The organism is Kineosphaera limosa NBRC 100340 (assembly GCF_000298215.1).
GTDB lineage: Bacteria > Actinomycetota > Actinomycetes > Actinomycetales > Dermatophilaceae > Kineosphaera > Kineosphaera limosa.
Window position 1 is genome coordinate 55,033 of sequence record NZ_BAHD01000017.1, and the last position, 46,370, is coordinate 101,402.

Below are 46,370 nucleotides of genomic sequence, written 5' to 3' on the forward strand. Positions count from 1 at the left end.
GCAGTGGGTGGCCCAGGCGCTGCCGCTGTGGCATGGCGTCGAGCTGACCCGCATGGCCATGCTCGCCCAGCCCGACTGGAGCGCCGCCGCCGGGCACGTCGCCTACCTACTGGTCCTCGGCTCCCTCGGCGCCTGGCTGGGCGTGCGGCGCCTCACCCGGCGGGTGATCGTGTGAACGCCTGGCGGTTGGTCTCCCGCAACGCCCTGGTCTATCGCCGCGAATGGGCCGTCTTTCTCACCGGATTCGCCGAGCCCGTGTTCTACCTGTTCTCCATCGGCGTCGGGGTGGGCGCGCTGTTGGGCGGCTTCGAGGTCGACGGGCGGCAGATCCCGTACGCGCACTTCGTGGCTCCCGCGATGCTCGCCACGTCGGCGATGAACGGCGCGATCATGGACGCGACTTTCAACATCTTCTTCCGCCTCAAACACGCCCGCCTCTACGACGCCGTGCTGGCGACGCCCATGACGACGCGGGACATCGCGATGGCCGAGACCACCTGGGCGCTGCTGCGCGGCGGCATCTACTCGGCCGGATTTCTGCTCATCATGCTGCTCATGGGGTACCTCACCTCGTGGTGGGCCGTGCTCGCGCTGCCCGCGTGCCTGCTCATCGGCTACACCTTCGCCGGCCTGGGGATGTGGGCCACGACGTACCTGAAGTCGTGGCAGGACTTCGAGTACGTCACCCTGCTGCTCATGCCGCTCGTGCTGTTCAGCGGCACGTTCTTTCCCATCGAGGCGCTCGGCGGCACGCTGCGGTGGATCATCGAGGCCACCCCGCTGTACCGCGGCGTCGTGCTTTGCCGCGAACTGACGACCGGCACCGTCGGCCTCGCCTCGCTGGTCTCGGTCGTCTACCTCGCCGCGCTGGGCACGCTAGGCATGTGGGGCGCCCGCCGCCGCCTCGACGCCCTGCTGCTCACCTGAGCCCTGCCCCCCGCACCCCCGCGCAGTCGTGGTGCGTCGCGGCGCGAACAGGCCTACGGCCGAAGATAGTGTTCGCTTTTGCACCGTCCGGTGAGCAAAGACGAACACTATCTTCGGGCGGAAGCCGCTCAGGGGTCGCTGCCGTGGTCATCGGCCCGATGGCGGCGGTGCCTGATCGCGGGCCTAACGGAGGTTCAGCGTGCGGGTTTGGCGGGCTACCAGCGCTGTATAGAGGGGGTCGGCCGGATCGGCGGTGCCGACGAAGTGGCCGGAAAGCTCCAGGCTGAGGAAGCCGACGAGGGCCGCGAGTTCGGCCAGGACCGCAGCAACGCCCGCGGGTTGTAGCCCGGCGCCGTCGGCGTAGGCCGTCAGTCCCTCGGCTTGGCCCGCCTCGTCGAAGCCCGCGATATCGGCGTGCGCGCCGACCTGCAGGAAGTGCCGGGCGACCGCCTCGGCAGCCGGCACCGTCTGCGGCGGCGCGACGTAGCCCGGGATCGGCGTGCCGTAGATCAGTTGGAACTCATGCGCATTCGCCGTGGCCCAGGTGCGCAGGCCGTTGGCGAGCGCGAGCCATTGCTCGGCCCCCGCGTCGGCGTCTGCTGCGACCCCCGAGGCCACCCCCGAGGCGACCCCCGAACGGGCGGAGGCGGTGAGTGCCAGGGCGAGGTGGCCGTAACTCTCGATGATCATCGCGGTCAGCAGCGCCTCGCGGGTTGGGAAATAGCGGTACACGGCCGACGACACCAGCCCGACCTCCCGGGCGATGGCGCGCATCGACAGGCCGCCCCCGCCGTGCTGCTCGATCTCGTCCCGCGCCGCCCGCAGGATCGCCGCCGTCGTGCGCTCCCGTGCCTGTTCCCGCTTGCCCGCCATCAGCGTCTCCCTCGTCCTCAGCGCCAGTCTCGCACAGAAGCGAGAGCAGTGCTCTTGATAAATTCAAGAGCACTGCTCTACGTTCGTCACAACAGAGAGCGCCGCTCTCGAACTTTCAGGAGAGTCGACATGAGCATCACGAACAGCTGCCCGCGCACCACCTCGCAGCACCCGTTGCCGGCGGGTCAGACCCGCACCCGGCTGCTGGCGCCGACGGTCGGTACCGGCGTCTTCATGGCCGCCTACCTGCTGCTGCGCCCCTATGGCGACGCCGACGGTGGGCCCGCGGCCGTGGCTGCCGCCTTCGCCTCCTGGTTGTGGGTGGCCGCGCACGTCTTGGGGATGCTGGCCATTGCCTCGTTCGCACGGCTCGCCGTGCGCTTCGCCGACGAACAGACGGCGCAGGCCGGTCGCCCGAGGTCCTGGGTGCCCGCGCGGATCGCTCGCTGGAGTGCTCTGGCCGGCACGGTGCTCGTGCTGCCGTACTACGGGGCGGAGACGTTCGCGCTGCACGTCATCGGCAAGGCCGCGCTCGCCGGCGGGGCGACGGGTGTGGACGTCACGACGCTGGCCCTGGCCGAGCAGGTGCGTAACGAGCCGGTGGCGATGGCGATGTTCGGCCTCGGGCTGGTGCTGCTGGCGGTAGCGGGTCTGGCGCTGGCCGCAGCCTGGGCTCACCGGTATCCGGCGGCCACAGCGTCGATCCGGTTCGCTGCCTGGCCGCTCGGGATGCTCGTCGCGCTCCTGCTCCCGCAGTTCTACCTGCCTACCGCGGGGCGCATGGCCTTCGGTGTGCTCTACGCCCTGGCCGCGGGCTACCTGTTGTTGGCCGCCCACCGGCAGGCGACCGCTCACGATCAGTGATGGAGGCCGGACGACTGGGCTATCGCCGAGGCGACTGAACAACAACTCGAGCGGTTGGTCAGTGGGGATTCCAGCTGTCCAGTGCGGGGTCCAGGTGTGCAGTCGGGCGGATCAGGCCGTGGGTGCCGTGCGTTTGAGCCAGCGGAGCACGAGGATCGGCAGGATCGCAGGCAAGAACAGGTAGCCCATGCCGAAGTTGGACCACACGGTGGCGTCGGGGAACAGGTCGGTACGCGCGACCGACAGGGTGCCGACCACGAGCACCCCGGTCAGCTCGACGAGGCACAGCACGCGCATCGCCCGCCGCGAACCGGGGTGCCCCCAGCGCAGCAGCAGCACGAAGCCGACGACGTACACGAGCGCCGCGAGCGCTGACAACCCGTAGGCCACCGGGGCGTGCGAGGCCCGTTCGATGAGCTGCACCGCCGAGCGTGACGTCGCGCCGACCGCGAAGATTCCGTAGAGCAGCGTGAACAGCCGACCCGGGCCCGACGGCACGGTGGTCGAGGGTTCGGGGTGGGCCACGGAGGCGGTGCCCTCAGACATTGAGGTACCCGAACGGGATGCCGAGGGTCTGCACCTGGCGCACGATCATGATCGCGCCGATGAGGGTGGCGACGCCGAGGATGACCAGCCCCCAGCGGTCGATCTTCTTGTAGGTCAGCGCGTACCCGGCCGGGATGATGAACGGCAGCGAGATCAGGTAACCCAGGTGCGTCGCCAGGTCCGGCAGGCGCCAGCCCTGCACGAGCAGAACGATGTTCGCACCGAGACCGACGAGGGTCGCCGCGTAGGCGATGCCCGCGACACCCAAGGCCACGCGCCGCGGCGCGCGACCGATGGCCGCCAGCGCCAGCAGCACGATCCCGCACCCGGTGACGACCCACATTCCGGCGATGATCACCTCGAGCATGGGTCGTTCAGTCCTTCACGGGCGGCGGCGTGGTTCTTCGAGCGGTACTCACTGTACGAGCAGCGCCGGTCGACCGGTCGCGTGGTCCGAACTCGGGGCGAACGACCTCGGGGCGAACGAACTCGGGGCGCCCCAACTGCAGGAGCGCCCCGAATCTCGGGTCTGGCGAAGAGTCGCCGGCTAAGTCTTGTTCGCGGGCTGGACCCCCTCCTCATGCCCGGCAGTCATCTCCGGGTCGCCGCCGATCGCGCCGCCGGCGACTCGGCCGCGATGGCTGAGCCGCCGCTCGAGCCACTCGGCGAAGCGGGTCAGGAGGAAGTTGACGAGGATGAAGATCACCGCGATGACGATGATCGCCGGAACGATGTTGCCGTACTGGGACCCGATACGCACACCCTGGCGCAGCAGCTCGGGGTAGGTGATCTGGTACGCGAGCGCCGTGTCTTTGAGGACGACGACGAGTTGTGCCACCAGGGAGGGCAGCATCGCCGTGAGCGCCTGGGGCAGCTGGATCGACATCAGGGTCTGGCCCCGCGTCAGGCCGATCGACAGCCCCGCCTCGGCCTGGCCCTTGGGCAGTGAGTGGACACCTGAGCGCAGCAGTTCGGCGATGACGCAACTGTTGTAGAGCGTCAAGCCGACGATGGCGCCGATCAGAGGCAGGAACCGCCCGGGCACGTTGAGGTAGTACAGCGCTCCCCAGAAGGCCAGCATCATCATGACCAGCACGGGCACGGCGCGGAAGAGTTCGACGAAGACCGTGCAGAACCAGCGCACCGGGGCGATCAGGGAGAGGCGCCCGATGCCGAGTAGGAGCCCCAGCGTGCAGGCGAGCACGATGGAGATGGCGGCCGCGTACAGCGTGTTGATGAGGCCCGGGATGATGTTGACCGTCCACACGGTCTCGGTGAGGAACGGTGACCAGCGGGCGGCAGAGAGGTTACCCCGTTCGGCCAACCGCCAGATGACGAGGGCGCCGAAGCCGACCGCAGCGACGATCATGACGGCGGCGACGATCCGCTGAATCATCCGCGCCCGGGGACCGGGAATGTCGAACAATTGGGCGGGTGCGTTGCTCATGACGCTCCCTTCCGTGCGTGGGGGACGGTGTCGCGCACATGGCTCATCGCTGCACCGCCAACTTGCGTCCTAGGTAGGTGCCGAGCAGTCCGATCGGAAGAGTGAGGATCACGAACCCGAGGGCGACGATGAGGAACATCGACAGGATGAGGCCAGGCTGGTTCTCGATGACGATCGAGGTCAGGTAGGCGATCTCGGCGACTCCGATCACTGCGGCGACGGTGGTGTTCTTCGTCAAGGCGATGAAGACGTTGGTCAGCGGCACGATGGCGCCTCGCAAGGCCTGCGGAAAGATGACGTGCCGCAGGCTCTGCGTGAAGGTCAGCCCCATCGATCGCGCGGCCTCGGCCTGGCCGACCGGCACGGTGTTGACGCCACTGCGCAGTGCCTCGCACACGAACGCCGAGTGGTAGATCGCCAGCGCGACCACCGCCCAGTTGAAGTTGCGGGTCGCGACGGTGTCCGCCCCGATCATGGGGATCAACAGGTTGGAGTGGAACACCAGCAGCGTCGACACCATGATCAGGGTCAGGGGCGTGTTGCGGATGACCTCGACATAGAAGCGACCGAGCCCGCGCAAGAACCCCACGGGAGCCAGGCGGAAGATCGCGATGATGGTGCCCAGGACGAACGCGCCGATCGCCGAGAAGACGGCCAGACGGATCGTCAGGAAAAAGTACGCGAACACGTCATAGTTCGCGAGGATTTGACCCATCCACGTTGCCTTTCATGAGGGCGGATTGCCAGGTCCGCTCCGACGGGATCGGCGGACGGCCGTGCAGCCGTCCGCCGATCGAGGGGAGTGGGGTCAGGCCCGCTGGCAGGTGGGGGTGGGCGGGTTGCCCGGGCCGGGCTTGTAGCCCGCGGCCCCGAAGACCTCGTCGACCTTCTGCTGCCAGGCACCGGAGTCGATCATCTGCTTGAGGGCGTCGGTGACCTGGTTGCACAGCTGCTCGTTGTCTTTCTGCACGCCGACCCCGAGGTTCTCCTGCGAGAACGGGTTGCCGACGAGCTTGACCTTGCCCGAGAACTGCGGCTGGGCGGCGAAGCCGGCGAGGATCACGTCGTCGGTGGTGACGGCGTCGACGGTGCCGTTGACCAGCTCCTCGACGCAGTTGGAGTAGGTGTCGTACTCCTGCAGCTGAACACCGGGGTGCTCCTTCTGCACGCGCTGGGCGGGCGTGGACCCGCGTACCGAACACAGGGTCTTGCCCTCGAGCGTCTCCGGACCGGTGATCGCGGTCTCGTTCTCCCGGACCAGGAGGTCTTGGCCGGCGATGAGGTACGGCCCGGCGAAGGAGACCTGCTGCTTGCGCTCGTCGGTGATCGAGTAGGTGGCCACGATCATGTCGACCTGGTCGGTGCGCAGCAGCGTCTCGCGCTGGGGGGTCGGGGCCTCGGAGAACTGGACTCCGCGACCGAGCTGCTGACCGATGTAGTTGGCGACCTCGACGTCAAAGCCGGTGTAGTTGGCGCCCTCCTGCAGGCCGAGACCAGGCTGGTCGAACTTGATGCCGACGCGCAGCGGGCCCGTAGCGCCACCGCCCGCAGTGCTGTCGCCGGTGCCACCTCCGGCGTCTTCGGTCCCGGCTCCGCAGGCGGACAGGGCGAGCGCGGCCGCACTCACGATGGCCATGAGGCCGATACGGGTCTTCTTCATGATCGTCTCCGTTTGCTGGTGGATGGCGGTCGTGTTGCTCGTGGGTGGGTCAGTGGGTGAGGATCTTGCCGAGGAAGTCCTTGGCGCGGTTGGACTGCGGGTTGGTGAAGAACTCTTCGGGTTCGGCCTGCTCGACGATCTCGCCGTCGGCCATGAAGACCACCCGGTCGGCGGCACGGCGCGCGAACCCCATCTCGTGGGTGACCACGACCATCGTCATGCCGCCGTCGGCGAGGTCGATCATGACGTCGAGGACCTCGTTGATCATCTCGGGGTCGAGCGCGGAGGTCGGCTCGTCGAAGAGCATGACCTTCGGCTCCATCGCCAACGAGCGGGCGATGGCCACGCGCTGCTGCTGACCACCGGAGAGTTGCGCCGGGTACTTCGCGGCCTGGTGGGCCACCCCGACGCGCTCGAGCAACTCCTTGGCCCGAGACTCCGCTTGCGACTTCTTGGTGTTGCGCACCTTGATCGGCCCGAGCGTGACGTTCTCGAGGATGGTCTTGTGCGCGAAGAGGTTGAACGACTGGAACACCATGCCGACCTCGGCGCGCAGCTTGGCCAGCCCCTTGCCTTCTTCGGGCAGTGGCTGACCGTCGATGGTGATGGTGCCGCTCTCGACGGTCTCGAGGCGGTTGATCGTGCGACACAACGTCGACTTACCGGAGCCGGAGGGGCCGATGACGACGACCACCTCACCCTCGTGGATGGTCAGGTTGATCTCGCGCAACACGTGCAGATCGCCGAAGTGCTTGTTGACGTCTTTCATCACGACGAGCGGGCGCCCGGGACGCCCACGCCGCTTGGACAGGCCACCGGTCGGAGCGTCGTCGACGGGCTCGGGGGAGTCGGTCATGCACGGACACTAGGTCAGAGCACCGACAAGTTGACCCCCGCGAGGCAGTTTGCGACCTAATCGTGACGCTTGCGCACACCTGTTCGCCCACAGAATGGGACGAAGTTGGATGCCGCCGCCCGGGCCTACGCCGGTCTACCGGGCGCGCCCTTTCAGTCGGGGCGGGCGGTGAGCACGATGGGGTCGCCCTGGGTGATGGCGATCGTGTGCTCGCTGTGAGCGCCGCGGGAGCCGTCCTGACTGCGCAACGTCCAGCCGTCCGGGTCGGTGAAAATCGCGTCGGTGCCGCGCATCAGCCACGGCTCGATGGCGATGACCAGCCCCGGCTTGAGACGCATGCCACGGCCCGCGCGACCGTCGTTGGGCACGTGCGGCTCGCCGTGCATCGTGCGGCCGACACCGTGGCCGCCGAACTGCGTGTTGACCGTGTAACCGTCGCGGTGGGCGATCGCCCCGATGGCCGCGGAGATGTCGCCGAGCTTGTTGCCGGCCCGAGCCACCGCGATCGCGGCGTCCAGCGCCGCCACGGTGGTGTCGATGACCGCCTGGTCGGCCGGGTCGCGGCGCTCACCGACGATGAAGCTGCGGGCCGAGTCGGCGACCCAGCCGTCGACGGAGACGGCGAAGTCGATGCTCAGCAGATCTCCGTTGCGCAGTTTGTAGTCGTGCGGCAACCCGTGCAGCACCGCGTCGTTGACCGAGGTGCAGATGACGTGCCCGAACGGCGATGCGCCGAAGCTTGGGTGGTAGTCGATGTAGCAACTGGTCGCGCCGCGCTCCCGGATCAACTCGTGCGCCCGCCGGTCGATGTCGAGCAGGTTGGTGCCCACCCGGACCTCGGACTCCAGAGTCGCCAGCACGCCGGCGACGAACTCGCCGGCCGGTCGCATCGCCTCGATCTCGCGGGGGGTGAAGTGTTCGATCACTGTGCTCGGTGTTCCTTCGTTCGTCTCGGACGTCGACCGGTCGCCTTAAGGCTAAGTGGGCCACACGCCCACCGACGACGTGACCCCGCACACGCAAATCTCACCCGATGTCAGGATTCGCGCGAATCCGGACAAGCGACCTATGCTCTTGCAGCACCCGCAGTTTCGTCGCCGTCGCCCTCGCGGCGGGGCATCGCGATGGGGGTGCAGCGCGTCGGGGGCGGGGGTTTGCGCTCGACACACCGCTACCGATCACGATTGCTCACGCACGCGTACGAACGCCTACGAACGAGGAGACCTGTGGCTTCACTCGCAGGACTCGCCAAGCGAGCCGGCTGGAACGTCGTCGACCAGGCGTTGTCGGCCCTGGGCAACATGCTCCTCATGATCGTCGTCGCGCGGGAGGTCAACAACGCCGACGTCTTCGGCGCCTTCGCCGTCGGCTTCCTGGTCTACGGAGTAGCGGTCGCCGTCGGCAAGGCGGTCGTCGGCCAGCCGCTGACGATCCTGCACAGCGCCGACAGCCCCAGCGAGTTCCGGTCCGCCGTGGCCAAGGGCCAGGGCGTCACGATCTGGATCGGCCTGGCCTTCGGCATCGTCTGCGCCCTGGTCGGCGTGCTGCTCTCCGGGGCCGTGGCCCACGTGCTCTACGCCGTTGCGGTCTGCCTGCCGTTGCTCATGGTGCAGGACAACCAGCGCATGGCGTTCTTCGCCAAGGGGCGTTCGGACCACGCGACGCTCATCGACTTCGTCAAGGTCGTCGCCCAGTTCGGGTTGCTGTACGTGCTGCTGTGGGCCGGCGTCAACGAGGTGGGCCTGCTGACCCTCTCGTGGGGCGTCGCCGCGATCCTCTCCTCGCTCGTCGGGATGTGGCTGCTGGGCTCCGGCCCCCAGCTGTTCGGGGCGTGGGCCTGGGTGGCCCGCCAGCGGCAACTGACGAAGTACCTGCTCGCCGAGTACTCCCTCGGCCTGGGGGCCGCCCAGCTTGGGTCGATGCTGGTGCCGGTGCTGGGCACGGCCCGCGACGCGGGTGCCATCCGCGGCGGGCAGACCCTCCTCGGGCCGCTGAACGTGCTGTGGACCGCGGCATTGGCCTTCGCCGTTCCGGAGATCTCGCGACGCCGCCGCATGGCGCCGCACACCAGGCTCAAGGCCATGGGCCTGGTCTCGGGCGCGATGACCGTCACCGCCATCTGCTACGTCACGGTGCTGCTACTGATCCCCGATTGGCTCGGCGTGGAGTTGTTCGCCGACTCCTGGGATGGTGCGCAGGCGGTGCTCGTGCCGCTGGGGATCAACTCGATCGCCTCCGCGCTGGGCTCGGGCCCCGGCGCGATGATGCTGGGGATGGGGCTGGCCAAGAAGACCTACCGGCTCAACCTCGTCAAGGCCCCGATCCTGCTCGGTCTGCTGGTGCCCGGCACGCTGCTGTACGGCGCGACCGGCGCCGCGTGGGCGATGGCGATCAGCGAGGCCGTGCTCCTGCCGTTCTGGACGTACACCGCCGTGCGCGGCGCCCGCGGGTTCTACAACCACGAGATCGAGCACCTGAATCCGGATCTGCCGCACGGCGAATCGGAGGCGGTGGCCGAGCCCAATCCCGCCGACGGCCCGGCCGCGGACTCCGCTGACCCCTCCGCCGGGCCCCTCCCGGACGACGACTCCCCGGGCGACGACCCCCCGCCGGAGCCCGAGAGCCCGCGCCGCTGAGGCCCCGGCCTTTCCTCGGACCCGGTTCGCCCCACATCGCAGCGAGCTGTCCCGCATCCTGTACTGGTGAGTAACCTAGGCGACGAGCAGCGCTTCGAGGGCTACGAGCGGGCCACGGCGGGGCTGCCCGCGCCCCTGGCTGTCGTCGATCTCGACGCCTTCGACGCCAACGCCGAGGCGCTGGTGCAGCGATCGCTCGGAGTGCCGATCCGCGTCGCGACCAAATCCGTGCGCTGCCGCGCCCTCATCGACCGGGCGCTGCGGCGGCCGGGGTTCGCGGGGCTGCTCGCCTTCAGCCTGCCCGAGGCGCTGTGGCTGGCCGGCGGGTCGACCGGCCCGGCCGCCGCGAGCCTGCCCGACTCCGTCGCCGAGATCCTCGTCGCCTATCCCTGCCTCGATCGCGCGGCGTTGCGCGCGTTGGCGGGCGACGCGGACGCTCGCTCCCGCATCGCGCTCGTCATCGACGCGCCCGAGCACCTGGCGCTGATCGAGGCCGTCGCCCGCGAGTCCGACGCCGAGGGCCCTGTGCAGGTGTGGCTCGACGTCGACGCCTCCCTGCGGGTCGGCCCGGCACACCTGGGGGCCCGGCGCTCGCCGCTGCACGCGGTCGATGATGTCGTCGCCGCCGCTCGCGCGGTCGCCGGCTCGCCGCACACCAGGCTCGGCGCGCTCATGTGTTACGACGCGCAGATCGCCGGGTTGGCAGACACCGGCCTGGCCGTGCACCTCATGCAACGCGTCTCGACGGCCGAACTCGCTCGGCGCCGCGCCCGCATCGTCGAAGCCGTGCGGGCCGTCACTCCGGTGCCCGCGGTCAACGCCGGCGGCACCGGCAGCCTGCACCTCATGGGCCGAGCCCCCGAGGTCAGCGAGCTCGCCGCCGGCTCCGGGTTGTTCGGGCCGACCCTCTTCGACGGCTACCGGGCCTTCCAACCCCGACCGGCCGCCTGTTTCGCCCTCGATGTCGTGCGCCACCCGGCGCCGGGCTTCGTCACCGCGTTCTCCGGCGGCTACTGCGCCTCTGGGCAAGCCGGCCCGTCGCGGCTGCCGACACCGTGCTGGCCCCCGGGCCTCGACCTCCTGTCGACCGAAGGTGCGGGTGAGGTGCAGACGCCGCTGCGTGTCACCTCCGGTCGGGCCCCTGCGATCGGCTCGCGGGTGTGGCTGCGGCACGCCAAGGCCGGGGAGCTGCTCGAACGATTCGCGCAGGTGTCCCTGGTCCGGGGCGATGAGGTGGTCGAGGCTGTGCCCAGCTATCGCGGTGAGGGGATGTGCTTCGGATGAGCCTGCAACGACGGGTCAGCGCGGGGGGCGCCGCGGCCGTGGGTCAACTGGGCCGGGACGGCCGTCGGTCTCCCCGCGGCGGTCGAGCATCCGACGACAGCGTCGGAGGTCGCGGCGATCGTCACCCGAGCGGCGGCCGACGGTCAGCGGGTCAAGCCGGTCGGCTCCGGCCACTCGTTCACCCCCATCGCCGTGACCGACGGCGTGCTGCTCGATCTGAGCGGCATGTGCGGCCTTGCGGGGGTCGATCGCGCGACGGGACGGGTGCGGGTGCGCGCCGGCACCCAGCTGGTCGACCTCAACCGGCTCCTGGCCCTGCAGGGCCTCGCGATGCCCAACCTCGGCGACATCGACCGCCAGACGATCACCGGTGCCCTGGCCACCGGAACCCACGGTGCCGGAGCGGGTTTCGGCTGCCTGCCGAGCTTCGTCGCGGGCCTGCAGGTGGTACTTGCCGACGGCTCGATCGTCGACTGCTCGGCTGACGAGCAGCCCGAGCTGTTCGAGGCCGCGCGCTTGGGTCTGGGGGCGATCGGGGTCGTCACCGAGGTCGAACTCGCCTGCGTCCCGGCGTTTCTCGTGCGCGCACAGGAGCGGCCCGAGGCGCTGGCCACGGTGCTGACGCACCTGGAGGAGTGGCGCACCGGCACCGACCACCTCGACTTCTATTGGTTTCCGCACACCGACCGGGCGCTCGTCAAACGCAACACCCGCCTGGCTCCGGGGCAGGACGGCCCGCGGTTGGCGGCGTGGCGCCGCCGGCTCGACGACGACATCCTGTCGAACAACGTGCTGGAGGCCGTGTGCCGGACCGGCGCTCGGTATCCGGCGCGCATCCCGGCCCTCAACGCCGTCGCCGGGCGGGCGCTGTCGGCCCGCACCTACGTCGCCCCCTCGCACGAGGTCTTCATCACCCGCCGCGACGTGCGCTTCCGGGAGACCGAGTGGGCGGTGCCCGCGGCCTCCGTCGCCCCGCTCATCGGCGAACTGCAACGCTACTTCGCCCGCCGCGAGACCCTCGTCGGGCTTCCCATCGAGGTGCGCTTCGGCGCCCCGGATGCCGTGTGGTTGGCCACGGGCTACGGCCGCGACACCGGCTACATCGCCGTGCACGAGTACCACCGCGCGCGACCCAGCTCGCTCCTCGCCGACGTCACCGCGATGATGCGCGAGCACGCCGGGCGCCCGCACTGGGGCAAGCTGCACGAGCTGCGCGTCGAGGACTTGGCGCCGCTGTATCCGCGGTTCGCAGACTTCCGCGCGGTGCGTGATCGGGTCGACCCGGCGCGCGTGTTCGCCAATGACTACCTGCGTCGGGTGTTGGGGGAGTAGCGGGCTGGTTCTCCCCGCGGTGAGGCGAGGCGTCGCGCGCCCTGCCCGCGGTTGTGGTCGCGACCGCCACTGTTCGCAGCGGGAGCGTCCGGTGGGCGCCGGGCGGCCCGGGGTTCGCGCGCGCAAGAATGCAGCCATGAACGTCGACGCGCTTTTCGACAAGCTGCTCACCGATCTCGCGGACGCCGGAGTGCAGGAGGCCAGCGGGTCCGGCGAGCCGAGCGAGCCGCGCGCGCCCGGATCGAAGACGCGCACCCGCATCCTCACCTCCCAGGGGCGCCCGTTCGCGCGCTTGCGCGGCGAGCAGATGTCGTTCTTCATGCCGCCCGGGACGCCCGGTCTGCCCGAGGCCCTCTCGCTGCAGAACAGCATGCCCGTCGGCGACGGCAGCTGGGTCGACGTGCCCGCCGACGACGTATCGGAGTGGGAGTCGCTGGCCCGCTGCGCCCTGCAGGGCCTGCGGGACAACTGACCCGCCCGGGCGCGCAGCCTGCCGAGTCCCCGCCGACGGGCGCGCTTGCTGCCGACGGCTGCTGTTGCGACCGCGACGGTCGGCAGGAGGCGCAACCGTCAGCAGGCGGGGGCGGAGGTGGGGCCGGAGACCGGGGTGGGGGGTGCGGCCGTGGTGGTGCCGATCCGTAGGTGGGTCGGCAAGGTGACATCGGCGGGGCGGTCGCCGGCCAGCAGGGCGCGGATCGCCTGACCGGCGGCGGCACCCTTGCCGCGGTCGGGCTGCACGGCGGTCGTCAGCGTCCCCTCCCACCAATCGAGGGAGACGCCGTCGAAACCTGTCACCGACACCTGATCCGGCACAGCAAGCCCGAGGTCGGTCGCGGCCCGGATGACCCCGACCGCCATGAGGTCGCTCTGGGCGAGCACCGCGGTCGGGCGCTGCGCGACGGGCACGTCGAGCAGCTGGATCCCGGCGGCGTGCCCACCGTCGACGTCGGCGGTCGCCGCGACCACCGCCGGCACCTGGCCGCCGAAGACATCGGCGACGGCGGCCGACCGCAGCGAGACCTCCGGATACGCCAGATCGAGCAGGTCCGCCACCGTCGTCGGCGCGGGCGGTGGCGCCGTCCCGATGGGCAGGGTGACGTGGGCGACCCGGCGATGTCCCAGGTCGGCCAGATGCTGCGCGACCTCCCGCTGCGCCGCCCGGTTGTCGACGGTGACCTGCACCAGCTCCGGACCGCACGGGGCTCCGAGCGCGACCATGGGGATCCCGCGGGACACCAGGTGCGGCACCAGCGGGTTCTCGCGCGGGCCGCAACCGAGAAAGACCGTCGCATCCAACGCGGTACCGCCCAAACGTTCGACGGCGTGAGCAGGCTCGCTGGGCGACTGCGACATCAACAGCATGCCGGTGGGGATGTCGTCGAGCTCGGCCGCGAGCCCGTCGAGCGTGGCCACCGCGTATGGATCGTGAAAGGCGTTGAGCATGCCGCCCTCGACGATGACGGCCACAATCCCGGCGCGGCCGCGGCGCAGCGAGGAGGCCAGCGGGTCCGGGCCCTGATAGCCGAGGTCGGCGGCGGCGCTGATGACGCGCTCGCGGGTGGCCTGCGCGACGGGCCCTTTGCCGCTGAACACCAGCGAAGCCGTCGACACCGACACCCCGGCGTGGTGCGCAACTGACTTCAGCGTCGGCCTCCGGGTGCCGGCGCGAACGCGGCTGCGGGGCATGGCGGGCCTCTCGTCGGTGGTTGTCGTGCGCAGTCCCAGCCTATCGAATCGATTCGCCCCGCCCGGACCCGCGCCCTCATTCGCCCCGATTCGCCCCCAGTTCGCCGATGTCGGTCACGATGGTCGGATGCGTGCGTTCGTCGCCCTCTTTCCCCCTGCGGACGTCGTCGAGCACCTCGGCGAATTTCTTGCGCCGCGGCGCGCGGCTCGCGGGCCGCAGGCCGGTGCCATCGTGCCCCGCTGGACCCGCGACGAGCACCTGCACCTGACCTTGGCGTTCCTGCCCGACCTGGCCGACCGCGACCTCGAGGAGCTCGCCGACCGGCTGGCGCAGGCGGCGGCCAAGCGCCCGCTGGACCTGCTGCGGCTGGCCGGCGGCGGCGCCTTTCCCGACCCCATCGACGCCCGCGTGCTGTGGGTCGGCGTGCAGCCGGAGTCGGGCCACGAGCAACTCGCCCGGCTGGCCGGATCCGTGAGGTCCGCCGCGAACAGCGCTGGCGCGCTCGTCTCCGGTGGCGCCTTCACCGCGCATGTCACCGTGGCGCGGCTGGCCCGAGCCACGCGGGCGACTCGGTGGTTGCGGGTGCTGCAGGCCTACGACGGGCCCGACTGGCAGCCCGAGCACCTGACCCTGGTTCGGTCGCACCTGGGCCAAGGCCCGCACCGCACCCCCAGGTACGAGGAGCTGGGGACGTTCGCGCTCGGCGAGTAGCGCGCCCGGGTGCGTCGGGATGTTCGACGTCGCTGGTCAGACCGCATTTCGAACATCCGGCTGAGGGCTCGCTGGGTCCGGCGCGCCGGTGATTCGCCGGTCGCTCTCGTTGCGAGGTGCGCACAGATATTGTGGCGGCGAACCAGCCCTTCGGGTGGTCCGGCCCAAGAGATCGACGCCCTTCGCCGGGGTAACGCGGGCGTCTCAAGACAGGGGAAAGACAGGCATGTGCGCACCGCAGGAGCGTGCCCACGAGGGCGTGCCCGACGTCGGGACCAACACCGTCAGAGGCGCTTTCGAGCGCTCGGACTCCCCGCATCGCTCCCCTCGCCTGGCTCGCCGCGGCTTCCTGGCCGGCGGCCTCGCAGGATTGTCGGGTCTGGCGCTCGCGGCGTGCGGCGTCGCAGCCGACCCCGCGAGTTCCGGAACCCAGAACGGCACCGGCACCACGGGCTCCGACGGGGAGGGCGCGGGTGGCGGCGAGCAGGCGAACTCGCCGACTGCCCAACCGACTCGCGGCACTGCCGCGGAGATGGTGGCCCGCGCGACCGTGCCGGTGCTCTGCTACCACCAGGTGCGCCCCTGGGAGGCCGGCGACACCAGCTACAACCGGTCGATGCTCATCATTCCGCCGCAGAACTTCGGGGCCCAGCTCGACGGTATGAAGGCGGCCGGCTACACGGCAATCAGCCCGGCGCAGTACCGCGAGCACCTGTTCTTCGGGGCCCAACTGCCGGAGAAGCCCGTCATCCTGTCGTTCGACGACGGCAAGGACAACCAGATCTCCCAGGCCATGCCGGCGCTCGTCCAACGCGAGATGACCGGCACGTTCTTCATCATGACGGTGATCTTGGGCAGCTCGGGCTGGATGAAACGCGACGACGTCAAACGCCTCGCGGACGCGGGCATGACCGTGGCGTCGCACACGTGGGACCACCACATGGTCACCAAGTACACGCAGAAGGACTACGCGACTCAACTCGGGGAGCCGCGCGACCTGCTGCGCAAGCTGTCGGGGCAAGAGGTCGACGACTTCGCCTATCCCTACGGCGCGTGGAACCAGGCGATCCTGCCGCACATCGCCGACGCCGGCTACAAGTGCGCCTACCAACTGCAGGAGCAGCCGATCAATGCCAAGCACCCGGAGATGACGCTGCGGCGCATCCTCGCGGTCTCCACCTAGACCGGCGACGAGGTCGTCGCCAAGCTCGCCGCCTTCAGCTGAGTCGGTCGCGGCCGTCCGCGGGCTGCCCGGCCCCGGGCGCGGCGCGCCTAAGGTGAGAGGCATGTCGTTCTACGCCGTGCACTACGCCTACTCCTCCGACTCCGCCGCGCTGGACGAGCTGCGGCCCAAGCACCGCGAATTCCTGCGCTCGCTCGCGGACTCTGGGTCGCTGCGCGCCTCCGGGCCGTATGTCGGCCGGGAGCCCGCGGCGCTGCTGCTCTTTCGGGCGGACAGTGCCCAGGCCGTGCGTGACCTGCTGGCCGGTGACCCGTTTCAGGGGGCGGGGCTCGTCGAGCGCACCGAGGTGAGTGAGTGGAACCCGGTCATCGGGGTGTTCGCCGACGAGGTCTGAGCCGGCGGCTACTTGCCGAGCTCGCGGGCGTGGGTGTCCCAGGTCGCCCACGTCTCGTCCCGCTCGGCCTCCATCTCGCGCATCGCGCGCCGGCGCTCGCGGGCGCTGAGGTGGTCGAGGTAGAGGCGACCGTCGAGATGGTCGGTCTCGTGCAGCAGGCAGCGGGCGAACATCCCGACGCCCTCGATCCGCAGCGGATTGCCGCGCAGGTCGACGCCCTCGCAGACCGCCACGCGGGGCCGCGTCACCAGGGCCGCGGCGCCGGGCACCGACAGGCACCCCTCGTGCTCCTCGATGACCTGCTCGCCCGAGGTCGAGGTGATGACCGGGTTGATGACGTGGCCGACATTGCGCACCCCGAACGCGTCTTCGCAGTCGTAGACGAAGATCCGCAGGTCGAGGCCCACCTGGTTGGCGGCCAGACCGACGCCGTTGGCGATCTCGTTGGTGGCGTGCATGTCGTCGATGAGAGTCTTGAGCTCCTTGGTGCCCAGCTCGGTGACCTCCTTGCAGGGGGTCGCGAGCACCTCCTCCCCGACGACGGTGATCCGCATCCGACGGCCGCGTTTGGCCTGCGGGAGCCGCGCGGGCAGGTGATCGACGGGTTGCCCGAGCAGCCGCGGGCGGCGGTCGGTCGGAGCGGGAGGGGCGGCCTTGTCGGCGCCGCGCCGGCCGCGCACGCCGATCCCGAAGATCGAGGACATCACCCCATTCTGGCCGATCCGGCCGCCCACCCCGAACCCCGCCTGCCCCTGTCGGCGAGAGGTGCGGCGGGCCGCTCGGTCGCTCAGGGGGTGCGGTGGGCGTAGAGGTCGCGCAGCAGGGCGATCTCGGCGCCGTGGTGGATGAGCTCGCGATTGATGTGCAGCACGAGGACCGCCATCGGCTCCTTCTCCCACGCGCCCTCGGCGGGCCCGACGGGGGCCGCCAGGCCCGCGGCGTCGAGGCCGCGGACACCGCCCATCCGCTGCCCATAGGCGGTGTCGAGCTGGGCCAGGGCCTGCTCGGCGGTCGCCGGATACTCGTGCGTCATGTAGTCGTACTCGGTCGCGCCGAAATGCGAGTGAGCGCGGGCGCCGAGGCACCCCACGATGACGTGCCCGAGGCGCCACGCGATGGTCGTCACCGGGGCCGGGTCTGGCTCGGGAAAGGCGAAGTCGATGCGCATCTCGCCGCTGCCGCCCTGGATGGGTGCGCTCCCGGTGCCGGCGGGCCGCACGTTCCAGGCGCCGGGCACGGGCTCCCACAGATACTCCTCGTCGGTGAGGCCGTCGAGGCGCGGGCGCAGCTGGTTCTGCCAATGCCAGTCGAGTTGGTCGGCGAGGGTGGTGGTCCAGTCGATGCTCATGATGTCCTCCGGGTGGCGGTTGGATCGGACTGCACGCAGTCGATCATCGATTAAGGACAACTTCTGTCCGCTGGTGTTGGGACGCTAAGGCTATGACGGAGACGACCGACTCGACGGTGCGGCTGCTGCGGCTCTTGGAGCTGCTGCAGCAGCATGCGGTGTGGACCGGCCCCGAACTGGCGGATCGACTCGAGGTGTCGGTGCGCGGGGTGCGGCGCGACGTGGCCCGGCTGCGCACGCTCGGCTACCCGGTGCACTCCGAGCGCGGTCTGGGCGGCGGTTACCGGCTGGCCGCCGGAAAGGCGATGCCCCCGCTGGTGCTCGACGACGAAGAGGCGGTCGCCGTCGCCGTGAGCCTGAGCCTGGCGGCGGGCGGCACGGTCTCCGGAGTGGAGGAGAGCGCGGCCCGCGCGCTGGCCAAGCTCGATCAGGTGGTGCCCAAGCGCCTGCGCGAACGCATCGATGCGGTGCGAGCGTCCACCGTGCGCGTCGGCTCCGGCACGGCCCCCGTCGACGCGGCGCTGTTGACGACCCTCGCCCGCGCCTGCCGCGACCGGGTGCAGGCGCGCTTCTCCTACCGTGCCGCGTCCCGGAGCCAGAACGGCACCGGATCGAGCGATGTCACCGCGACCGCGGGGGGCCCGGTCGCGGAGACCTCGGCCGCGGCGGGTTCGGCGGCAGCGGGTTCGGTGGCGGACTCCGGGGTGGGCAAGGGTGCCGCCTCCCCGGAGGCGGAGCGGCGGGTCGAGCCGGTGCGGCTGGTGGCGACGGGGCGTCGCTGGTACCTGTTCGCCTACGACCTCGACCGAGAGGACTGGCGCGTGTTCCGCCTCGACCGGATGAGTCAGGTGCACGCCACAACGTGGCGCTACCAGCCCCGCGCCGACACCCCCGACGCGATCGAGCATGTGAGCGCCGGAATCAGCCGCCGCGCCTATCGCCACGAGGCGGTCGTGCGCGTGCACGCGGACTGCCAGCAGGTGCGTGACCAGTTCGGCCCCACCGTCGCCAGCGTGGAGGCCGACGGTCCCGACGCGTGCCTCCTGCGCACCGGCGCCGACGACCTGCGCACCGTCGCTGCCTACCTGGCCTTCCTGCCGTGGGACTTCGAGGCGCTCGCCCCGCCGGAACTGAGCACCGCCCTACGCGACGTCGCCGACCGTCTCCAGGCGGCCGGCCGCTGACCCGCGGCAGGTCCGGGGACCAGCTCCTTGGCCCGATGCCCGACTCTTGTGCCGAACGACGCCCACAAAGGGTGGGCGTGGTGGCGGGGGCTTCAGTCCTTGAGGGCCTTGGTCAGGGCGCTTTCGATCTGATCGTCGGGGGTGCCCAGGTGGCGGGCGCCGTCAACGTAGGCCCGGGCGAGCTCGGCAAGTTGGGTGCGGCGTTGGGCAGCGGTCAAGGTGTTGCGTTGGGCGGCGACGCGGGTGCCTGCGCCGCGGGCGGTGGTCACCAAGCCGTCGGCCCCGAGCATGCGGTAGGCGCGGGCGACAGTGCCGGTGGCCAGGGCCAGGTCGTCGGCGAGGCGACGGACCGGGGCCAGGCGGGTGCCCTCGGCGAGCGTGCCGGCCGTGATGAGCCGCGCCAGTTGACGGCGCAGCTGCTCGTACGGGGGAGTCGGGTCGGCGAGGTCGATCCGTACCGAGGCGTTCATGTCGGCTCCTGACGTCATTGTCTGCGCGGCCGCTGCATGTCCTGCGCCCCAAGTACCTGGCACAACGATGTGTCAGGTACCAAGGACAAGGTCGATCGTTGCGCACTTGTAGCGTCCGGACAAGACAGGCGCGCCGGGAGTCACACACCGCGCGGCCATCGCGGCGGCCGCTACGGGTCCGCGCCGGCGCTGACCCGCTTCGCGCGGTGGAGAGCTGCGGTCGTTCTAGAGTGAAAGCATGGTGGTCTACGAGGGCGACGAGCGGCGGGTGGCGTCCCTGCTGCCCGGCCGGGGGTACACGCCGAATGCGCCGCTGCTGCACTTCACCAGGCGGATCCTGCGCGACCACGGCTGGACAGTCCGGGAGCATTGGTGGTCCCGCGGGCAGGCCATGTCGACCTCGGCCGCCGTCGGCGAGGCCGCGCGCTTCGTCGAAGGAGCCGGCGACCCGCTGCTGCACCTGATCGTCGGCAAGTCGCTGGGCACGGTGGCCGCCCCCGTCGCCGTCGCCACATCGGCCCCGGCGATCTGGTTCACACCGCTGTTCGAGGAGCCCGTCGTGCGGGCTGCCCTCGACGAAACCCTCGAGCCGACGCTGCTGGTCGGCGGCAGCGACGACCCGACGTGGAACCGGCAGGCCGCCGACGCCACCCGTTGCCAGGTGCACGAGGTCGGCGGCGGCGATCAGGCCCTCGAGATCCCCGGCTCCGTGCGGGACTCCCTCAAGGCCCTCGAATCGGTCATGCGCAGAGTCGAGGACTTCATCGCTGGCCTCGAGTACTGAACCGGCCGACCCGCCAGGTGGCGCCGCCCCTGCAGCAGCATCACCAGGTGGCGCCCCCGCACTCGGACTCGGGCGTCGACTCCACCTGCAACGTGGCGTGTTCGATGTCGAAGCGCTCGCGTAGCAGGGCGCTCGCCTGCCCGAGGGCGTCCTCCTTGCAGTCCGGGGCGACGACCAGATGCGCGGTCGCCACGTTCATCCCGCTCGTCAGCTGCCACACGTGCAGGTCGTGCACCTCGATGACCCCGGCTACCCTCTCCAACTCGACGCCCAACTGCCGCGGATCCAGCCCCGCCGGAGCGTGCTGACCGAGCACCGCGAGCACCTCGCGACCCAAGAAGAGCGCGCGCACCGCCACGAAGATAGCGATGGCCAGCGCGATCGCCGTGTCCCACCACGCACTGCCGGTGGCTCGCACGAGCAGCGCGGCGACGATGACGCCCACCGATCCGAGCGTGTCGGCGAGCACCTCCAGGTAGGCGCCCTTGACGTTCAGGCTCTCCTTCGACCCGGCCCGCAGCAGCGCCAGGCACATGAGGTTTACGACGAGGCCCAGCGTGCCGACGACGAGCATGATCTCGTAGGCCGGATCGACGGCGGCGCCGATGCGCCCGATCGCCTCCACGGTGATGAACACCGCGACGCCGAGCATGACGAGCACTGCGAAGCCGGAGGCGAAGACCTCGGCGCGGTAGGAGCCGAAGGTGCGTCGACCCGTCGTGTCGGGGCGGGTGGCGATGCGGGTTGCGACGAGGGCGGCGCCGAGGGTCACGACGTCGGCCGCCATGTGTCCCGCGTCGCTGATGAGCGCCAGGGAGTTGGCCACGATGCCAGCGACCAGTTCGACGACGAAGAACGTCGCGACGAGCCCGAACGCGACGGCGAGCCGCCAGCGATGCCGACCCGCGGCCGTCACCGTGTGGCCGTGCGTGTGGCCGTGCTTGTGGCCGTGCGCGTGCGTGTGCCCGCTCACCGCGGCTCCAGCCCCGTGGGGTGGCTGACGTGGGTGCGGCTCACCTCGAGCAGCATCCGAACGTGGCTGTCGGCCAGCCGGTAGAAGACGTTGCGGCCCTCTCGTCGCCCGTCGACGACGTCGGCGCCACGCAGCAGCCGCAACGCCTGCGAGACGGTGGTTTCGCTCGTCCCCGTGGCGGCCGCCAGGTCGCAGACGCACAGCTCACCGGCCTCCAGCAGGGCATAGAGCAGTCGGGCGCGGGTGGGGTCGCCGAGCAGTTTGAAGAGCGCGGCGACCGTCGCCACCTCGGCCGGTGCGGGCGCATTGCGGACCACTCGCTCTACGGCCTCCGGGTGCACGCACTCCGGGGCGGCGCTGGGGTCGGTTGTGGCTGTCATGGCAGCTCCTCATCACAAGAACTGAATATATGAACAGATGATAAGGTGTTGGCTCGTTGTTCGTCGACCAGGTGGGAGAACCGTGATGGACGTGACACTGCGGGCGGGTCTGGCGCTCGCCGCCTACGTCCTGGTGCTGGGGCTGACCTTCGGAGTGCGCGCCGCGCGGCAGCGAGCGCAGACCGGCGACAGCGGGCTGCGCGGGATCACCGGCAGGCCCTGGTCGCCGGAGTGGTTGGGCGGCGTGTTCTTCGTCGTCGCGCTCGTGTTGTTCGCGGTCTCACCGGTGGTGGCGATGCTGGGTTGGATGCCCGTGTTGGCGGGGGCATTCTGGTCGTCGGTCTGGCCGGTGCTGCTCGGGTGGCTGCTGGTCGTCGCAGGTACGGGCTACGTGCTGTGGTCGCAGGCGGCGATGGGCCACTCGTGGCGGGTCGGCGTCGATCACGGGGAGCGCACCGAGTTGGTCACCTCGGGCCCCTTCGCGCAGGTGCGCAACCCGGTGTTCTCCGGAATTGTTGCAGCGGCGACGGGATTCGCCCTGCTGGTGCCGGGCTGGTTCGCGCTCGCGGCCCTGCTCATGCTCGTCGCCGCGATCCGTCTACAGGTGCGCCATGCTGAGGAGCCCTACCTGCTGGCCACCCACGGCGAGGCCTACCGCCGGTATGCCGCCTCCACCGGCCGCTTCCTGCCGGGTGTGGGCTGCCTGCGCTGAGATCGGCAGAGGATTAATGGTCTAAAGCAGGCAAATCAGGCGTCCGCCGGAGACTCCAGGCTCCACACCCGAAAGATAGTGTTCGCTTTTACAGGCCTGACCGTGTAAAAGCGAACACTATCTTTGGGCGCCGGCGGCCGGTTCCGCTCGCTCAGCCCTCGACGATCCGCTTGATCGCGCTCATGGTGTCTTGCAACCCGGCGCGCACAGCGTCGGCGTCGCCCCGCTCGCTGGTGATTCGCACGATGAGCCGAGAGCCGCCGTCCTGGGGGTCAACGTCGAAGGTGCCCTTGTAGCCGTTCCGGCCGCCGACGGATCCCCACGAGAACATGCGACCGGGCTTGTCGACGCGCGTCCAGGCGCGACCCTTGACCTCGACCTGCTTGCCCGGCTCGATCATCGGGCAGGCGGTCACCTCGACCGCACCATCGCCGATCTCCTCGACCGCGGTCAATCGCGGCATGTAACGCGGGAGGTTCGACACATCAGCCAGGTAGTCGAACAGCAGGCCAGGCGCAACGGCGATATCGATGGAGTCGGTGTACTCGGGCATGCCCCCAAGCCTGTACCCAGCCGACGGCGAGTCGGACGGGACCACGGTCCCCTTGACTGGTCACAGTCGCGACCGGCGGACGGGCGTGCGCCGGCTGCGGCACCCAGCCCCGGTAGCCTGAACGGGTGCTCACCATGCAAGACGCGCTGCGCCGACTCTCCGACTACTGGACCGACCTGGGCTGCCTGACCTGGCAGCCGTTCAACACCGAGGTCGGTGCCGGGACGATGAACCTGGCAACGGTGCTGCGGGTGCTGGGTCCCGAGCCGTGGGATGTCGCCTACGTCGAGCCCAGCGTGCGGCCCGACGACTCGCGTTACGGGCAGAACCCGAATCGCCTGCAGACGCACACGCAGTTCCAGGTCATTCTCAAGCCCGAGCGCGGCGACCCCCAGGAGCTCTACCTGGGCAGCCTCGAGGCGCTGGGCGTCGACCTGAGCGCCCACGACGTGCGCTTCGTCGAGGACAACTGGGCGCAGCCGGCGATCGGTGCGTGGGGCCTGGGCTGGGAGGTCTGGCTCGACGGCATGGAGATCACCCAGTTCACGTACTTCCAGCAGGTCGGCGGGCAAGACCTCGATCCCGTGCCGGTGGAGCTCACCTATGGCATGGAGCGCATTCTCATGGCCATCCAGGGCGTGACGCACTTCAAGGACATCGTCTACGCGACGAAGATCGACGGCACCGAGGTCACCTACGGCGAGGCCCTGGGTCAGCAGGAATACGAGATGAGCCGGTACTACCTCGACGACGCCGACGTCGAGACCAACCGCAGCCTCTACGAGTCGTACGTCGCCGAGGCCGGCCGAATGGTGGAGGCGCGGCTGCCGGTGCCGGCGCACTACTTCATCCTCAAGTCCAGTCACGCGTTCAACGTGCTCGACGCCCGCGGGGCGATCAGCACGACCGAACGGGCGCAGGCGTTCGGCACGATGCGCCGGCTGATGCGCGACACGGCCGCGCTCTGGGTGGAGCGGCGCACCGAGCTGGGGCTGCCGCTGCTCAAGGAGTCGGCGGCCACGGTTCTCGAACTCCCTTCTGTTCCGGCCGAATTGCCGCAGGATCCACAGACGTTCGCACTCGAGATCGGCGTGGAGGAGCTGCCGCCGCACGTGCTGCCCGCGACGATCGAGCAGGTCCGCGAGTCGGTGACGAGCCTGTTGGGCGCCGCGCGCCTGGAGCACGGGGCGATCAGTGTCGAAGGCACGCCGCGCCGGATCGTGCTGACCGTCGAGGCCGTCGCCGCGCGCGAACCGGATGCGGTGGAGCACCGTAAGGGCCCGAAGTGGGCAGCCGCATTCGACGCCGACGGCAATCCGAGCAAAGCGCTGCAGGGCTTCATGCGTGGCCAGGGTGTGGCCCTCGAGGCGGTCGAGAAGATCGAGATCGGCGGCAACGAGCACGCGGCGGTCGCGACCACTCGGGTCGGCCGGGGCGCGCTGGAGGTGCTCGGCGAGATCGTCGCGCAGACCGTGGCCGGGCTGCGGGCGGAGAAGAACATGCGCTGGTCCGACCCGGAGTTGAGCTTCAGCCGGGCGATCCGCTGGCTCGTGGCGCTGTGGGGCCCGGTCGTCGTGCCGGTCGCGGTGTCGCAGTTGGTGGCCGGGCGCACGACCTACTTGCAGCGCACGACCGGCGGGGCGGTGTCGGCGACCCGTTCGGACGGGGCGGCGCTGGGGCGCGTCGAGATCGCGACGGCCGAGGATCTATCGCCGACGATCGCCTCCGGGAGCATCGAGTTGTCGACGAAGCTGCGCCGTGCGGCCGTCGTCGAGCAGGCCGTGGCGCTCGCCTCCGGGGTCGGCGGCGTGGTCGACGTCGAGGGCGAGGCCGACCTCGTCGACGAGATCACCAACCTCGTCGAGGACCCGCACGGCGTGCTGGGCCACTTCGATGAGCGCTACCTCGAGCTGCCCGATCGGGTGCTCGTCACCGTCATGCGTAAGCACCAGCGGTACCTGCCGGTGCGCGACGCCTCCGGGGCGCTCCTGCCGCACTTCGTGACGATGGCCAACGGTTTGTGCGACGACGACGTGGTGCGCGCCGGCAACGAGTCGGTGCTGCGGGCCCGCTACGAGGACGCCCTGTTCTTCTGGAATGCCGACCTGAAGACCGAGTCGGTGGATTCGTTCGTGCCGGGCCTCGAGGCGCTGACCTTCGAGAACCGGCTGGGTTCGGTGGGGCAGCGGGCGCGGCGCATCGCCGACGTTGCGACCTGGCTCGCCGACCGGGTTGGGCTCGCCGAGTCCGAGCGCGAGACCCTCACGCGCGCGGGTCAACTCGCCAAGTTCGACCTGGCCACGCAGATGGTCGTGGAGATGAGTTCGCTGGCGGGTTTCGTCGCCCGCGAGTACGCGCTCCGCAAGGGCGAGACGCCGTTCGTCGCCGACGCGCTCGCGGAGATGGAGATGCCGCACACGAGCGCCGACGCCGTGCCGGCCTCGACTCCGGGGACCCTGCTCGCGCTCGCCGACCGGTTCGACCTGCTGGCCGCGATGTTCGGGCTGGGAGCCAAGCCGACCGGCTCCTCGGATCCGTTTGGGCTGCGGCGTGCGGCGCTGGGTGTCGTGCGGATCCTGCGGGAGAAGCCGGAGCTTGCGATCAGCGTGCGCGACGGCCTGGACGACGCGGCCGTGCGGCTGCGCGAACAGGGCGTGACGTGCGACGCGGCCGCCATGGATGCGGCGGAGGAGTTCACGATCGGCCGGTACGCGCAGCTGCTGCGCGACGAGGGGGTGTCGGCGGATGTCGTGACGGCGGTGCTGCCGTCGGCCGACCGGCCCGGTGTGGCGGACGCTCACGTGGCTGCGCTGACCGCGCTGGCGACCGATGCGGACTTCCGCGCGCTCGTCGAGGCGATCGTGCGGATCACCCGAATCGTCCCGGCGGAGACAACGCCGAGCTACGACGCGTCGCTGCTCACCGAGCCCGCCGAGGCCGCCCTCGCGCAGGCCGTCGAGGCGACCCTCCAGTCGGACGACTTGCACTCCTTCGCCCGCGGCCACGCCGGGCTCGTCGCCCCGATCGCGACGTTCTTCGAAGACATCCTGGTCATGGCCGACGACCCGGCCCTCAAGGCCGCCCGCCTCGGGCTCCTCGCCACGATCGTCGCCAAGGCGCCGATGAACCTGGACTGGAAGGCCGTCGACGCGGCGACGTCGTAGGCGCCGCGCCGGGCCAAGCCTGATCCACAGACCGTGGAGCTGGTGGAGTCGCCCATCGTCCACCTGCGCGTGCCCAACACGGGCATCGAAGCCTCCGTGAGCCGTCGATACCAAACGTCATTCCAGCCTCATGCCAATAGTGGCTAGAACGACGATCGCATGACGACGAGGGACGTGGTGGAGGCGTGACGGACACCCAGGAGATGGTTGACGCGTTGAGGGCGCGCGGTGCCGAGAGCGGCCTCAGGCCGCTACAGCGGGTCTTACATTCGTGGGGCGACGGCGACGGCGTCGGTGTCCTGGACTTGCACGCCGCCACCGTCTGATCAGGGTAGGCGCTGCCCTTCGGGCGACCTCCAGCGCGACGGGGGTGTGCCGTATTGCCCGGCGAACCAGCGGGAGAAGCTGCTCACCTCGGTGAAGCCGAGTCGCTCCGCGGTCTCGGTGATCGACAGTCCGCTGCCCAGGTAGCGCTCGGCCCGGTGCTGGCGGACCTGACTCACGAGGTCGGTAAAGGTCTGTCCCTCGACGCGCAGCCACCGATGCACGGTGCGCCGATCGACCCCCAGTGAGGTGGCGACCCGGTCGGCGGAGCAGCGCCCGACCGGCAGCAGGTCTTCGACGATTCCGCGGATCTTCTCGACCCGGTCCTCGGGGCCGGGGGCGGCCAGCGCGGCGAGGTACTGGCGGGCGTAGATCCGGCGCTGGGGGTCGTCGACCGGGCGCGGGGTGTCCAGGGCCGCCGCGTCGAACTCGACGCTGTCGGTCGGAGCGCCGAACTCCACGCGCGTGCCCAGGATCCGCTCGTGCTCACCCGCGTCGGGCGGGCCGCCGTGCCGGAAGGTGACCCGGTGCGGTGCTCCTCCCGTACCCAGCGGCGGCGCCGCCAGGCTGCACACGACAGCTCCGACAAGCTCGACGGCCTGGGTGTGCCGGATGGCGGCCGGGAAGCCGAACCGGGTGATCGCGCTGGTCGTGGCGCCGCGGTCGACCAGGCGCAGCCGCAGGGCCTCGTTGTAGGCGGGCCAGAAGCGGGTCAGCGTGAGCAGGGCCTCGCGCAGCGTCGGTTCCTCCGTCAGCACGAGGCTGATCGGACCGAGCGTCGTCATGGTGCGCCGCAACGACATCCGCAGGCCGAGGGTCGGGCACCCCGACGTCAAGGCGGCCGCCTCCATCACCGACGCCACGTCCGCGGCGGGCGCCCACGCGTCCGGCTGATCGAGCAGGTCGGGGTCCAGGCCCTGGCGGCGCATCAGCGCGCGATGGTCCACCCCGACCTCCCGGCAGACGGACGCGAAACCGGAGAGAGCGGCGTACCGGACGATCGGCGCGGACCTCATGGTGTCCCGAATTGTCAATCAAGGTGTCCCAAATCGTCAAGCACGAGCCCTTGCCTACTCCCTACCTTCAATTCATCGCCGCAACGCAGTGGCACAGATCGAGCACGAATCACCATGGATCTAGCAAGGGAGCTGGAAATGGCAGGCGCCATCGTCTTCGAACGCACCGGGGGACCCGACGTCCTGCAATGGACCGACGTCCGCGTCGGCGAACCCGGCGCCGGCCAGGTGCGCGTCCGCCACGACGCGGTCGGCCTGAACTTCGCCGACACCTACTTCCGCACCGGCCTCTACCCCGCGCCGTTGCCCTCGGGCATGGGCATCGAGGCCGCCGGGGTCGTCGAGGAGGTCGGCGAGGGCGTCACCGGTTTCGCCAAGGGCGACCGGGTCACCTACACCGGATCGCCGCTGGGCGCGTACAGCACCGAGCGGGTCATGCCCGTCGACAGCCTCATCCACCTGCCCGACGCCATCTCCGGCCAGACCGCCGCGGCGATGACGATGCGCGGCCTCACCTCCGCCTACCTCCTGCGGCGCATCGCGCCGGGCCTGCGCGCCGGCGACACCGTGATGCTGCAGGCCGCGGCCGGCGGGGTCGGCCTCATCGTCTGCCAGTGGGCGCGGCTGCTGGGCATCCGGGTCATCGGGGTCGTCTCGACGCAGGAGAAGGCGGAGATCGCCCGGGCGCACGGGGCCGCCGAGGTCATCGTCGGTCGCGAGGACGTGGCTCGTCAGGTCCGCGACCTCACCGACGGGCAGGGCGCCAAGGTCGTGTACGACAGCGTCGGCGCCGCCACCTACGCGCAGTCGCTGGATTCGGTCGCGCGCCGCGGCCTGCTCGTCTGCTTCGGCACAGCGTCGGGTCCGGTCCCGCCGATCGACGCGATGCAGCTGGCCGTCAAGGGGTCGATCCACGTGACCCGCCCGGCCCTGGCCGACTACATCTGCGACCCCGCCGAGCGCGCCGAGCTCGCCGGAGAGCTCTTCGGCCACGTCGCCGCCGGCGACATCCGCATCGAGATCAACCAGCGCTTCCCCCTGGCCGAGGCGGCCCGCGCCCACGTCGCACTCGAGAGCGGCAAGTCCGTCGGCTCCTCGGTCCTCACCCTCTGACCAGCTCACTTACCGCACCGTCATCACGAAACGGAGGACAACGATGTCCCTCACCGCCACCCGCCCCCACCCGAGCACGACCCCGGTCCCGCCGCAGTGGGAGGTCAACCGCCTCACCGCCACGCTTGGTGCCGAGATCATCGGCATCGACCTGGGCGAGGTTTCCCGCGACGACGAGCAGTTCGCCGCCCTGCAGACCCTGTTGCTCACCCACAAGGTGCTCTTCTTCCGCGATCAGGAGATGAGCCGCGGCGAGCACGTCGCCCTCGCCGAGCGCTTCGGCCCGCTCGAGGCGCACCCCGTCGCGCCGAGCGACCCGGAGCACCCGGGCCTCGTGCGGATCTACAAGGACGTCGACAGCCCGGCCGACCGCTACGAGAACGCCTACCACTCCGACGGCTCGTGGCGCGAGGAGCCCGCGATGGGCTCGATCCTGCGCTGCGTCGAGTGCCCGCCCGTCGGCGGCGACACGATCTGGGTCGACATGGTGCGCGCCTACGCCGACCTGCCGCAGCAGGTCAAGGAGCAGATCGGCGACCTGCGAGCCCGGCACAGCATCGAGGCGACCTTCGGGGCGATCCTGCCCAGCGATCGTCGCCACGGGCTCAAGGCGAAGTACCCCGACGCCGAGCACCCTGTCGTGCGCACCCACCCCGAGACCGGCGAGCAGATCCTCTACGTCAACTCGTTCACCACGCACTTCGTCAACTTCCACACGCCGGAGCGGGTCACCCACGGCATCGACTTCGTGCAGAACGCGCCGGCGCTGCTCTCCTACTTGCAGAACCGGGCGACGATCCCCGACTACCAGGTGCGCTGGCGCTGGACACCGAACAGCGTCGCGATCTGGGACAACCGCTCCACCCAGCACTACGCGGTCATGGACTACTGGCCCGGCCGCCGTCGCATGGAGCGCGCCGGCATCTGCGGCGACCGGCCCTTCTAAGCCGCACCTCTACCTCCCACCCTTCGCACGCCACACACCGCTTTCGCACGCCACTAACCGCCTTCGCAGGCCACAGACCAAGGAGAAACACCATGTACTTCCTCGACGACGCCCTTTTCCCCGAGCTGCAGGACGACCTCATCATCACCGCCGCCCCCTTCGGCCCCGAGTGGGAGCCGGGCGACGCCCCCGGTGACATCCCCGTCACGATGGACGAGCAGGTGCAGAAGGCGGTCGACTGCTACAACGCCGGCGCCACGGTCCTGCACATCCACGTCCGCGAGCTCGACGGCAAGGGCTCCAAGCGGATGTCGATGTTCAACGAGATGCTCGGCCGCCTGCGTGACGCGGTGCCCGACATGATCCTGCAGGTCGGCGGCTCGATCTCCTTCGCCCCGGAGGGTGACGGCGCCGAGGCCAAGTGGATGAGCGACGAGGCCCGCCACCTGCTCACCGAGCTCGACCCGAAGCCGGACCAGGTGACGATCGCGATCAACACCAACCAGATGAACATCATGGAGCTGATGACCGCGGACGACATCCGCGGCACCTCCTTCGAGCGCCCCGAGCTGGCCCACACCTACCGCGAGATGACCGTGCCGGCCGGCCCGGAGTGGGTCGCCGAGCACCTGCGCCGCCTGCGCGCCAACGACATCCAGCCGCACTTCCAGCTCGCCAACGTCGCCCAGCTCGAGACCGTCGAGCGGCTCGTGCGCCGCGGCGTCTACCTCGGCCCGCTCAACGTCACGTGGGTCGCGATCGGCGGCGGCTTCGACGGCCCCAGCCCCTACAACATGATGGAGTTCATCCGCCGCGTGCCGGACGGCGCCAACCTCACGCTGGAGTCGATTCAGCGCAACGTGCTGCCGATCAACACCATGGCGATGGCCATGGGCCTGCACACCCGTTGTGGCAACGAGGACTCCCTGTGGGGCAAGCGCGGCGAGCGCGCCACCTCGGTGCAGCAGATCGAGCAGCTGGTGCGCCTGTCCACCGAGATCGGCCGCGACATCGCCGACGCCAAGTCGGCCCGCGACCAGTACAAGCTCAACACCTGGTACGACGACGTCGACGACGCCCTGGCCCGCCTGGGCTTCGCGCCCAACCGCAAGCCGGGTCAGGTCGGCTTCTTGATGCACGCCTGAGCGCGCGCCGCAAACTCACCGAAAGCGACGAGCGATGACATCCATGATCGAGGCGGCCGAGCCCACTCCCGGCCAAACGTTGCCCGCGCCGGCGCCACTGCGCCGCTCGCGGTTCTTCCCCGGGCTGGTTTTTGGCCTCACCTTCGCGCTGCTGCTGTCGGACTACATGTCCCGGCAGGTGCTGGCGGCCGTCTTCCCCCTGCTCAAGCTCGAATGGGGGCTGACGGACACCCAGCTCGCCACGCTCAACAGCGTCGTGTCGCTGGCCGTCGGGCTGCTCGCCGTTCCGTTGTCGATCCTCGGGGATCGCTTCGGGCGGGCCCGGGCCATCGTGGCGATGGCGGCGTTGTGGAGCGTTGCCACGCTCGCCTCGGCGTGGGCGTCCGGCTACGGCGAGCTGCTCGTAGCCCGGATCCTCGTCGGTGTCGGTGAGGCGGCCTACGGCAGCATCGGCCTGGCCGTCGTCTACCTCGTCTTCAAGCCCCACCTGCGCTCCACCCTCTCCGGGGCCTTCCTCGGCGGGGGAGCGTTCGGCTCCGTCATCGGAGTCGCCCTCGGCGGCATGGTGGCGATGCGGTACGGCTGGCGGGCCGCGTTCATCGTCATGGGCATCATCGGCCTCGTGCTCGCGCTGGTCTACGCCTTCACGGTCACCGAGAAGCGGCTGCGCGAGCACGCCGTGCCCGATGTCGCGGCCAAGCTCGAGCCGGAGGGTGCCGCGCTCATGACGAAGGCGCGCTTCCGGACGCTGTTCTCGACGCCGGCCGTCGTCATGGCCTACCTCGGCAGCGGGCTGCAACTGTTCATGACGGGCACGCTGCTCGCGTGGCTGCCGAGCTTCTTCAACCGCAGCTACGGCATGAGCCCGGACCAGGGCGCGAAGGTCGCCGCGATCTTCCTCCTCCTGCTCGGCATCGGCATGATCGGCACGGGCATCATCACCGACCGGGTGAGCCGGCAGGTGACGCAGCGTCGGTGGACGACGTCGATCATCTACGCCGTGCTCAGCCTCGTCTTCCTCGTGACGGCCTTCTCGATGGCCCCGGGACCGCTGCAGCTCGCGCTGCTGGCCGTCGGCGCGTTCTTCGTCTCGGGTCCGGCCGGGCCGGCCGGAGCGATGGTCGCCGCGCTGACGACCCCGTCGATCCGGGCGACCGCGTTCGCGACGCTCGCCCTGGCCAACAACGTGCTCGGGCTGGCGCTCGGGCCGGTCGTCACCGGCCGGATCGCCGACTCGATCGGGCTGGCCAACGCGCTGCAGATCGTCCCGTGGGTCGGGCTGCTCGCGATCGGTGCCCTCGTCATCGGGTGGCGCACGCACCACTCCAGCCTGGCCAAGCTCGGCCTCACGGACACCTTCGGTGCGGTCGACACCGCCAACGGAGAGAACCTCACGAACGGAGCAGACCGATGAACCCCGTCATCCTCGTGCCGGGCCTGCGGGGCCCGTCGCCGGAACACTGGCAAGAGCACCTGGCGCGGCGGCCCGGAGCCGTCCACCTGCGCACCGACCGCGACCCCCTCGACCTCGACGCGCGGTGCCGCGACCTGGAGGAGTCGGTGGCGGCGGCCTCCGGGCCGGTCATCCTCGTCGCGCACAGCGCCGGCGTGCTGACCCTGGTGCACTGGGCCCAGCGGTTCGGCCCCCGCACCACCGACCGCGTGACCGAGGCGCTGCTGGTCACCCCGCCCACGCTGCGCAGCGAACTGCCCGCCGTGTACCCGCGGTTGGCGCAGCTGGAGGCCGCCGGATGGCTCCCGATCCCGACGCGGCCGCTGCCGTTCGCGGCCACGGTGTGCCTCAGTGACGACGATCCGCTCGGGCCGCCCGAGCAGGTTCGCGACCTGGCTGCCGCGTGGGGCGCCGTGGTGCTGGGGCTCGGGCGTGTCGGGCACGCCAACCCCGCCTCCGGGCTCGGGCCCTGGCCGCTGATGGACTCCCTGGTCACGGCGACCCTCGACGAGTACTACCTCGCGGAGGCCTCCTGACCCCTTGCCTCCGGCGAGTCGTCACTTTCGAAGGGCGAGTTGTCACTTTGCGCCTCCAGTCGTCGGTTCGCACTGACGACTGGGACGCAAAAGTGACAACTCGCCCTTCGCTGTCTCTTGCCTCAGGCCGATACCGGCCGCACCCTGAGGTGGGGAGGGGATGCGGATGCAGGTCGGCTCACACTCTGGTAGTCGCGCGGGTCGTTGGCGCGCTCCGGTGCTGTTCGCCGGGGTCGTGGCGGTGCTCGTCGGACTGGCCGTCGTCGTGCCAGGCGTGGTGCGGGCAGGCTCCAGAGAACCGAACCCGCCTGTCGCGGCGTCCGCCTCGCCGCAGCCGACGGGCCCGCAGTGGTGGACGGTGTCGGCCGTCGTCCTCGACAGCGGGGGAGGTCCGCAACTGTGTGTCGGTGCCGTTGCGGAGAGTTACCCGCCGCAGTGTGGCGGGCCGCGGATCATCGGCTGGGATTGGGACGCCGTGACCGGCGACGAGGCCGCCTCGGGAGTGCGCTGGGGCGAGTACGAGGTGGTCGGCACCTACGTCGGGGGCAGCTCACAGGATGAGCAGGGTGTTTTCACGTTGACGCTGCCCGCTGGGCCTGCGCGACCGCCCACCGACGTGCCGCCACCGGACCCCTTCGGCACGCCCTGTCCCGAGCCGGACGGCGGCTGGATCGTCGACCGCAGCAAGACCGACGACATCGCGCTGCACCGCGCCGCCGAGGAGGCCGAAAGGCTGCCCGGCCTCGGCGAACTGTGGGTCGACACCACGGGCAGCTCGACCGGCACGATCCTCAACATTTCGGTCGTCGGCGACCAGGCCGAGGCGCAGGCTCGCCTGCGACCGCTGTGGGGCGGTGGGCTATGTGTCAGCGCTGCCGAGCGCACCCGAGCCGAACTCAACGAGATCACCACGCAGATCATGGCCGACACGCCCAACGTTCTCGGGGGTGGACCCGGCAGGGGCCACGTCGAGGTGAGCGTCGTGCTCGACGAGGGCGACCGCCTCCAGCGCGCCTTCGACGAGCGGTACGGCGCCGGTGTCGTTCGCGTGAGTTCAGCCCTGCAGCCTTATCGGGGGGACTCGGCCACCCCGGGGTGTTGCGCCACACGAGCTGAAGGCAAATTCGAGTGGATGAGCCCGCTGGCCGTGTAGCGTTGTAACGCAATGATATTCGCGGGGCGGGGGACGTGAATGTACGCGCCGGGAGAACCCTGGAGTGCGAACACTGCAGCGATTTGGGGCAAGACGGGTGACGGCGACACGTGGCTTCCACTCTGGCGGCACCTTGAGGACTCCGCAGCCGTCGCAGGTCTGCTGTGGGATCGATGGCTCCCCGGCTCCGTAAAGGCCCTCATCGCCGACTCTCTCTCGGGAGGGTGCTCAGACGGGCGGGTCCTCGTTTCGTGGCTTGCGGGAATTCACGACATCGGCAAGGCGACGCCCGCGTTTCAGATCAAGGCACCTCAGATGCTCGACCCGCTGCACCGGCTCGGGTTCGATCTCGATGTCCCGCGGTCGGAGTCGTCGAAGGCTCCGCACGGCGCACTCGGCTACGTCATCCTGCGCGAATGGCTTGCCACGCAACGATCGGGACCCGCCTCGATCCGTGCTCGTATTGCGCTGTCCGTCGTCGTCGGTGCCCACCACGGTGTCCTGCCCGATACGCACACGATGAAGGCCCTGCAAGATCGGCCCGACTACTTGGGTGGCCCCCTGTGGCGCGAGGCGCAGAACGAGATCCTGCAGCGGATGGCTGTTCGGACCGGCGCGGCGGAGCGGTTGGCGGACTGGCTGGCCACGCCCCTGTCCGCGACCGCACAAGCGGCCCTCGCGGCCACCGTCGTCGTCGCCGACTGGTTGGCCAGTGATGAGACGCGGTTCCCCTACCTCGACAGGATCACCGAGGGTGCCCGATGGGGTGATCTGCGGCTGCCGACTCCCTGGCGTCCGGGGCCGCCACCGCGTGATGCCGCGGAACTCCTGGCGCAGCGCTTCCCAGCGCTCGCGGGCTTCTCGCCGACACCGATCCAGCACGCCGCCGTCGAAGCGGCGTGGACGGCTGTCCGCCCGCCTCTGATCGTCCTTGAGGCGGAGATGGGCTCCGGCAAGACCGAGGCGGGCCTGGCGGCGGCCGAGGTGCTTGCGCACCGCTTCGGGCAGGGCGGAGTCTTCGTCGCACTTCCCACGATGGCGACCTCGGACGCGATGTTCGGGCGCGTGCGCGACTGGATCGATCAGCTGCCCGGGCCCGGCAGCCTCAGCATGTTCCTCGCACACGGCAAAGCGGGCCTCAACGACGCCTACCGGGGTCTCGTCGATGATCAGCGATGTGTCGGTATCTACGATGAAGAGCCGGGTCCTCGGGAGGAGGGTGAGCGCGCTGTCGCGACGGTCAACTCCTGGACGCGCGGCCGGCGCAAGGGTGTTCTGGCGCCCTTCGTGGTGGGCACGATCGACCAGGTGCTCTTCGGAGCGCTCCGCAGTAAGCACTTGGCGTTGCGACATGTGGCATTGGCGGGCAAGGTCGTCGTCATTGACGAGGTCCACGCGGCAGACACGTACATGCGGGAGTACCTCACCTCGATCCTGACGTGGATGGGCGCTTACGGGACCCCGGTCATCCTGATGTCGGCGACGCTGCCGTCCGGGCAGCGCGAGCAGCTCGTGGCCGCCTACGCTGCAGGTGCGGCGCGCACTCACGGCCAACTCCCGCGGCCGTCGGAGGCGCCGGAGACGCTTGAGCCGCACGGGTATCCGCGAACCATGATGTTGGACTCGGCAGTGCGCGAGGTGCCGACGGAGCAGGTCGCCGGCCGTCCACGCGCGGTGCATCTCGAGGAGCATCCCGACGAGCTCGATCATCTGGTCACCTTGCTCAGAGCCGAGCTCATCGACGGAGGCTGTGTCGCGATCGTCCGAAGTACGGTCACCCGGGCTCAGGAGGCATGGGTCGCCCTGCGTGGCGCCTTCTCCGATACCGAGGTCGTCCTGGTGCACAGTCGCTTCCTGGCCGTAGACCGGGCCCGGCGGGAGTCAGAGCTGCGGGACCGGCTCGGTCGCTCGGGTCGGCGAAGCGAGGGCACACGTCCGAACCGGCTCATCGTGGTTGGCACCCAGGTGCTGGAACAGTCGCTCGATATCGATGTGGACCTCATGGTCAGCGACGTCGCGCCCGTCGATCTTGTCCTGCAGCGAATGGGTCGTCTCCACCGCCACCAGCGCGAACTTGAGGACCGGCCGCCTCGACTGCGTGAGCCCCGCTTGATCCTCGTCGGTGCGGATTGGGCGACGACACCGCCGGAGGCCGACCGGGGGTCCCGGCGGGTCTATGGAGACGCGCTCCTGCTCCGGTCCGTCGCATCGCTACGCGCGCACGGCTCGCTCATTCAGCTGCCGGAGGACATTCCTCGCCTCGTCGACCACGCGTATGACCCCGACCTCCCGGCCCCTGTCGGCTGGGAGGAGCGATGGGCGCGCGCGGAGGCCCAGTTCCTGAGCCGAGCCGAGGAGGCAAGGAGCCGTGCCAACGACTTTCGCCTCGAAGCTCCGTTCACGCACGAGGGCCTCTTGGCGCGCTCCGGGTTCTTCCGCAAAGGCGATCCTGACGACGGCAATGGCGGACGCAACCAGGTCCGTGACAGCGACGACAGCCTGGAGGTGGTTGTCGTGCGTCGCGTGGACGGGGCGATCAGAGCGATGCCGGGCGCCGCGCTTGCCAGCGACACGGTGCTGGCGACCGACCAGCCTCCGGAGCCGCGAATTGCCCGTGCGCTCGCGGGGTGCACCATACGTCTTCCGGCGTGGTCGACCGTGCGCGATCCGGACGCGTTGATCCGTGCGCTGGAGTCCACGTCCTTCGTCGGCTGGCAGCAGGACTGCCCATGGCTCGCCGGCCAGCTCACCCTCGTGCTGGACGAGCACGGTCACGCGCAGGTCGCCGACCTGGACCTCGCCTATGACGACGAGCGTGGGCTTGTCGTCCGAATGCGGCCCGCCTCGCGGCAGTGGTGATTAGAATAGCGAAGGGATAGAAGGACCCCTTTGATGGCGAAGGGAAGGGGTGCGCATGCGAATCGGTGTCTTTGTGGACGGCTACAACGTCTACTACGGCGCCCAGCTGGTCTGCGGCCAGCATTCCCGGGGATGGAAGTGGCTCGATCTGAGCGCTTTGGTGACTCCTCGGGTGGCCGCGTTCCCCGGAGGGATCACGCAGATCCACTACTGCACGGCCCGGCGGGGTCGCACCGGGCGGCCGCAGTCGGTCGACCAGGACACCTACCTGGCGGCACTCACGGACCATGATCCGCGGATCCGGATCCACTTGGGCAAGTACGTCAAACGGATCAAGCAGGGCGTGCTCCTGGGTGCGACGCGCACTCCCGTGCCCTGGCCTGGGCCAGATGTCCCTGACTGGCTGACGGCTCGTCGGGTCGCTGGTGCTGAAGGAGAGGACGAGACGCTTGTTTCGGTGAGGGTGTTCGAGGAGAAGGGAAGCGACGTGAGCGTTGCTGTTGCCCTGGTTGAAGCGAGTGTCGGCGGCCGTATCGATGCAGCTGTGGTGCTGTCGAACGACTCTGATCTTGCCCTCGCTCTCCGAGTCGCGCGGAGCCACGTTCCCGTGGGCCTACTCAACCCGGGGCCCCGCCCCACAGCGGCTGACCTGCAGGGCGACCCGGCCGATGGGGTCGGGGGCCACTGGTGGGGACGCCTCTCGGCTCAGGAGTATCTGAGCGCTCAGATGCCCGACGTGGTGGGTCCGTGGCATCGGCCTGCGGATTGGTGAGTGACGGATGAGACTTCATGTACGTGGCCTTGACGTCTGCTTGCCAGACGTCCACAATGGGAGAACACAACCCGGTTCTCTCGGTCACGAGGGGCCGGGTCTTTTTGTGCGCCCGCTGTCGGCGCAGATTCTCCGCGCAACGGCGCGGATGAGCCCAGCGAGGGGTTCGAAAGCGTTTTCGCATGCTCCCCGCGACGGCGGGGTTATTCCTCGTTGGTGTCTCGAACAAGCACCCTCCGAGCCTCAGGAGGGGCGATGACTGGTACCCCCACACACACCGTCGACAAGGAAGGGGCTGCCGGTGGGTCAGCAGCGACTTTCTCGCTGCTGACCGAACCGTGGATCCCCGTACGGGGCGCGACGGGCGAGGTAGACGAGGTGAACCTCTTCGAGGTCTTCGAGCAGGCTGACACCGTCGTCGGCCTCGCCGGTGAGATCCCGACTCAGGAGGCCGCCATCCTTCGTCTGCTGGAGTCGGTTCTCCTACGGGTCGTCGACCCGAAGGACGATCCGATCGGTACGTGGGCGCGGTTGTGGCAGGAGGGCCTGCCACTGGGGGAGATTCGTGCCTACCTCGAACGGCATGCCGACCGCTTCGACCTACTGCACCCACAGCTCCCGTTCTTCCAGGTGGCCGGGCTGCATACGGCCTCCGGCAAGACCTCAGGACTCGGCAAGATCATCGCCGAACTCCCCGATGGCAACCAGTTCTTCACGACCCGGGCGGCAGCGGAGGACACGCAGCTCTCCTACGCCGAGGCGGCCCGATGGCTCGTCCATGTGCAGGCCTTCGACTATTCCGGCATCAAGTCGGGTGCGGTCGGCGACGACCGGGTCAAGGGCGGCAAGGGCTATCCCATCGGCACTGGATTCGCGGGGACGCTCGGTCTTCTCATCGCCGAGGGCCGGACGCTGCGCGAGACGCTGCTGCTCAACCTCGTGCTGCGGTTCTGGCGCAAGGACGACCGCGTGCCGTGGGAACACCCGCACACCGGGCCGCAGGTGGACCTCGGCCACGGGCAGCCACACGGGCCGGCTGACTGTGCGACCTGGCAATCGCGGCGCGTCCTGCTGCTCCACGGCGGCCAGGGCGTCCACGACGTCGTGCTCGCCAACGGTGATCCGCTCGGGCCGCAGAACCGGCGTGCAGTGGAGCCTTCGACCTCCTGGCGATACAGCGAGCCGCAGACGAAGAAGTTCGGCCACACCGTCTACATGCCGCTGGAGCACCAGGCTTCTCGGTCCGTGTGGCGGGGCCTGGGCGCCACGCTCGGGGAACGGAGTACGCCCGCTGCCTCGAAGGCAGGCGTTCCCGCCTTCGAGGCAGCGGGGCTGCTCCAGTGGCTCGCTGCACTTCGCGAGGACGAGGTGCTGGAACCCGGCTATCCGCTCGTTCTTCGCATCGTGGGGATGGAGTACGGGCCACAGAGCTCGTCGGTGGCCGCTGTCATCGATGACCGGCTCAGCATGCCGGTGACGGTGATCAGCGATCCGCACATGCGCGCCGTCGCCACCGAGGCCGTGGACGTCGCCGACGAGGCAGTGCGAGCGTTGGGGCGGCTGGCGGCCAACCTCGCCGACGCCGGGGGGCGCCACCTGTTGCCCGGTATGGAGGACGGTGCCCGCGCCCGCGTCTCCGAAACTGCATGGAGTCTTCTGGATAGCCCCTTCCGTCGATGGGTCGCGGACCTGAGGACCAGGGACGACGCACCCGCGATGCGCTCCACGTGGCAGGCCCAGGTCCGCCGCATCGTCACGCGTGCCGCCGCTGATCTCGTGCAGGCCACGGGGTCGCCGGCGCTCACCGGTCGCGTCGTGAACGGCCGCTACCTCAACAGCCCCATCGCCGAGAACTACTTCTCGGCGGCCCTGCGCAAGGCGCTGCCCTACGCGTATCCCGAGTCGACCACGAAGGAGCAGGCATGACGACTCAACCGCCTGACGCGAGCCCGCCGATGATGGGTGACACGGCACCATCGGTGCCTGCCCGCGTCGGTGCCACGATCGCGAGACTTCAGCGAGAGTCCGCCCGCACCGACCGGCCCACGTCGTGGGCTGCAGCGACCCTGGCCGCGCTGCGTAACGCAACTCCGGGACGCGTCGACGAGACTCCAGCCTCATGGGACGTCGTCTACTCGACGCTTCCCGAAGAGGCTCTGGGGCGTGGCGACGACATCTCCTGGGACGAACGCGCCACGCACGCCGCGCTCGTCCTGTACGCGGTCCATCAGACGTCCCAGTCGGCACCCATGCACCAACCGGAGGTGCGCCTTGGGCAGGCACTACGTCGACTCCCGGATGCCACGGACGAGAAAAGCCCCATCCTTCGCCGTTTCACCTCGCTCGTTTCGGCCTCGACGTTCGACGCCACCCTCTATCACCTGCGCAGCCTCATCGCTCTGCTGAGGCGCGACGGAATCACCCTCGACTACGTGCGCCTGTGTCAGGACCTTGTCCGCCTGCAGAGCCCGAGGACCGCCCCTGTCGTGCGTCGCCAGTGGGGCCGCGACTTCTTCGGCGGTCGCGGTGTCGACGCGCCTGCGCCCGACGGTGCGTCCGTCGAGTCCTCCTCATGAACGCCAGTCATCCCTACCCGACAGGACCATCGCTATGACGAACTCACCGTCCCTTTTCATCGATGTGCACGTCCTGCAGACCGTGCCGCCGAGCAACCTCAACCGAGACGACACCGGCACCCCCAAGAGCGCCTGGTACGGCGGGGTGCAACGTGCGCGCGTCAGTAGTCAGGCGTGGAAGAAGGCGACCCGCGCGGACTTCAAGGCGCACCTCGATGCGGCCGATCTCGCCCACCGCACGAAATGGGTGATCGACCAGCTCACCGAGCGTCTCCAGCGGCTCGACCCGTCGCTCGCCGACGACGCGGCGTACGCGCGGGCCCAGGCTGTGCTCAAAGCGGTGGGATTTCAGAAATTCGAGAAGCCCCGGACTGGCGAACGCAAGGACCAGGAACTCCTCACCGAGTACCTGGCCTTCTTCTCCACCCGCCAGCTCGACCGACTGGCGGAGTTGGCCGCAGCCACGGACAAGCCGTCGAAGAAGGACGCCCAGACCGCCGCGGACACCGACCACGGGATCGAGATCGCTCTCTTCGGACGGATGGTCGCCAACGCCCCCGACATCAACGTCGACGCCGCCTGCCAGGTCGCCCACGCGATCTCCACACATGCGGCCACCGTTGAGCACGACTACTACACAGCGGTCGACGACTTCGCTCCGGACGACAACACCGGGGCCGGGATGCTCGGCACGATCGAGTACACGTCGGCCACCCTGTATCGGTACGCGACCATCGCGATGGACCGGCTGACCGAGAACCTCGGCACCAGCGAGTCGGCGGTTGCGGCCGCGCGCGCCTTCATCGACGCGTTCGTGCGCAGTATGCCGACCGGTAAGCAGAACACCTTCGGCAACCGCACACCGGTCGACGCTGTCGTCGTCCAGGTGCGCCGGGGGCAGCCCATCAATCTCGTCGGCGCTTTCGAGGACGCGATCGTCGCGGACTCCGGGTACGTCGAACCGTCGGCCCGAGCACTGGCCGAGTACGCCGAGCAGGTGTGGGCCGCCTACGACCGGCCGCTGGCCTCGTTCGTCGTGCGGGTCTCGCCGAAGGCGAGCGCCCTTGATGGGCTGGGGGAGCCGACCACCCTTCAGGAACTCGGTGCCGGCGTCGCGAACGCTGTCCACGTGGAGTCCGGGTCGGCTGGTGACGCCTGATGGCGGTCCTCGCGCTCCGGCTGGCCGGGCCCATGCAGTCATGGGGCGACGCGAGTCGGTTCACGCAGCGGCTGACGCGCAGTGAACCCACGAAGAGTGGCGTACTCGGTCTCCTGGCCGCAGCCGATGGGCGGCGCCGACAGGACCCGATCGAGGACCTGGCCGGGCTGCGATTCGGCGTACGGGTCGACCAGCCGGGTCGCCTGGTGCGCGACTTTCAGACGGCGATCCGTTGGCAGGACCCCAAGAGGCCGTCGATGCCCCTGTCGTATCGGTACTACTTGGCGGACGCTGTGTTCGTCGCAGCAGTTGAGGGCGATCGGGCGCTCCTGGAGGGTCTCGACGCCGCCCTACGGCATCCGGTCTTCCCGCTCTATCTCGGTCGTCGAGCGTGTCCGGTCACAGGACGGCTCAACCTGGGCCTTCACGAGGGCGACGTCGAGCAGGTGCTCCGCCGCCTCGACTGGCAGGCCGCGGCTTGGCATCGACGACGTCAGGGACAGGTTGTCGACTTGCCCCTGCACATCGACGCCCCTGCGACTCTGGTTGAGCCGGAGATGGTGCGAGAGGTGGTCCGCGACGTGCCCCTGTCGTACAGCCCGGAGCGTCGTGAGTACGGGTGGCGTGACGTGGTGCAGGCGGCGCCGCATCACGTGACGAACCCCGACGGGCGAGCCGGGTTCGACTTTATGGCGGCCCTGGGAGGTGTCTGATGTTCCTCACACGCTTCGCACTCAACCGCGCTCGGCGGGGCGCGCGACACCTGCTGGCGTCGCAGCAGCGGATGCACGCGGGAGTGCTGGCTGGCTTCCCACCGGGGGCCGACCCAGGGCGTGTCTTGTGGCGGATCGACGAATCCCCGCAGCAGACGGAGCTTTTCATCGCGAGCGCGGCACGTCCCGACCTGACGCATCTCGTCGAGCAGGCGGGATGGCCTACCGGTGCAACCTGGGACACTGCGGACTACTCGCCGTTCCTCGAGCGCCTCGCAGTAGGGCAGCTCTGGGGGTTCCGGCTGACGGCCAATCCTGTTCGCAGCGTCTCGCGTGGTGCTGGCATCCGGGGCGCCGTGAAAGCGCATGTGACACCCGCCCAGCAGGAGGAGTGGTTCCTCACGCGCGCGGCGCAGCTGGGATTCGAGCTGCCTGCCGGGACCATGGGCGTCCCCGATGTCGTGGTGAAGAACCGTCGTACGGCACGCTTCTTGCGTGGGGATGATCGGGGCCGCGAAGTGACCGTGGTCATGGCCACTTTCGAGGGGCATCTCGCCGTGACCGACCCGGAGCTGCTGCGGACAGCTCTGGTCGGCGGCGTGGGCCGAGCTAAGGCGTACGGCTGTGGACTGCTCACCCTGGCCAGGGCGTGACGAGCCGTGAAGCCGACCCCCGGGATGGCTCCGCCCGATCTCGGGCAACTGGTGCGTGCACAGGATCGGCTGAGCTTCATCTACCTTGAGCGCTGTACGGTGCACCGGGATGGCAATGCCGTCACGGCGACGGACGAACGCGGAATCGTGCACATCCCGACCGCGACGCTGGGCGCCCTCCTACTCGGGCCGGGGACGCGTGTCACCCATCAGGCGATGATGCTGCTCGCCGAATCCGGATCGACAGCAGTGTGGGTCGGGGAGCGCGGAGTGCGTTACTACGCGCAGGTCGTTCCCTAGCCCGCTCGTCGCGCCTGCTTGAGGCCCAGGCGATGGCAGTGACCAACCAGTCCTCGAGGCTGCGAGTCGCGCGCGCGATGTACGCGCAGCGCTTCCCCGGTGAGGACGTGTCTGCCTTGACGATGCAGCAGCTTCGGGGTCGGGAAGGCGCGCGGGTGCGCAAGGTGTACCGAGACGCGGCTGCTGAGCACGGCGTCGAGTGGCGGCGCAGGGATTACCGCCCGGACGACTTCTCCGCGGGAGATCCCATCAATCAGGCACTCTCAGCCGCGACGACGTGCCTGTATGGCATCACCCATGCGGTGATTGTCGCTCTGGGGTGCTCGCCCGGCCTTGGGTTCATCCACACGGGGCATGACCGGTCATTCGTATTTGACGTCGCAGACCTCTACAAGGCCGAAATCGCTATTCCTGTCGCCTTCGCCGTCGCTGCGCGAGAGCCCGAGGACGTCAGCGGAGAGACGCGCAGGGCAATCCGCGATGCGGTCCACGACGGGCGGATTCTGACGCGTTGCGCTCGGGACATTCGCTCGCTGCTGCTGCCCGACGAGCCGGAGGACGCGGGCGACGACTGGGATGTCGTCGAGCTGTGGGACGGCGCGTCGCGACGCGTCGCCGGAGGCGTCTCGTACGGGGATGAGGTCGACGTGCCGTGGTAGTGCTTGTCGTCACCGCCTGCCCCTCGGGGCTGCGAGGCTATCTAACCCGATGGCTCCTCGAGATCAGCCATGGCGTGTTCGTTGGCCACGTCACGACTCGGGTGCGGGAGCTGTTGTGGCGGGGAAGTCTGCGCGAACGCCAAAGACGGGCGCGCGCTTTTGGTGTACAGCGTTCGTGGGGAGCAGCGCCTCGAGTTCAAGGTCCACCGGCACGACTGGCTACCCACCGACTTCGACGGCATCCAGCTCATGATGCGGCCCACGGAACCCACCTCCGAAGCCGGCGGCATGAGACACGGCTGGAGTAAGGCCAGCCGCTACCGTCGAGCGGCACGCACTTCGAAACCGAATCAACAGTGACCGCTCGCGCTGTATTCTTGCTGTTCAGCAAGTGTGCTCCCCGCGCTCGCGGGGATGAGCCCACCACGATGCCCCGAATGCGAGGTTGCACCACGTGCTCCCCGCGCTCGCGGGGATGAGCCCTTGTGCGCCGACCCAGGCCTGGAGCGCCTGACGTGCTCCCCGCGCTCGCGGGGATGAGCCCGCCGACATGTCTCCGCCGAGCAGCCAGAACTCGTGCTCCCCGCGCTCGCGGGGATGAGCCCGGTGCTCCGAGCAGGCCAGACGGATCTCGACGGTGCTCCCCGCGCTCGCGGGGATGAGCCGTCGCTGGTGGCGGCATGGCTGGGATGCGTGCGGTGCTCCCCGCGCTCGCGGGGATGAGCCGGAACGGGTGCGGGCCGAACTCGCCGGGCTCGAGTGCTCCCCGCGCTCGCGGGGATGAGCCCTGCATCGGGCCCTTCGCGCCGGCCGACGAGGCCGTGCTCCCCGCGCTCGCGGGGATGAGCCCGGTTCCCCGGCTACGCGGAAGCGCCGGCACGGGTGCTCCCCGCGCTCGCGGGGATGAGCCCAGGCCGCTCGGTGCCGGCCGAAACTACCGGAGGTGCTCCCCGCGCTCGCGGGGATGAGCCCCAGTGGGTGTCGTCGGGGGTGACGGTCAGCCAGTGCTCCCCGCGCTCGCGGGGATGAGCCCGGTCTTGTCCACGGCCCGGGTGCCCTTGGTGAGTGCTCCCCGCGCTCGCGGGGATGAGCCCGATGGCCTGCGCCGCGGTCGCGACGTTCACTGGTGCTCCCCGCGCTCGCGGGGATGAGCCCACGATCCTCCGGCCCAACCCACTGGTCCCCGAAGTGCTCCCCGCGCTCGCGGGGATGAGCCCGACGGTGACTCCATCACTACCAGCCGAGCCGAGTGCTCCCCGCGCTCGCGGGGATGAGCCCGCCGAGGCCAAGGCCAAGCAGCAGGAGCTGCAGTGCTCCCCGCGCTCGCGGGGATGAGCCACGTGCAGCTGGACGGCAAGCAGCTCGACGCGCGTGCTCCCCGCGCTCGCGGGGATGAGCCCTCGTCGGCCGCTATCACGCATGGGATGGCGCCGTGCTCCCCGCGCTCGCGGGGATGAGCCCTTGTCAGGGTTGGCCCGGTAGTACTTGCGCATGTGCTCCCCGCGCTCGCGGGGATGAGCCTCACCGCATCCTTGGCCGACCAGTCGGCGAGCGGTGCTCCCCGCGCTCGCGGGGATGAGCCGCTCATGCTCGTGACGCGGCGGCCCTTGATGAGGTGCTCCCCGCGCTCGCGGGGATGAGCCTGCCTATCCAGGCAGTGACGATGCGGAACGCGCGTGCTCCCCGCGCTCGCGGGGATGAGCCCCGGACCTTGTACGCGACCCCCATCGACGTGGCGTGCTCCCCGCGCTCGCGGGGATGAGCCGGCGTCATGAGCGGCGTGGTGGCGACCCCTACAGTGCTCCCCGCGCTCGCGGGGATGAGCCCGCCCGTTCAGTCTCCCATCCCGCACCCTGGCAGTGCTCCCCGCGCTCGCGGGGATGAGCCCCCCCGCCAATGACCGGCCTGCGGTGGGGGTGCGTGCTCCCCGCGCTCGCGGGGATGAGCCCGAAAACGGACAACCGTCCCGAGAACCTCATGCGTGCTCCCCGCGCTCGCGGGGATGAGCCCCGCACCATGCAGAAGAACCTGTCGCACAAGACGTGCTCCCCGCGCTCGCGGGGATGAGCCCGCCGACACCGGCGTCAAGGGCTTCGTCGGCGAGTGCTCCCCGCGCTCGCGGGGATGAGCCCTCGCGGTTGGACTCCATGCCGAGCATCGAGCGGTGCTCCCCGCGCTCGCGGGGATGAGCCCCGCAAGCGCATCTCGATCCACACGACGATCCTGTGCTCCCCGCGCTCGCGGGGATGAGCCCTCGCCCTGCGCCGTGATCGACCCCGCGACGCTGTGCTCCCCGCGCTCGCGGGGATGAGCCGGTCGACGTGACCGCCGACGTGGTCCACCACCTGTGCTCCCCGCGCTCGCGGGGATGAGCCCCCCGCCGCCGTCACGGACTACATGCTGCGCGAGTGCTCCCCGCGCTCGCGGGGATGAGCCCCGGCGCATCGACGACGAGAGGGGCAGCTGATGGTGCTCCCCGCGCTCGCGGGGATGAGCCCGCGATGGCCCCGGCCCAGCACGCCCCCAAGGTGTGCTCCCCGCGCTCGCGGGGATGAGCCCGACCGTGCGAGTGCGTCCTTGTCCGGCTCGGGGTGCTCCCCGCGCTCGCGGGGATGAGCCCCTCGGGGGCGGGGCGGCCCAGCGTGACCGCGAGTGTGCTCCCCGCGCTCGCGGGGATGAGCCGGTGACTGTGCCCTCCCACTGGATGGACGACAAGTGCTCCCCGCGCTCGCGGGGATGAGCCCAAGATGGGGGGCCCCGCACCCCGGACGCGCTGGTGCTCCCCGCGCTCGCGGGGATGAGCCCCACCCGCAACCCCGAGCGTCGGACAACGTCTGGTGCTCCCCGCGCTCGCGGGGATGAGCCTACCCAACCCCAGGAAGGACGACCACCAATGAGCGTGCTCCCCGCGCTCGCGGGGATGAGCCGTCCACGGATGCAGTGTTGCGTGGACGTGACGCGTGCTCCCCGCGCTCGCGGGGATGAGCCCTCGACACGGCACTTGCGTCGATGGTCGCGAGCGTGC

At 70.0% G+C, this 46,370-nt stretch carries 45 protein-coding genes, 1 pseudogene and 1 CRISPR repeat array (1 of these 47 running past the window's edge); of the genes and pseudogenes, 30 read left to right on the top strand and 16 right to left on the bottom strand.

The window, feature by feature from the left end; translation table 11 throughout:
* A protein-coding gene (locus KILIM_RS05960) for an ABC transporter permease (RefSeq protein WP_006591741.1) crosses the window boundary here: on the top strand, positions 1-175 show its final stretch. Its footprint begins 593 nt before the window's first position; 175 of the gene's 768 nt are visible here — the last part of the coding sequence; the start codon falls outside the window, past its left edge; its stop codon occupies positions 173-175.
* Positions 172-927, top strand: coding sequence for an ABC transporter permease (locus KILIM_RS05965; protein ID WP_006591742.1), 756 nt, complete (start codon positions 172-174; stop codon positions 925-927). Before KILIM_RS05960 ends, KILIM_RS05965 begins: the two co-directional genes overlap by 4 nt.
* A gap of 183 nt (positions 928-1,110) precedes the next feature.
* Here KILIM_RS05965 and KILIM_RS05970 read toward each other — a convergent pair whose 3' ends face one another.
* The gene (locus tag KILIM_RS05970) at positions 1,111-1,800 is read right to left on the bottom strand and encodes a TetR/AcrR family transcriptional regulator (RefSeq protein ID WP_006591743.1); all 690 of its coding nucleotides are present in this window, start codon (positions 1,798-1,800) and stop codon (positions 1,111-1,113) included.
* A 129-nt stretch (positions 1,801-1,929) separates the two neighbouring features.
* Between KILIM_RS05970 and KILIM_RS24465 the strand changes: the two genes are divergently transcribed.
* Positions 1,930-2,664 carry a hypothetical protein gene (locus KILIM_RS24465; protein WP_006591744.1) on the top strand — a complete coding sequence of 245 codons (735 nt, stop codon included), beginning with the start codon at positions 1,930-1,932 and terminating at the stop codon, positions 2,662-2,664.
* Positions 2,665-2,775: 111 nt separating this feature from the next.
* Here the strand turns inward: KILIM_RS24465 and KILIM_RS05980 are convergent, their stop codons facing one another.
* The 7 genes from KILIM_RS05980 to map all read right to left on the bottom strand — a co-directional run bounded on the left by KILIM_RS05980 (position 2,776) and on the right by map (position 8,099).
* On the bottom strand, positions 2,776-3,210 hold the full coding sequence (locus KILIM_RS05980; protein ID WP_006591745.1) for a hypothetical protein: 435 nt from the start codon (positions 3,208-3,210) through the stop codon (positions 2,776-2,778).
* On the bottom strand, positions 3,203-3,577 hold the full coding sequence (locus tag KILIM_RS05985) for a hypothetical protein (RefSeq protein WP_006591746.1): 375 nt from the start codon (positions 3,575-3,577) through the stop codon (positions 3,203-3,205). Before KILIM_RS05985 ends, KILIM_RS05980 begins: the two co-directional genes overlap by 8 nt.
* A gap of 180 nt (positions 3,578-3,757) precedes the next feature.
* Positions 3,758-4,657 carry an amino acid ABC transporter permease gene (locus KILIM_RS05990; protein WP_006591747.1) on the bottom strand — a complete coding sequence of 300 codons (900 nt, stop codon included), beginning with the start codon at positions 4,655-4,657 and terminating at the stop codon, positions 3,758-3,760.
* A 43-nt stretch (positions 4,658-4,700) separates the two neighbouring features.
* A complete protein-coding gene (locus tag KILIM_RS05995) occupies positions 4,701-5,372 on the bottom strand; it encodes an amino acid ABC transporter permease (RefSeq protein ID WP_006591748.1) in 672 nt (223 codons plus the stop codon).
* Between the two features lie 93 nt (positions 5,373-5,465).
* The gene (locus KILIM_RS06000) at positions 5,466-6,317 is read right to left on the bottom strand and encodes a glutamate ABC transporter substrate-binding protein (protein WP_006591749.1); all 852 of its coding nucleotides are present in this window, start codon (positions 6,315-6,317) and stop codon (positions 5,466-5,468) included.
* A gap of 49 nt (positions 6,318-6,366) precedes the next feature.
* The gene (locus KILIM_RS06005) at positions 6,367-7,086 is read right to left on the bottom strand and encodes an amino acid ABC transporter ATP-binding protein (protein ID WP_246308781.1); all 720 of its coding nucleotides are present in this window, start codon (positions 7,084-7,086) and stop codon (positions 6,367-6,369) included.
* Between the two features lie 239 nt (positions 7,087-7,325).
* Positions 7,326-8,099: a type I methionyl aminopeptidase gene (gene map, locus KILIM_RS06010; RefSeq protein ID WP_006591751.1), complete on the bottom strand. Its 774-nt coding sequence runs from the start codon at positions 8,097-8,099 to the stop codon at positions 7,326-7,328.
* A 300-nt stretch (positions 8,100-8,399) separates the two neighbouring features.
* Here map and KILIM_RS06015 point away from each other — a divergent pair, with 300 nt between their 5' ends.
* The 4 genes and pseudogenes from KILIM_RS06015 to KILIM_RS06030 all read left to right on the top strand — a co-directional run bounded on the left by KILIM_RS06015 (position 8,400) and on the right by KILIM_RS06030 (position 12,897).
* Positions 8,400-9,809, top strand: a complete 1,410-nt coding sequence (locus KILIM_RS06015; protein ID WP_006591752.1) for an MATE family efflux transporter — start codon at positions 8,400-8,402, stop codon at positions 9,807-9,809.
* Between the two features lie 66 nt (positions 9,810-9,875).
* On the top strand, positions 9,876-11,093 hold the full coding sequence (locus tag KILIM_RS06020) for an alanine racemase (RefSeq protein ID WP_006591753.1): 1,218 nt from the start codon (positions 9,876-9,878) through the stop codon (positions 11,091-11,093).
* A gap of 51 nt (positions 11,094-11,144) precedes the next feature.
* A pseudogene (locus KILIM_RS06025) lies at positions 11,145-12,425 on the top strand (D-arabinono-1,4-lactone oxidase); the annotation flags it as partial.
* A 136-nt stretch (positions 12,426-12,561) separates the two neighbouring features.
* Positions 12,562-12,897: a hypothetical protein gene (locus KILIM_RS06030; RefSeq protein ID WP_006591755.1), complete on the top strand. Its 336-nt coding sequence runs from the start codon at positions 12,562-12,564 to the stop codon at positions 12,895-12,897.
* A 98-nt stretch (positions 12,898-12,995) separates the two neighbouring features.
* Here KILIM_RS06030 and KILIM_RS06035 read toward each other — a convergent pair whose 3' ends face one another.
* Complete coding sequence (locus tag KILIM_RS06035) at positions 12,996-14,111, bottom strand: LacI family DNA-binding transcriptional regulator (RefSeq protein ID WP_006591756.1); 1,116 nt, start codon at positions 14,109-14,111, stop codon at positions 12,996-12,998.
* 127 nt (positions 14,112-14,238) lie between these two features.
* Here KILIM_RS06035 and thpR point away from each other — a divergent pair, with 127 nt between their 5' ends.
* The 3 genes from thpR to KILIM_RS06050 all read left to right on the top strand — a co-directional run bounded on the left by thpR (position 14,239) and on the right by KILIM_RS06050 (position 16,400).
* A complete protein-coding gene (gene thpR / locus KILIM_RS06040) occupies positions 14,239-14,823 on the top strand; it encodes an RNA 2',3'-cyclic phosphodiesterase (protein ID WP_006591757.1) in 585 nt (194 codons plus the stop codon).
* Between the two features lie 226 nt (positions 14,824-15,049).
* On the top strand, positions 15,050-16,006 hold the full coding sequence (locus tag KILIM_RS06045) for a polysaccharide deacetylase family protein (RefSeq protein ID WP_006591758.1): 957 nt from the start codon (positions 15,050-15,052) through the stop codon (positions 16,004-16,006).
* 103 nt (positions 16,007-16,109) lie between these two features.
* Entirely contained in the window at positions 16,110-16,400 is a 291-nt protein-coding gene (locus tag KILIM_RS06050; protein WP_006591759.1) for a YciI family protein, read from the top strand.
* A gap of 8 nt (positions 16,401-16,408) precedes the next feature.
* Here KILIM_RS06050 and def read toward each other — a convergent pair whose 3' ends face one another.
* Together def and KILIM_RS06060 are read right to left on the bottom strand one after the other, a co-directional pair.
* Entirely contained in the window at positions 16,409-17,104 is a 696-nt protein-coding gene (def, locus tag KILIM_RS06055; RefSeq protein ID WP_006591760.1) for a peptide deformylase, read from the bottom strand.
* 83 nt (positions 17,105-17,187) lie between these two features.
* Positions 17,188-17,748 (bottom strand): DinB family protein, encoded by a 561-nt coding sequence (locus KILIM_RS06060; RefSeq protein WP_006591761.1) that lies wholly within the window; start codon positions 17,746-17,748, stop codon positions 17,188-17,190.
* A gap of 92 nt (positions 17,749-17,840) precedes the next feature.
* Here KILIM_RS06060 and KILIM_RS06065 point away from each other — a divergent pair, with 92 nt between their 5' ends.
* On the top strand, positions 17,841-18,932 hold the full coding sequence (locus tag KILIM_RS06065; RefSeq protein WP_006591762.1) for a helix-turn-helix transcriptional regulator: 1,092 nt from the start codon (positions 17,841-17,843) through the stop codon (positions 18,930-18,932).
* A gap of 92 nt (positions 18,933-19,024) precedes the next feature.
* On the opposite strand, the gene KILIM_RS06070 is transcribed toward KILIM_RS06065, so the two are convergent.
* Positions 19,025-19,402: a GntR family transcriptional regulator gene (locus KILIM_RS06070; protein ID WP_006591763.1), complete on the bottom strand. Its 378-nt coding sequence runs from the start codon at positions 19,400-19,402 to the stop codon at positions 19,025-19,027.
* 238 nt (positions 19,403-19,640) lie between these two features.
* On the opposite strand from KILIM_RS06070, the gene KILIM_RS22130 reads away from it, so the two are divergent.
* Positions 19,641-20,186 carry a hypothetical protein gene (locus KILIM_RS22130; protein WP_006591764.1) on the top strand — a complete coding sequence of 182 codons (546 nt, stop codon included), beginning with the start codon at positions 19,641-19,643 and terminating at the stop codon, positions 20,184-20,186.
* 40 nt (positions 20,187-20,226) lie between these two features.
* Here KILIM_RS22130 and KILIM_RS06080 read toward each other — a convergent pair whose 3' ends face one another.
* Positions 20,227-21,159, bottom strand: coding sequence for a cation diffusion facilitator family transporter (locus KILIM_RS06080; RefSeq protein ID WP_006591765.1), 933 nt, complete (start codon positions 21,157-21,159; stop codon positions 20,227-20,229).
* On the bottom strand, positions 21,156-21,539 hold the full coding sequence (locus tag KILIM_RS06085; RefSeq protein ID WP_006591766.1) for an ArsR/SmtB family transcription factor: 384 nt from the start codon (positions 21,537-21,539) through the stop codon (positions 21,156-21,158). The genes KILIM_RS06080 and KILIM_RS06085 overlap by 4 nt, the downstream gene beginning before the upstream one ends.
* 85 nt (positions 21,540-21,624) lie before the next feature.
* Between KILIM_RS06085 and KILIM_RS06090 the strand changes: the two genes are divergently transcribed.
* The gene (locus KILIM_RS06090; RefSeq protein WP_006591767.1) at positions 21,625-22,251 is read left to right on the top strand and encodes a methyltransferase family protein; all 627 of its coding nucleotides are present in this window, start codon (positions 21,625-21,627) and stop codon (positions 22,249-22,251) included.
* A gap of 151 nt (positions 22,252-22,402) precedes the next feature.
* On the opposite strand, the gene KILIM_RS06095 is transcribed toward KILIM_RS06090, so the two are convergent.
* Positions 22,403-22,804, bottom strand: a complete 402-nt coding sequence (locus tag KILIM_RS06095; protein ID WP_051988659.1) for an SRPBCC family protein — start codon at positions 22,802-22,804, stop codon at positions 22,403-22,405.
* Positions 22,805-22,938: 134 nt separating this feature from the next.
* Between KILIM_RS06095 and KILIM_RS06100 the strand changes: the two genes are divergently transcribed.
* Positions 22,939-25,968, top strand: a complete 3,030-nt coding sequence (locus KILIM_RS06100) for a glycine--tRNA ligase (RefSeq protein WP_157551509.1) — start codon at positions 22,939-22,941, stop codon at positions 25,966-25,968.
* Positions 25,969-26,294: 326 nt separating this feature from the next.
* On the opposite strand, the gene KILIM_RS06105 is transcribed toward KILIM_RS06100, so the two are convergent.
* On the bottom strand, positions 26,295-27,308 hold the full coding sequence (locus KILIM_RS06105) for an AraC family transcriptional regulator (RefSeq protein WP_040562390.1): 1,014 nt from the start codon (positions 27,306-27,308) through the stop codon (positions 26,295-26,297).
* A 138-nt stretch (positions 27,309-27,446) separates the two neighbouring features.
* On the opposite strand from KILIM_RS06105, the gene KILIM_RS06110 reads away from it, so the two are divergent.
* The 16 genes from KILIM_RS06110 to KILIM_RS23130 all read left to right on the top strand — a co-directional run bounded on the left by KILIM_RS06110 (position 27,447) and on the right by KILIM_RS23130 (position 43,653).
* Complete coding sequence (locus tag KILIM_RS06110) at positions 27,447-28,421, top strand: quinone oxidoreductase family protein (RefSeq protein WP_006591771.1); 975 nt, start codon at positions 27,447-27,449, stop codon at positions 28,419-28,421.
* A 43-nt stretch (positions 28,422-28,464) separates the two neighbouring features.
* The gene (locus KILIM_RS06115; protein WP_006591772.1) at positions 28,465-29,367 is read left to right on the top strand and encodes a TauD/TfdA dioxygenase family protein; all 903 of its coding nucleotides are present in this window, start codon (positions 28,465-28,467) and stop codon (positions 29,365-29,367) included.
* A 92-nt stretch (positions 29,368-29,459) separates the two neighbouring features.
* Positions 29,460-30,512 carry a beta-keto acid cleavage family enzyme gene (locus tag KILIM_RS06120; protein ID WP_006591773.1) on the top strand — a complete coding sequence of 351 codons (1,053 nt, stop codon included), beginning with the start codon at positions 29,460-29,462 and terminating at the stop codon, positions 30,510-30,512.
* Positions 30,513-30,546: 34 nt separating this feature from the next.
* Positions 30,547-31,926, top strand: coding sequence for an MFS transporter (locus KILIM_RS06125; protein ID WP_006591774.1), 1,380 nt, complete (start codon positions 30,547-30,549; stop codon positions 31,924-31,926).
* Positions 31,923-32,501 (top strand): RBBP9/YdeN family alpha/beta hydrolase, encoded by a 579-nt coding sequence (locus KILIM_RS06130; RefSeq protein ID WP_006591775.1) that lies wholly within the window; start codon positions 31,923-31,925, stop codon positions 32,499-32,501. Before KILIM_RS06125 ends, KILIM_RS06130 begins: the two co-directional genes overlap by 4 nt.
* Positions 32,502-32,661: 160 nt before the next feature.
* A complete protein-coding gene (locus tag KILIM_RS22135) occupies positions 32,662-33,654 on the top strand; it encodes a hypothetical protein (RefSeq protein ID WP_006591776.1) in 993 nt (330 codons plus the stop codon).
* 39 nt (positions 33,655-33,693) lie between these two features.
* Entirely contained in the window at positions 33,694-36,513 is a 2,820-nt protein-coding gene (locus KILIM_RS06140; RefSeq protein WP_006591777.1) for a CRISPR-associated helicase/endonuclease Cas3, read from the top strand.
* Between the two features lie 55 nt (positions 36,514-36,568).
* The gene (locus KILIM_RS06145; protein WP_006591778.1) at positions 36,569-37,285 is read left to right on the top strand and encodes a PIN domain-containing protein; all 717 of its coding nucleotides are present in this window, start codon (positions 36,569-36,571) and stop codon (positions 37,283-37,285) included.
* A gap of 255 nt (positions 37,286-37,540) precedes the next feature.
* Positions 37,541-39,211 carry a type I-E CRISPR-associated protein Cse1/CasA gene (casA, locus tag KILIM_RS06150; RefSeq protein ID WP_006591779.1) on the top strand — a complete coding sequence of 557 codons (1,671 nt, stop codon included), beginning with the start codon at positions 37,541-37,543 and terminating at the stop codon, positions 39,209-39,211.
* Entirely contained in the window at positions 39,208-39,861 is a 654-nt protein-coding gene (casB, locus tag KILIM_RS06155; protein ID WP_006591780.1) for a type I-E CRISPR-associated protein Cse2/CasB, read from the top strand. The genes casA and casB overlap by 4 nt, the downstream gene beginning before the upstream one ends.
* Before the next feature lie 34 nt (positions 39,862-39,895).
* Positions 39,896-41,020, top strand: a complete 1,125-nt coding sequence (gene cas7e, locus KILIM_RS06160) for a type I-E CRISPR-associated protein Cas7/Cse4/CasC (RefSeq protein WP_006591781.1) — start codon at positions 39,896-39,898, stop codon at positions 41,018-41,020.
* On the top strand, positions 41,020-41,733 hold the full coding sequence (gene cas5e, locus KILIM_RS06165; RefSeq protein ID WP_006591782.1) for a type I-E CRISPR-associated protein Cas5/CasD: 714 nt from the start codon (positions 41,020-41,022) through the stop codon (positions 41,731-41,733). The genes cas7e and cas5e overlap by 1 nt, the downstream gene beginning before the upstream one ends.
* On the top strand, positions 41,733-42,386 hold the full coding sequence (cas6e, locus tag KILIM_RS06170) for a type I-E CRISPR-associated protein Cas6/Cse3/CasE (RefSeq protein WP_006591783.1): 654 nt from the start codon (positions 41,733-41,735) through the stop codon (positions 42,384-42,386). The genes cas5e and cas6e overlap by 1 nt, the downstream gene beginning before the upstream one ends.
* Before the next feature lie 6 nt (positions 42,387-42,392).
* Positions 42,393-42,686, top strand: a complete 294-nt coding sequence (locus KILIM_RS24905) for a CRISPR-associated endonuclease Cas1 (protein WP_006591784.1) — start codon at positions 42,393-42,395, stop codon at positions 42,684-42,686.
* A gap of 32 nt (positions 42,687-42,718) precedes the next feature.
* A complete protein-coding gene (cas1e, locus tag KILIM_RS06175) occupies positions 42,719-43,345 on the top strand; it encodes a type I-E CRISPR-associated endonuclease Cas1e (RefSeq protein ID WP_006591785.1) in 627 nt (208 codons plus the stop codon).
* Complete coding sequence (locus KILIM_RS23130) at positions 43,345-43,653, top strand: type I-E CRISPR-associated endoribonuclease Cas2 (protein WP_476703282.1); 309 nt, start codon at positions 43,345-43,347, stop codon at positions 43,651-43,653. Before cas1e ends, KILIM_RS23130 begins: the two co-directional genes overlap by 1 nt.
* A gap of 85 nt (positions 43,654-43,738) precedes the next feature.
* Positions 43,739-46,334: direct repeats of the CRISPR family, unit length 29 nt; unit sequence GTGCTCCCCGCGCTCGCGGGGATGAGCCC.
* Positions 46,335-46,370: the final 36 nt, after the last annotated feature.

Excerpts from the sequence above, each read along its gene's own strand:
- KILIM_RS06050 (WP_006591759.1), top strand. The coding sequence starts at position 16,110 with ATGTCGTTCTACGCCGTGCACTACGCCTACTCCTCCGACTCCGCCGCG.
- KILIM_RS06085 (WP_006591766.1), bottom strand. The coding sequence starts at position 21,539 with ATGACAGCCACAACCGACCCCAGCGCCGCCCCGGAGTGCGTGCACCCG.
- def (WP_006591760.1), bottom strand. The coding sequence starts at position 17,104 with ATGTCCTCGATCTTCGGGATCGGCGTGCGCGGCCGGCGCGGCGCCGAC.
- KILIM_RS06045 (WP_006591758.1), top strand. The coding sequence starts at position 15,050 with ATGTGCGCACCGCAGGAGCGTGCCCACGAGGGCGTGCCCGACGTCGGG.
- KILIM_RS06095 (WP_051988659.1), bottom strand. The coding sequence starts at position 22,804 with ATGCCCGAGTACACCGACTCCATCGATATCGCCGTTGCGCCTGGCCTG.
- KILIM_RS06125 (WP_006591774.1), top strand. The coding sequence starts at position 30,547 with ATGACATCCATGATCGAGGCGGCCGAGCCCACTCCCGGCCAAACGTTG.
- KILIM_RS06065 (WP_006591762.1), top strand. The coding sequence starts at position 17,841 with ATGACGGAGACGACCGACTCGACGGTGCGGCTGCTGCGGCTCTTGGAG.
- casA (WP_006591779.1), top strand. The coding sequence starts at position 37,541 with ATGACTGGTACCCCCACACACACCGTCGACAAGGAAGGGGCTGCCGGT.
- KILIM_RS06110 (WP_006591771.1), top strand. The coding sequence starts at position 27,447 with ATGGCAGGCGCCATCGTCTTCGAACGCACCGGGGGACCCGACGTCCTG.
- KILIM_RS05990 (WP_006591747.1), bottom strand. The coding sequence starts at position 4,657 with ATGAGCAACGCACCCGCCCAATTGTTCGACATTCCCGGTCCCCGGGCG.
- KILIM_RS06035 (WP_006591756.1), bottom strand. The coding sequence starts at position 14,111 with ATGCCCCGCAGCCGCGTTCGCGCCGGCACCCGGAGGCCGACGCTGAAG.
- KILIM_RS05995 (WP_006591748.1), bottom strand. The coding sequence starts at position 5,372 with ATGGGTCAAATCCTCGCGAACTATGACGTGTTCGCGTACTTTTTCCTG.
- KILIM_RS06000 (WP_006591749.1), bottom strand. The coding sequence starts at position 6,317 with ATGAAGAAGACCCGTATCGGCCTCATGGCCATCGTGAGTGCGGCCGCG.
- KILIM_RS06140 (WP_006591777.1), top strand. The coding sequence starts at position 33,694 with ATGTACGCGCCGGGAGAACCCTGGAGTGCGAACACTGCAGCGATTTGG.
- KILIM_RS06120 (WP_006591773.1), top strand. The coding sequence starts at position 29,460 with ATGTACTTCCTCGACGACGCCCTTTTCCCCGAGCTGCAGGACGACCTC.
- cas5e (WP_006591782.1), top strand. The coding sequence starts at position 41,020 with ATGGCGGTCCTCGCGCTCCGGCTGGCCGGGCCCATGCAGTCATGGGGC.
- KILIM_RS05980 (WP_006591745.1), bottom strand. The coding sequence starts at position 3,210 with ATGTCTGAGGGCACCGCCTCCGTGGCCCACCCCGAACCCTCGACCACC.
- cas6e (WP_006591783.1), top strand. The coding sequence starts at position 41,733 with ATGTTCCTCACACGCTTCGCACTCAACCGCGCTCGGCGGGGCGCGCGA.
- KILIM_RS05985 (WP_006591746.1), bottom strand. The coding sequence starts at position 3,577 with ATGCTCGAGGTGATCATCGCCGGAATGTGGGTCGTCACCGGGTGCGGG.
- KILIM_RS06105 (WP_040562390.1), bottom strand. The coding sequence starts at position 27,308 with ATGAGGTCCGCGCCGATCGTCCGGTACGCCGCTCTCTCCGGTTTCGCG.
- KILIM_RS06070 (WP_006591763.1), bottom strand. The coding sequence starts at position 19,402 with ATGAACGCCTCGGTACGGATCGACCTCGCCGACCCGACTCCCCCGTAC.
- KILIM_RS06060 (WP_006591761.1), bottom strand. The coding sequence starts at position 17,748 with ATGAGCATCGACTGGACCACCACCCTCGCCGACCAACTCGACTGGCAT.
- KILIM_RS06030 (WP_006591755.1), top strand. The coding sequence starts at position 12,562 with ATGAACGTCGACGCGCTTTTCGACAAGCTGCTCACCGATCTCGCGGAC.
- KILIM_RS24465 (WP_006591744.1), top strand. The coding sequence starts at position 1,930 with ATGAGCATCACGAACAGCTGCCCGCGCACCACCTCGCAGCACCCGTTG.
- KILIM_RS22135 (WP_006591776.1), top strand. The coding sequence starts at position 32,662 with ATGCGGATGCAGGTCGGCTCACACTCTGGTAGTCGCGCGGGTCGTTGG.
- cas1e (WP_006591785.1), top strand. The coding sequence starts at position 42,719 with ATGGCAGTGACCAACCAGTCCTCGAGGCTGCGAGTCGCGCGCGCGATG.
- KILIM_RS06145 (WP_006591778.1), top strand. The coding sequence starts at position 36,569 with ATGCGAATCGGTGTCTTTGTGGACGGCTACAACGTCTACTACGGCGCC.
- casB (WP_006591780.1), top strand. The coding sequence starts at position 39,208 with ATGACGACTCAACCGCCTGACGCGAGCCCGCCGATGATGGGTGACACG.
- KILIM_RS06115 (WP_006591772.1), top strand. The coding sequence starts at position 28,465 with ATGTCCCTCACCGCCACCCGCCCCCACCCGAGCACGACCCCGGTCCCG.
- KILIM_RS06005 (WP_246308781.1), bottom strand. The coding sequence starts at position 7,086 with ATGAAAGACGTCAACAAGCACTTCGGCGATCTGCACGTGTTGCGCGAG.
- KILIM_RS06090 (WP_006591767.1), top strand. The coding sequence starts at position 21,625 with ATGGACGTGACACTGCGGGCGGGTCTGGCGCTCGCCGCCTACGTCCTG.
- KILIM_RS06100 (WP_157551509.1), top strand. The coding sequence starts at position 22,939 with ATGCAAGACGCGCTGCGCCGACTCTCCGACTACTGGACCGACCTGGGC.
- KILIM_RS22130 (WP_006591764.1), top strand. The coding sequence starts at position 19,641 with ATGGTGGTCTACGAGGGCGACGAGCGGCGGGTGGCGTCCCTGCTGCCC.
- cas7e (WP_006591781.1), top strand. The coding sequence starts at position 39,896 with ATGACGAACTCACCGTCCCTTTTCATCGATGTGCACGTCCTGCAGACC.
- KILIM_RS06130 (WP_006591775.1), top strand. The coding sequence starts at position 31,923 with ATGAACCCCGTCATCCTCGTGCCGGGCCTGCGGGGCCCGTCGCCGGAA.
- KILIM_RS05970 (WP_006591743.1), bottom strand. The coding sequence starts at position 1,800 with ATGGCGGGCAAGCGGGAACAGGCACGGGAGCGCACGACGGCGGCGATC.
- thpR (WP_006591757.1), top strand. The coding sequence starts at position 14,239 with ATGCGTGCGTTCGTCGCCCTCTTTCCCCCTGCGGACGTCGTCGAGCAC.